The organism is Roseibium sp. (assembly GCF_965229775.1).
Lineage (GTDB): Bacteria > Pseudomonadota > Alphaproteobacteria > Rhizobiales > Stappiaceae > Roseibium.
Window position 1 is genome coordinate 2,266,726 of sequence record NZ_OZ245929.1, and the last position, 57,399, is coordinate 2,324,124.

Sequence of the window (57,399 nt, forward strand, 5' to 3'; positions counted from 1 at the left end):
CGAAGGATCTGGAAGAGGCGGGCATGATCGACGGCTGCACGCGGTTCGAAGCCCTGCGCAAGATCGTCCTGCCGCTGACCCTGCCCGGGCTGGGAGCAACCCTCGGCTTCATCTTTACAGCTGCGTGGAGCGAACTCCTGTTCGCCCTGATGCTGATCAATTCCAACGACGCAATGACATTCCCCGTGGGGCTCTTGACCTTCGTGTCCAAGTTCTCCGTGGACTGGGGGCAGATGATGGCGGCGGGCGTGCTCGCGCTGGTGCCGTCCTGTCTCTTCTTCATCTTTATCCAGCGGTACCTGGTCCAGGGCCTGACAACCGGAGCCGTGAAGGGCTGAGCCCCCAGGGAGGACGATGTGGCACGCATCGAGTTGAACAATATCGCCAAGTCCTATGGGGCCGTCGAGGTTCTCAGGGACGTCAACCTGACGATCGACGATGGGGAATTCATCGTTCTGGTCGGACCGTCCGGCTGTGGCAAGTCGACCCTGCTGCGCATGATTGCAGGGCTGGAACCGATCACCGGCGGGGAATTTCAGGTCGACGGCCGGCGCATGAACGACGTGCCGCCGCGCGACCGGGATATGGCGATGGTGTTCCAGTCCTATGCGCTTTATCCGCACATGGATGTTGCACGCAACATGGGCTTTTCGCTCGAGATCCGGAAAGCACAGAAGGAAGAGCGCAGCCGGAAGATCGCCGATGCGGCAAGGACGCTCGGCCTGGCGTCGCTGACCGAACGCCTTCCCCGGGCGCTGTCGGGCGGACAGCGCCAGCGGGTCGCGATGGGACGGGCGATCGTCCGGGATCCGAGCGCCTTCCTGTTCGATGAGCCGCTCTCCAATCTCGACGCGGCCTTGCGCGTGGAAATGCGCCTGGAAATCGCGCGGCTCCACCAGCGGCTGAACGCGACCATGATCTACGTGACGCACGACCAGGTCGAAGCCCTGACGCTGGCGGACCGGATCGTTGTGCTCAATGCCGGCGATATCCAGCAGGTGGGAACGCCGCTGGATCTCTATGAGCGGCCGCGGAACAGGTTCGTGGCACAGTTCATCGGCTCGCCGACAATGAATATTCTGAGTGTCGACCAGGCGGAAAACGGTGTGACGCTGAAGGACGGAACCGTTCTTCAGGTGGGGCCCGGCCACGCACAGGGCCAGGCACGTGAACTCGGCGTGCGGCCGGAGCATATGGATGTGGTCGCCGACGAGGCTGCCCACGTGAAAGGTGTTGCCGAACTTGTCGAGTATCTGGGATCGGACACCAACATCCATGTCAGTGTGCCCGGTGTCGGTCCGGTTCTCGTGCGCCGCCACGGGCATTTCCCATTAAAGGCCGGAGAGACCGTCAACATTGCGCTCGACCTGGAAAAGGCGCACCTCTTCGGGGCCGACGGGATGCGTCTGCACACGTGAACACCGGAAAATCGGCGAAGAAAAGGGGCCGCCCCGTTTGGTGGTTGCCGCCTTGCCGGTGTTTTGTTTCGAACGGGTCAAACCTTGGCCAGGCGGAAGACCCTGATCATGCCGTGATTGCCTGCACTGCTGTCCGGTTTAACTCGGCAATGATCTATTTAGGCGATCCCCGGTCAATGAACTTGTCATTCCGGCTGAAGCGCAGCGGAAGGCCGGAACCCAGTAACCACCTGTTTCTCCTTCATCTTTTAACCCTCGGCCACTTGGAGTACTGGTTCCCGGTCTTGCCGCATGTGCGGCAAACCGGGACGACAAATCGAAGAAACAATTCCATATCGCGATTTGGTGGCGCACGGAATTATTTCTCTTTCTCAGAGACATAAGTTCGAATGTATTTTTTTGACCGGACAGCAGTGGATCGCCGGCGTCAAACTGCGTTTGCGAAGTCCGTGAATCGGTTCTGAATGATGTCGGTCCAGCCGGTCAGGTAGTTCCCTCTGATCTCGGTTGCCTTGTCGCCTCGTGCTTCCCAGCCATCGTGAACCAGCGTGACGATGGTCTTGCCATCGTCTGCAAGCTCGAAGTCGACAGTGACTGTCGTTGCTTCACGCTCCGGCGAACCTGGATGCCAGCTGAACGCGACGCGCCTGCCTTCCTGGTAGTCCAGGATGGTGCCCCAGATCCTGTGTTCTCCCTTCGTCGAAACCTCGAAGATCTTTCCGCCCTCATGCCGCTCGATCACAACGCTCTCCGGCGCGGGCTCGCCAAGATACGGGCTGACCGAATGGGTCTCCAGCGGCCACCAGTGCGAGGCCCTGGACATGAACGCATCGAAGGTTTCGCTCGGGCTTCGGTTGATTCTGGTCACGATCTTGACCGGCTCGAGAGACATCGGACTATTCCTCCTGTTCGTCAATTGAGGCCAGCAGATCTGACCAGTGGGCGGTCCAGAACGCGCGCAGTTCGTCCAGCTTGTCCTTGTTGATGCAGTAGATGTTCCGCGTTCCTTCCGAGCGCGCGTGGACAAGACCCGTGTCCTTCAGGACTTTCAGATGCTGCGACATGACAGGCTGCGAAACGTCAATTCTCGACGTCAGTTCGCTTACCGACATCGGCTGCCGCGCCAGCTCATCGATCACGCTCTGGCGGATGGGGTTCGAGAGAGACTTGAGTTCATCTTCATAAGGCATTTCTAATTATAAGATAATCCTTATGAAGATGGCAAGCCGAATTCGCGCGGGGGCCATCTCGCACTCAGAAAGCAGGCCCTTGAGCCACGCGCAGTCACACGCGCCTTCGTCTCGATACCGAGTTTCCTCACGCTTTCCAGGAACCAGAGATTTCATTTTGGCAAACCGCGGTGCTCCAGTCTTCGCGGCAAGACCATCCGCTGCCTGGCTTCAAGATCAATTGCGTGACCGCTGTCACAGCAACGGGAAAGCCGGCTGGGTAACCTTGTGCCCATAGAGACAAACCCGATTTGAGAGAAAGATATTGGATATGGGCAAGGTTCGAATGGAAGGTATTTCGATTATGAAATACGTCGACAATACAAGCTCCACAGAAGAGGACACCTTTCAGTTCGTGTCCGATCTTGGAGAAGACAGGGAGCCGTCCGGTGCGTCCGATGACCCTATCCCAACGGAAACGATCTCGTTGAACTACGAGGAAATCAAGGTCACCTATGACGATGCCGCCGTTCTCGACTTTGCCTTGACCGGCGATGGCGACTTTTCACCGAACAGCGCCGACGATTTCCTGTTCTGATCCGAACATCGGGACAGCGCAGAACTCGTCCTAAAGTAATCCACTCTGGTGTCAAAACGGACCATCGCTGCATCGCAGTCGTATTAAACGGCAAAAAGCAAGGACTGAAGATCTGCTAAGCGGACCAGGCTGACATTCCGGACCACTGTGTTTATTCTGGCGTCGTCAGTTAGGGAGGCTTCAAAATGACCAATCCCGATGAAGTCGCGCACCATTACCATTCCGGACACTTGCTCAAGCGGATTGCTGACGGTTGCGCAGCACTGAACTTGAGTCCGCCAATTGCTCACGACGCCTTGGCTCCGGTTGACGAATTTCACATCGGCGGACGCCTTGCTACCGAACCTTTCGTGAAGGCTCTTGATCTTTCATCCGACAGCCGGGTTGTCGATTTTGGATGTGGTCTCGGTGGTCCAGCACGCTATGTCGCGGCGGCTACGGGGGCACACGTTACTGGCATCGATTTAACCGCTGAGTTTGTGGAAACCGGACGCGCTCTCACCGAATGGACGGGCTTGTCGGATAGGGTCCAACTTATCGAAGGCAGTGTGCTTGATTTGCCGCTCGAAGCTGCATCCATGGACGCCGCTTATATGATCCACGTTGGTATGAACATCGCGGACAAGGTCGGTATTGCGCAAGAGGCGAAGCGGGTGCTCAAACCGGATGGCGTCTTTGCGATCTACGATGTGATGCAGGTCGGAGAGGGCCACATGGACTATCCTGCTCCGTGGGCTTCCTCTTCGGATCAGAGCGCGCTCGCACCGCCGGAGACATATGAGGCAGCTTTGACATCCGTTGGGTTCGAGCTGAGCGACCGGATCGACCGCACCGCGTTTGCCAAACAGTTCTTTGCGGACCTGGCTGCCGCGCAAAGCCGTGTGGACGGCCCTCCACCTTTGGGTCTTCATCTTATCATGGGCGATGATACGGCGCTTAAGGTTAAACACATGGTTCGAAATATCGAAGGTGGATTGATAGCCCCGATTGAGATCCACGCGCGTCTCCCAGTTTAACTTTGTGTCGGCTCCTGTCTCGGAACGGACCTGCGCTGTGCAATTGTCTAAGGTCAGCTGTGCGGACAAAGCCGCCTTTCAATTCCTGTTTTTGAGCGCCCGCAATTATGCGTAACTACTGTTGCGTGCCAAAACCTCACTACACTTCGTGTTAAATCACTCTCAACCAAGTGTTACCGCTCGCAGACAAGCGTTGAATGAGATTCGCGGGCGGGACTGCTTGAACTTCGCCACTTCATCGAGGCGCAGTCGTCGCTGCAGTCCCTGTGACTTGCCCCATTGCTACTCATTGCGACATACCGCGTTCAGGGGCAAATGCAACCGCGTCGGTCGGTAAAATGCGATCTGCAAACAAAAGGCTCGTGGTGGCGCCAGGTACTGTCTAGGCAGGAAGGTCCTGCAGGTCCAAAATCACTACGACCCGACAGGCCAATGACGGCAAAGGGACAGAGCCATCGTTGATTTGACATCCCAAATCGCTAACATCCACTAGCGCAATCGAATAGTCTTTATTGGAAGGAATTCGGATAGTGCGACAATTTGTGAGATCGTTTTTTGTCCTGATCAGCCTGTTTTTGACGGTTGGTGCCAATGCGCAAACGCTGCAGGAAATACGCGAGGCCCAAACGCTGCTGATCCGGGCTGATCGGAACCCCGGACCGGTCGATGGCGCTTGGGGCCGACGCACAGAAGCGGCACTGGTCGATTTTCTGGCTGAACGTGGGCTGGAATTCGAGGGTGCATTGACTAACGAACACCTAAATTTGCTTCGCAAAGCGCCGGAAGGTCCGGAGTTCGTGCGGCGGGCAATCGGGTTGCGAAACACGCTCCCGAGAATCTTGCGAGACAATCGAGACCAGCCCGAGAACGAACCCGTGAATGTGACCGCTGGCCGGGAGCTAGCCGAATGGGCAGATCCTAGCCCCAATCTGGTGACCTTGCGATTTTACCTTTCAAAGTATTTGAACAATATCTACAATTTCCAACATTTCGTAGCGGAGCCTTCGGAAAACCCACGATCAATCGCGTTCAAGGTGACACCAAACCGTTATTTGTCGGCGCAAATGAATTATACGGCAATGACGTCCTACCTATTCTACAAGGATGGTGCCGTCATTCATGACGAACGATCCCCTGAGAGCCGGTTTGGCGATAAAGTGACGGACGAGACCGGTCTTTGGTCAAACTCGGTCGGAAAAAGCATGGTGTCCTATCTGTTGGCCCACGCGATTTGCGAAGGACATATTGGCGGCGTTGACACGCGTCTGGATGATTGGCCTTTGATCGAAGACACGGTCTATGACAACCAACGCATCCGCGATATTGCCGATATGCGAGCTGGCGATCAGAAGTTGGTCGACAACTGGAAAGGGCTAATTTCGAGTGGGCGTTGGTACAACACCACATCAATCGGGGACTTTGCAAGGAACGAATTGCGTGGAACGAAGCCAGCAGGACAAGAAGGCAAACGTCCTCATAACTATAGTGGTCTACCGACCAACATCCTCTTGAACTACGTCATTCACAAGCTCGGTGATGACTTCGAAAACTTTATGAACCGCGTTTTCGGCGATCACGTTGGCGTCGAAAACCGGGTGCTCTTTTTTCGAAATAGCGGTATCAAGGTGGAGGAAGGACTTGGATGGTATCAGTTCCGCGCCTCGCGATACGATTACCTTCGGATCGCAATGACGATGTTGGAGGACTGGGAAAGCGGAAACTGTCAGGGACAGTACTTCCGGGACATCTTGGCACGGGCCGCACCCAAGAACAGAACTGGCCGCGTGAGATACGTCAGCATCGACGAATCGTTGCGCTATGCTGGCCAGTTCCATGCGGTATACCGCGGAATGGAGAACCGGAATGTACTTGGCATGGACGGCTACGGCGGGCAGTTGATCCTGATGGATTTTGACAACGCCAGCGCCATCGTAGTGAACAGCATTCATCTCGACTACGACTACTACCAGCTTGTCCATCGGGCAATCCAGAACGGCAAGCTTCCGTGATCTGACAAGGCTTGGCGTGTTAAGCACCTCTGTAGAGATATGGAATAGGCAAAACGCTCAGTGCAGCTGGCCGCGTCTCGGCGGACCGATGGGCACAGCCTTTGGGCAATGTGTTACAAAAAGTTGCATGAGGAGCGGTCACCCGACAATGCACAACTGTCCGACCTGGAAATTGAACGGCAGGCCTGTGATTGGCGGTCGGCGTATTTGAGGAACCCAATTGGGAAACCCGCAAGGCTTTTAGGATTGGATCGCTGTTTTGTCCGCAAAGTCGAAGTTCTGTGGTGTTGCGGTCAATGTCTGAATGGCGGACGAAGCTGACATTCCCGTTTTCAATCTATAAGATTCAGCCAAGAGACAGTGTGCGAGATCGGGAACGGAGGGACAGGGTGACATTCGAGGAAGAAATTCATGACTTGGATCGCCTGCGGGAAATTCTGCCCTTTAGTGAATCCGCTCCAGCCGCTCTGAAAGTTTCGGATTGTCTGAATGAAGTTGGACGAAGGTTCATCGGACTTTCACCCTTTATTGTCATAGCCACAAAAGACAAGAATGGGCTTATAGATGTCACGCCGAAGGGCGACCCCGCTGGTTTCGTCAAAGTGCTTGACGACAAGACACTCGCCATACCCGAGCGGCTAGGAAACAATCGCGTTGACGGCTTTTGCAATATACTTACCGATCCAAACGTCGCTCTAATTTTCATTGTTCCTGACCATAACTTCACTTTACGTATTGCAGGCAAAGCACGGATCGTGCGTGACCAAGAACTTTGCTCTCGGATGGCGGTGAACGGTAAAGAACCGGAACTTGCACTGGTCGTTGATATTGAAGAGGCATTCATGCACTGTTCAAAATCCCTGATCCGCTCGGGGATTTGGCGTGACGAGACTTGGCCCGAGCGGGGCACCGCCCCGCGACTTGCGGACTGGCAAGTCACAGTCGTCGATGACGGCCGGACTGTCGATGAAGTGTTCGCCAAGCATGACCACGACGAAAAAAACCGGATGTATTGAAGACTGACGAACTCGGTAGGTTTGGGCTCGGAGCCGGCATTCGCCGCATACGCTTCTAGCGTTCGCTTCAGGCAGGAAGCGGACAGGTGAAATAAGGTCGGGAAGCAAAGGTTGGCCACGCCACAGACTAATGTTGAAAATGCGGACTTTGCTGACATCGGGTCAATGACTGCCTTGCGATTCTCAAAGCAAATGGGCCGGCTTCCATCTGTACAAGTTTCTCTCATACTCGGTCATTGATTGAGAAAGCCATCGCATGAAGTGTTTTGATGCTGGTCGAAATGTTCCGGGCAGCGTGACCAGATAATAGCCGATTTCAGGAATGGGATCGTCGAACAATGCTACGAGTGTCCCTGATTTCAATTCATCTGCAATAAACGCGGGTACCGTCGCACCAATACCGTCACCCCGGCGAATGCCGTCTAGCAGCATATTGCCCGGTAAGCGGATGACCTTTCGTTTGGTTTTCGGCGAAATGCCCACTTTTTCAAGCCACAAATCAAACTCGATCGAGGCGTGTTCCTGGAGCAATGGAAAGTCCAGAAGCTCGGAAGGGTCGGAGAACACTCGATCACCGATCAGGTCCCTCGAGGCGACAACCGTCAGACAGCCGGGTAGCAAAAGCTGCGATTGAAGCCCAGGCCAATGCCCGGTTCCATATCGGATCGCCAAATCAACGCCTCCGGGTTTCAGGTCGACCGCCTCGATCGTCGACTGGATCCTGAGCTCGATATTCGGGTTATCGTCCATGAAGTCGGATAGGCGGGGCATCAGGAAGGCGCTGGCAAACATTGGCGTGGCAGACACCAGAAGAGGTCTCACCGCTTCTGCCTTTGACATATTCTCGGTCAAGGTGGCCATCGCGGCAAAGGCCTCAAGCAACCCCGTACAAAGATACTCACCCTGCGCGGTCAATGAGATTCCGTGTTGCGTGCGGATGATGAGCCGGGTTCCGAGACGCCGCTCCAATCCGCGGATTTGTTGGCTGATCGCAGAATGCGTCACATTCAACGCCCTCGCGGCCTTGGTCAGATTTCGATGCTCGGCAGCGGCAGCAAAAGCCCTGAGCGATGTCAGCGAGGGTAGCGTATGCCAATCCATACGTTAGATCATCTTACAACAAAGCTAAATTTACAACTACGACAAATCCCCGTTCCGTCGCATGCTTGTCCTGTAATGCGTTACCGGCTGATGGAGGAAAGAATGACGAAACTTGCTGTGCTGGGTCTCGGTTCCATGGGGTCTGCGTTGGCGCATTGTCTGCTCAAGAACGGTTACGAAGTCAGCGTCTGGAACCGTACGCCAGGCAAGTGCGAGGCGTTGGCAAATGCCGGTGCACAGGTATGCACCTCGGCGGACGAAGCTGTCGGCGCTAGCAACTTCGCAATCGTCTGCATCAAGAGCCACAAGGAAACAGTGGCGTTGGTGGGAGGTTTGAGCACTTCCCTTGAAGGCAAGACCATCTGTGACATGAGCACTGGCGAAACATCCGATGCCGATGCGCTGGTTTCGATTCTTGGCGAGAGAGGCGCCAATTACATGTTAGGCATGATCAATGCCTATCCGTCCGGAGTTGGTAAGGAGGACACGACAATTCTGACAGTCGGAAGCGCCGGTGCATGGGAACAATACGGCGACGTCATCCGAATCTTGGGCGGTAAATCGGAAAATGTCGGAGAGCAACCATCTGCTCTGGCTGCGCTGTTCGCCGGACTGTTCACTGTGCGCCAGGGGTTCATGTTCGGGATGATCTATGGCGCACTTGTCTGCAAGAAAGCCGGTATTCCGATGCAAGTTTATTCTGATCAGCTTCCCGCGACACTCAAATTGGTCAATGACTACCACGATCTGTTTGCCAGGACTGTTCCTACTGAAGATTATGACAATGCCGAAGCATCATTGAAGGTCTATGCTCTGGCGCAAAAAGATGCCTTGAAGACTTTTGGATCCCTAAATGCCCCGACAGCGTTTATGCAACTCATCTACAAGCAGACAAAGGGCGCTTGGGACAAAGGCTTCGGCGACAAACAATTGACTGCACTGGTTCAGTATATGGCGGACCAGTGATCTTAGCACCCGAAAGTCATGCTTCGGGAAGGCCAAACGATTGCGGACACAAAGCAGCCATTTCGGAATGAGCGGGAGCTCATGTTCCAACAACTCAGGCAGATTGTTGATTTCCGCCTAAGTTGCAGAAATTTATGAAACTAGGTTGATAACCGCCCGCCGCTTCGCGAATTCTCATCCGCTCCGCGAAACTGAATGCACTTCCCGACAATCGATCAGATATCCAGGTTCGCCACGGACAGGGCGTTGTCCTGGATGAACTCCCGGCGCGGCTCCACTTCGTCGCCCATGAGCTTGGTGAAGATGTCGTCGGCGTCGTCCGCCTCCTTGATCTTGACCTGAAGCAGTGAGCGGACATTCGGGTCGAGCGTCGTTTCCCAGAGCTGTTCCGGGTTCATTTCGCCCAACCCCTTGTAGCGCTGAAGGGAGATGCCCTTCTGGCCGAAGCTGTAGACATGGTCGAGCAGGGCTCTCGGACCGCGGATTTCCGTCGGCACGTCCTTGCGGCGGAGCACCGCCGCCTTGCCGTAGACCTCGTTGAGATGGTCCGCATAAGCCGCAAGCCGGCGCGCATCGGCGCTGTCGAGAAGGGCCGCATCGATCGTCGCGGCCTCTTCGACGCCGCGCACCGTGCGCTGGAAGACGAGGCTGCCGTCATCCTGGGCAACACCGGTCCAGCCGCGTTCGAATTCGTCGGCCAGGATATCCATGCGGCGCGCGATATAGGCGGCGGCCTCTTCGGCCTTGGTGCGGTCCTCAAGGATCTCGGTGTTCAAAGCGCCGGCGATCGCGGCCTGTTCGACCACATCGCGATTGTAGCGCGAATGCAGTCCGTCGAAGATTTCGGCGAGCTTGCGCGCGTTCTCGACGACATTGTGAAGATCCTGGCCCATCCGGACCTCGCCATTCGCGAGCGTCAGCGTGGTCTCGTCGAGACCCTGTGCGATCAGGTAGTCTTCAAGAGCGGGCTGGTCCTTGAGATATTGCTCGGACTGGCCGCGCTTCACCTTGTAGAGCGGCGGCTGCGCGATATAGACATAGCCGTTGTCGATGAGTTCGGGCATCTGCCGGAAGAAGAAGGTCAGCAGCAGCGTCCGGATATGGGCACCGTCGACATCCGCATCCGTCATGATGATGATCTTGTGGTAGCGCAGCTTCTCGATGTTGAACTCTTCCTTGCCGATACCGGTGCCGAGCGCTGTGATCAGCGTGCCGATTTCGTTGGAGGAGAGCATCTTGTCGAAGCGGGCGCGTTCCACGTTGAGGATCTTGCCGCGCAGCGGCAGCACCGCCTGGTTTTCCCTGTGCCGGCCCTGCTTGGCCGAGCCGCCCGCGGAATCACCCTCCACCAGGAAGAGTTCGGCCTTGGACGCGTCCCGTTCCTGGCAGTCCGCGAGCTTGCCGGGCAGGGACGCGACGTCGAGTGCCCCCTTGCGCCGGGTCAGTTCACGCGCCTTGCGGGCCGCCTCGCGGGCCGACGCGGCTTCGACGACCTTGGAGACGATCGCCTTGGCCGGCGCCGGGTTTTCTTCCAGCCAGTCATTGAGTGTCTGGGCGATGAGGTTCTCCACGACGGGGCGGACTTCGGAGGACACCAGCTTGTCCTTGGTCTGCGAGGAGAATTTCGGATCGGGAACCTTTACGGACAGGACACAGGTCAGACCTTCCCGGCAGTCGTCGCCGGACAGCGAGACCTTTTCCTTTTTCATCAGCCCGGTCGCTTCCGCATAGCCGGTCACCTGGCGCGTCAGCGCCGCGCGGAACCCGGCAAGGTGCGTGCCGCCGTCGCGCTGCGGGATGTTGTTGGTGAAGCACAGCACCTGCTCATGGTAGCTGTCGTTCCACCACATGGCCGCTTCAACGGTGATGCCGTCCTTTTCGGCCTTCATCGTGATCGGGTCTTCGATCAGCGGATGCTTGGCCCGGTCGAGATAGCGCACGAAGGCTTCCAGGCCGCCTTCGTAGAAAAGCTCCTCCACGACATCTTCAACGCCGCGCTTGTCCGTCAGGATGATCCGCGCACCGGAGTTCAGGAAGGCCAGTTCGCGCAGACGGTGTTCGAGCGTGTTGAAGTCGAACTCCGTCTTGCTGAAGGTTTCCGGAGACGGCAGGAACGTGACTTCGGTTCCCTTCTTGCCATTGGCCGGTCCGACGACCTCAAGGGAGCCCTGTGCCTCGCCGTGCGCGAAGCTCATGAAGTGCTCCTGGTCGTTGCGCCAGATCCTCAGATCGAGTCGTGTCGACAGCGCGTTGACCACCGAGACGCCGACGCCGTGCAGACCGCCGGAGACCTTGTAGGAGTTCTGGTCGAATTTTCCGCCGGCATGCAGCTGGGTCATGATGACCTCAGCCGCCGAGACCCCTTCTTCGGGGTGCAGGTCGGTGGGGATGCCGCGCCCGTTATCCGAGACCGTCACCGAACCGTCCGGGTTGAGCGTCACCGTCACGTGGTCGGCATGTCCGGCCAGTGCTTCGTCGATGGCATTGTCGACCACCTCGTAGACCATGTGGTGCAGGCCGCTGCCGTCATCCGTGTCGCCGATATACATGCCGGGGCGTTTGCGCACCGCATCAAGCCCCTTGAGGACCTTGATGGAGTCCGCTCCATATTCGCCTCCGTTATCAGCTTCAGGGGTCGGAATGGGCTCTGACGTGGACGTGTCGCTCATGCGAATCAATCACCAATCGGTTTGTCTGTTATCACCCCGTTATACGGGGTTCCCCGGGGTGTTCAACCGCACGCGGCCGCTCGTGAAGCCAGCGAAACGATTATGGTGGAAAACCACAAGATTCAGGCGGTTTTATGAGGTTGGACCGGGTGCGATCCGCCTGACTTCGCCGCTGCAGATTTCAAGGATCTCGGCCTCTGCCGGCAGGGCCTCGAACAGCGCCTGGTCGGTGCCCGTCATGAAGACCTGTCCGCCAAGCAGGGCGAGCTTGGCAAACAGGGCCGCGCGCCGGTCGGGATCCAGATGTGCCGCGACCTCGTCAAGCAGCAGCAGGGGCGTCATGCCGCTGACCTTGGCGGTGAGTTCGCAATGGGCAAGGATCAACCCGATCAGGAGCGCCTTCTGCTCACCCGTCGAAGCGAGCGCGGCCGGCATGTCCTTGGCCGCATGGCGGACCTTGAGGTCGCTGAGGTGCGGGCCGGTGAGCGTTCGTCCGGCTGCCCGGTCCCGGCCCCGGCCGCTGGACAGCGCAGCGCGGTAATGCTCTTCGCGGTCGGCGGCGTTCATTCCGGCCGTGTCGCGTTCGAACGTCCCCTCAAGGTCCAGTGCGGCACTCGGAAACGGCTGGCTCTGCGCTTGCTGCTCGGTAATCGTCTGCGCAAGAAGATCAACCGTTTCCTGCCGGGCGAGGGAAACGGCCGTTCCAAGCTCTGCAACCTGCTGTTCCAGGGCCGTGAGATAAGTGTCCGTGCCGCCCTGTTCCAGCAATTTGTTCCGTTGGCGCAGGGCGGTTTCAAAATTGCCGACGCGGCGGCCGTGACCTGGGTCGACCGACAGCGTCAGCCGGTCGAGAAACCGGCGCCGGTCCGAGCCCGGTCCGGTGAACAGGCCGTCCATCGCCGGCACCAGCCAGAGCACGCGCACATAATCCAGAAGCGTTTCCGAGCCGCGTACATCTTCCCCGTCGATGCGGACTTTCCGCCCGCTCGCGCCTTCCACAAGCCCTGTCCCGAGTTTCGTTTCCAGCCCGTCGAGGTCCACCGTCGCGGCAACGCTCCAGCTGCCCGGACCCGAGCTGCGCGCAACGTCCGCGAGCGCGGCGCGGCGCAGGCCGCGGCCTGCCGTCAGAAAGGAAATCGCTTCAAGAATGTTGGTCTTCCCGGCACCGTTGGCGCCGACGAGGGCAACCATGCCGGATTCCACGGGAAACGACAGTCTTTCATGGTTGCGGAAGTCGGTCAGGGACAGGCGCGTCACCTTCGCCGTCCTGAATTGGCTCATTGACCTGGGTCCGCTTCAGTTCGGGCCGACCCGGGGTCAGACCCGCATGGGCATGAGGACGAACAGGCAATCCTCGACCGTGTTGTCCTGGATCAGTGTCGGCGAACCGGAATCGGCGAGACGGAACAGGGCCGTGTCGCTGCCGAGCTGATTGGCGATATCGAGCAAGTAGCGGGAATTGAAGCCGATTTCGAGGGGTTCGGCATCATATTCGACGGCCAGCTCTTCGGTCGCGCTGCCCGAATCCGGGTTGTTGACGGTCAGGACCATCCGGCCCTCGTCGAGTGACAATTTGACCGCGCGCCCGCGCTCGGAGGAAATCGTCGAGACACGGTCGACGGCCTCCTTGAACTCGTCGCGGTCGACCCGCATTTCCTTGTCGTTGTTTTGCGGGATGACCCGCCCGTAGTCGGGAAACGTGCCATCGATCAGCTTGGAGGTCAGAATGATGGATCCGGTGGTGATGCGGATCTTGGTTTCCGACAGTTCGATCTGAACGTTGGCTTCAGGGTCTTCAAGCAGTTTCTGGATTTCGCCGACCGTCTTTCGGGGCACGATGATGCCGGGCATGCCGGAGGCACCCTGCGGTGCGATCACTTCGGCCTGGGCCAGCCGGTGCCCGTCGGTGGCAACGGCGCGGAACTGCTGACCGTTGGTGGCGTCGACGGTGTGGAGGTAGATCCCGTTGAGATAGTACCGGGTTTCCTCGGTCGAGATCGCGAACTGCGTCGTGTCGATGAGTTTCCGGATGTCGGCGGCGCTCAATGCGAAGCCGTGGCTGAAGTCGCCTGCGGTAAGATCCGGAAAGTCGGTTTCCGGCAGCATCTGGAGCGTGAACTTCGACCGGCCTGCCCGGATTTCAAGAGTGGCGTTGTCGCCCGTGGTTTCCAGAACGACCTGTGATCCTTCCGGGAGCTTGCGCACGATGTCGTAGAACATGTGCGCGGGAACCGTCGTCGCGCCGGGCATTTCAACCATGGCCGGAACGGATTCGACGATTTCAAGGTCCAGGTCGGTTGCCTTGAGGTTGATCGCGTTGCCGTCGGCGCGCAGGAGGACATTGGAAAGAATGGGAATGGTGTTTCGCCGCTCGACCACCCGGTGAACGTGGGTCAAGGACTTGAGGAGATCGGTCCGTTCGAGGGTCGCTTTCATACGCTTCTTCCGTACTCGTGAAATGTCGGGCGCAGGGGCCCGGGCAATCTGGACATGTGGGCTCCCATCGGGAGCGGGGGGAAGACACTGCCCTTAACCGTCGCCAAAAGCAAGGGGGCGTCCGCGTGGAACGCCCCCAATTTCGATTGAAAATCGTGCAGTGACGCGGTCAGGCGTCCAGCATGCGCTTCAGCAGTTCGAGCTCCTGCGCAAGCGCGTAGTCGGCCCGCGACAATTCCTCGATTTTGCGCACTGCATGAAGAACCGTCGTGTGATCCCTGTTTCCGAACCGGCGCCCGATTTCAGGCAGCGACCGGGGGGTCATAACTTTCGCAAGATACATGGCGATCTGCCGGGGCCGCACGATCGTCCTGGTCCGGCGGGCGGACAAGAGGTCCGCCTTGGTGACGTTGTAGTGCTTGGAGACGACGCGCTGGATGTCCTCGATCTTGACGCGGCGCGGTTCGCTGGAGCGCACCAGGTCGCGCAGTGTCATTTCGGCCATTTCCTGCGTGATCGGCTGGTTGGTCAGCTGATTATGCGCGATCAGGCGGTTGAGCGCCCCTTCAAGATCCCGGCCGGAAGACGCGACATGCCGGGCGACATAGTCCAGCACGCTGTCGGGTACCGCGAATTGCGGGTAGGACTTTTGCGCTGTCTCGACGCGGGATAGGAGGATGTTGCGGCGAAGCGTGAAATCCGGCTCCTGGATACCGACAACGAGCCCGCCGGACAGGCGAGAGCGGACGCGGTCGTCCAGTGTGTCGAGTTCGGAAGGCGCCCGGTCTGCGGCCACGATCACCTGGCGGGCTCCGTCGATGAGCGCGTTCAGGGTGTGGCAGAATTCCTGCTGAACCTGCTTGCCGTGCAGGAACTGCATGTCGTCGATCAGCAGCAGATCGATCGTGCGCAGTGTGTCCTTGAACGCCAGCGCAGACTGGGACTTCAGGGCGGCAACGAACTTGTACATGAAGTGCTCGGCGGTGAGGTAGAGCACCTTGTGACCGTTCGCGCGCGCCTTTGCCGCGACCGCCTGCATCAGGTGGGTTTTGCCGAGCCCGACCGACGCATGGAGATAGAGCGGGTTGAAGGTGACGGTGCCTCCGGCGGCAACCTGCCGTGCCGCGGCCAGCGCCAGATTGTTCGACTCGCCTTCGACGAAGGTTTCGAACGTGTATTTCGGATCAAGCGCGGCGCCCTGCAGCACGTCGCGTGCGCTGTCGGCATTGCTGTCACCGCGTCCGAGAGCCGCTGTCGCCGCCTGTGCACGCGTCACCTGCGACGCGTCAGCAAGCGTATCTGTGCGACCGTCGGCACTGATCGCCTTGACACCGCTCGGGGCCGCCAGCCCGGGCTGTGCAACCGGTGTCTGCCGCGGGCGTATCGCGCCGCGCACGGTCAGCTCGATGCGATGAACATTGTCGCATTCACGCTGCCAGAGACCCATCAGCTGGTCATTGTAATTGTTCTGAATCCACTGCTTCAGGAAACGGGTCGGAACCGACAGCCGCACCGTGCCGTCCTGGTGTTCCTCAAGGTCTACGCGCGCAAACCAGCTGGTAAACACATCATCGCCCAATTCGGCACGAAGCTGCTTCTTTACCCGTTTCCAATGTTCGGAGCCACCGGCCTCCTGAACCTGCATATCATTTGCCTCCTGTTTCATGAAGACCGGTCCGCCACAGCCGGTCTTCGACGCCTTGCTGCTTTTGCAGCGTTATTTTGTCCCTTTTGGGACGGTTATTCCGTTGGCGGCAGTTTTACGCCTGCCGCCGTTCCCCGTTATACGAAGGGAAACTAACTTTGAATCCAGGGCAGTCCGGCGGCCTTCCAGCCGGACTGTGTTCCGCGATGACGATCCGCGTCCAGCGGTCCCTCGAACCCGTCCGAGATGTTGAAACAACGCGTGTGCCCGGCCTGTGTCAGCACTGTTGCGGCTGCCTGGCTCCGGGCACCGGAGCGGCACAAGAAATAGATTGGAGCGTCCAGGTCAAGCCCTTTTTTCGAAAGGTGGCTCGACACGGCATTTGCGAACTCGGGGTTGGGGCCGGACGAGGGAAAGCTCTGCCACTCGATCAGCATGGGTTCCTTGCCAATGGGGCGAAGATCCGGCACGCCGACAAAGGACCATTCGGCCTGCGTGCGCACATCGACGAGCACCGCATCAGCCTGCTCGGAAAGTGCGTCAAACGCCTCTTGCGACGTTACGTTTCCAGCGTAACCACCCACGCTATGCACAGTTGCCCCCTCCGATAGCGAAATGCTATCGAGTTAAAGTATTACCAAGAATTTCAGAGTGGAGAATTAGTTCGGAAATGAACTAAGAACCCTGCGTATCGAATACACTCATGTATCCAATCCACGATTTGGAAACCACGTGCTCAGCTATACATCGATTAGACTTATTCATGATTGTCCCAAGCACCGTTTTTACGTTTTGTGCTGGTCTTCGTCGCCAGCCGTGAGCCTAATATACAGACGGTTTCAGAGGGGGCAACAGCGACTTTTGACGATTTCCGGAAAAGCCTCGATTTTGCCCCAACGTCAGAGATTTTTTGCCTGTTGTGGGCGAAGAGGCAAATGCTTTTTGCCGCAATAACTTTTCGCCCTCACGGCCGGTGTCACAATACAAAAACGACCGTTTCAAAAAAATTTTCAAACAGGATCTATTGACTCGTATCGAATCCGGTTCGATTGAGTTTACTGATTCCTACATATCTGTAAGATATTGATTAAAAACATTTTTCTGTGTCAGCATGCTGGCTGTTAAAATTTACGATATGGAACGCGAAAAATGCAAAAAGATGTCATCCACAAAATTGCACGGCTAAAAAAAACCCGGCAGTGATGCCGGGTCTTTTTAACGGTCTGATGACGCTGCGATTCAGGCGCTGAGCGCCTTGATGCGTGCGTTGAGCCGCGAAACTTTCCTGGAGGCCGTGTTGGCGTGCATGACGCCTTTCGAAGCCGCGCGCATGATTTCCGGCTGGGCTGCCTTGAAGGCCTCGGTTGCCGCTGCCTGGTCGCCGGAAGCAATGGCTTCTTCAACCTGGCGCAGGTAGGTGCGCACACGGCTGCGGCGTGCTTTGTTCGTGGCCGTCCGGCGGGCAATCTTGCGGGCCGCCTTCTTGGCCGATGGTGTGTTGGCCATGGGCTCAATCCTGATCGGTAATTGGGACAAGTGTCCGGTGGCGATCGGGATCGAAGCGCATCGGCGTTAGGACCCGATCAAAAAACAAAGGCGGCGGAAGACCGCCACCGATTGGGCGCTGCTTATAATCGCGCTTTGAGCCGCCGTCAACGGCTTTATCAGGCACAATGCCAAGATTATTTGTTGCGGAACTGGGGTGCGCGCTTTTCTGAAAACGCGGTCATTCCTTCTTTCTGATCCTCCAGCGCAAACATCGCCTGGAAGACGCGGCGCTCGAAGCGTACGCCTTCCGAAAGCGTCGTTTCGTAGGCCCGGTCGACGCTTTCCTTCGCCATCATGACAACGGGAAGCGAGAACTCCGCGATCTTCTCGGCCACTTTCAGGACCTCTTCCAGGAGATCGTCTGCCGGCACGATCCGGCTGACGAGGCCACTTCGCTCGGCTTCTTCGGCATCCATCATCCGTCCTGTGAGCACCATTTCCATCGCTTTCGACTTGCCGACGAAACGCGTCAGCCGCTGCGTGCCGCCGGCACCGGGGATCACGCCCAGCGTGATCTCCGGCTGACCGAACTTGGCCGTGTCCGCCGCGATGATGAAATCGCAGAGCATCGCCAGTTCGCAGCCGCCGCCCAGGGCATATCCGGCAACCGCGGCAATGATCGGTTTGCGGTTCCGCGAGACGCGGTCGAACGGCGTGATCAGGTCTGTCTGATACGCGGATGAAAAGTCGTGCGGCAGCATCTCCTTTATGTCGGCGCCGGCGGCAAAGGCTTTTTCCGACCCGGTGATGACAACGCAGCCGATGCGCTCGTCCTCGTCGAAGCCGTCGAGCGCGGTTCCGAGTTCGGCAATCAGTTCCGAATTCAGCGCGTTCAGCGCTTTCGGCCTGTCGAGCGTGATCAGGCCGACCTTGCCACGTTTCTCGACACGGATGTTCTTGTATCCCATTTCGCCTGCTCCCAGTGCCAGCACCTGTCAGTGTTACGCGACATGCCTAACCGACCCGGGGCCGGTCTGGCAAGGTTGGCAAAAGGTGGAACGCCGCAACCGGGTTTCCCGGCTTCAGGTCTGGCAAGACGGGCAATGAAACGTCGAGCGGTTGGACTGGACGATACGGTCGACGGTGCCTTTGCAGCCGGGCGTCCGGCAGGGCTCGCCCTCGCGGCCATAAACGGCAAAGGAGTGCTGGAAGTACCCGAGCGTTCCATCCGTCTGTGCATGATCGCGCAGGGAGGACCCGCCCGCCTTGATGGCGTCGTGCAGCGTTTCCCGGATGTTTTGTGCCAGGAGGACGGCTCTCTTGGTCGGCTTGCCGGTCTTGGTCACAAGCGATCCGGCAGGCCGCAGCGGGCTGAGGCCGCTGCGCCACAGCGCCTCGCACACATATATATTGCCGAGACCGGCGATCAGTTTCTGATTGAGCAGGGCTGCCTTCAACGGCATCTTGCGGTCCTTGAACAGACGCGCCAGGGCATCACCGCTCAGATCGTTGCCGAGCGGCTCAAGGCCGAGGTCCCTGAACAGGGGATGATCGCCCAGCTGCGCGCGCGGGATAAGATCCATGAAGCCGAACCGGCGCGGGTCATTATAGATGATGCGCGCGCCGGTGCGGGCGCCGATCTGCAGGTGAAAGACCACATGATCGTGTTTGGGGTCCTTGTTCCGCGGGTGCTCGAAGGCCCCGGGTGTGTCGCTCGATGCATCGTTCTCGATCCGGAACGAGCCCGACATGCCAAGATGCATCACCAGGACATCGCCGCTGCCGATATCCGCAAGCAGGTATTTCGAGCGACGGGACAGCGCGGAAACGGTCTGCCCGGTGAGGCGGGACGCGAACCCGTCCGGAAACGCAAATCTGAGATCCGGCCGATTCTGGTCGACGGACACGATCCGGGCCCCTTCGAACGTGGGCGCCAGACCGCGCTTGACCGTTTCGACTTCCGGCAATTCGGGCATTTCCGATTGTCTCCCCACTGGTGTCGGCGTCTGTGGCGCGCTATAGCCCTGCGGCAAATGGCTTTTCGTGGCCGGGAAAGATAGCGCTTGTGAAGTGCTTGTACTATTGTCCGGCGCGATTTGAAGCAAATTTACGACAGCATCCGCCAGGAGGCGCATTCATGACGCAACAGGCTCACAGGCAAGCGGGAGGCTCCGGCCGGTCGCCGGAAGACATGCCGACCAGTTTCGGTTTTTCCAAGGTCGCCGAAGGTCAGAAGCAGCTGTTGGTCGACGACGTCTTTCACAAGGTCGCGGAACGCTACGACCTGATGAACGATCTGATGTCCGGCGGATTTCACAGGGTCTGGAAGGACGCGATGGTGTCCTGCCTCGCGCCTCCTAAGACGGCGCGCACCGGCTGGCGGCTTCTGGACGTGGCCGGCGGTACCGGCGACATTGCCACCCGCGTCGTGCGCAAGTCGGACGAGGCCGTGACGGCGGTTGTCTGCGACATCAACGACAGTATGCTCTCCGTCGGCCGCGACCGGGCCGCGAAGGCGGGTCTCGGAGATCTGATCACCTTTTCCCAGGGCAATGCCGAAGAGCTTCCCTTTCCCGACCGGAGCTTCGATGCCTACACGATTGCGTTCGGGATCCGGAACGTGCCCGACATTCCGAAGGCCCTGCGCGAGGCGCACCGGGTTCTGAAGCGCGGCGGACGGTTCCTCTGTCTTGAATTTTCCGAGGTGGACGTGCCCGTTCTCGACAAGGTCTATGACGCGTTCTCCTTCAACGCGATCCCGCCGATCGGAAGATGGGTCACCGGCGATGCCGACCCCTATCAGTACCTTGTCGAATCGATCCGCAAGTTTCCGAGCCAGGAACGGTTTGCGGACATGATCCGCGACGCCGGTTTCGAACGCGTCGGTTTCCGCAACTATTCGGGCGGCATCGCGGCCCTGCACCACGGCTGGAAGTTTTAGTCACGATGCCGTTGATGCCTTTCCTCCGTCTCGTGCGGGCCGGGTTCGTGATGGCGCGCGAAGGCGTGTTCGGCCTGGTGTCGCTGCCGGATCTGCCGGCGGGACCGCGCCTCGGCATCGCACTGGCGCGCCTGCTTGAACGGCGCGCGGTCAAGGACAAGAGCGCCGAGCTGCGTCTGTCGGATGCGCTCAACAAGCTGGGTCCGTCCTATGTGAAGCTGGGCCAGTTCCTGGCGACGCGCGCAGACGTTGTCGGCAAGGACGCCGCGCGGGAGCTGTCTGCGCTGCAGGACCGGTTGCCGGCCTTCGATCACGAGGATGCAAGGGCGGCCGTTGCCGAACAGCTCGGGCGTCCGGTCGACGAAATATTTGCCGAGTTCGGGGAAGCGGTCGCGGCCGCGTCCATCGCCCAGGTGCATCCCGCGGTCATCCGCCGGAACGACGGAACGGAGAAGAAGGTCGCGGTCAAGGTGTTGCGGCCCGGTGTGTCCCGCCGGTTCCAGCGCGATCTGGAAAGCTACTATCTTGTGGCACGTCTTGCCGAACGCTTCCACGCCCCCTCCCGCCGGTTGCGGCCGGTTGCGGTTGTCGACACGCTGGCCCAGTCGGTCGCCATCGAGATGGATTTCCGTCTGGAGGCGGCGGCCCTTTCCGAGATGGCGGAAAACACGGCTGACGATCCGGGTTTCCGCGTTCCCTCAGTTGAGTGGCTGGATACGGCAAAGGGCGTCCTGACGATGGAATGGATCGACGGCCGCAAGATGTCGGACGTCGAAGGCTTGATCGAGGACGGCCACGACCTTGAGGCACTGGGTGCCGCCGTCATCCAGAGTTTCCTCCGCCACACGCTGCGTGACGGCTTCTTTCATGCCGACATGCACCAGGGCAACCTGTTCGTTCAGGAGGACGGCACGCTGGTCGCCGTGGATTTCGGCATCACCGGCCGGCTGAACAAGCGTGAACGCAGGTTCCTCGCCGAAATCCTGTTCGGCTTCATCACCCGCGATTACAGGCGCGTCGCCGAAGTGCACTTCGAGGCCGGTTACGTCCCGGCCAACCAGGACGTCGACATGTTCGCCCAGGCGATCCGGGCGATCGGCGAACCCATCCACGGCCACGATGCCAGCGAGATCTCCATGGCGCGGCTGCTGACACAGCTGTTCGAGGTGACCGAACTGTTCGAAATGCGCACCCAGACCCAGTTGATCATGCTGCAGAAGACCATGGTCGTGGTGGAAGGCGTTGCCCGTTCGCTCAATCCCAATCTCGACATGTGGCGGACCGCCGAACCGGTCGTCGGCAGCTGGATTAAGGAACATCTGGGGCCGGTCGGCAAGCTGCGCGATGCGGGCGACGTGATCTCCGCGCTGACGCGGGCTGCCAACGACCTGCCAATTTTTGCCGACCGGATCGGGCACATGTCCGAGGCCCTGGAAAACATGACGCGGGACGGGCTCAGGTTCGACGCCGAGACCGCCGAGGCCATCGGCCGGGCGGAAGCCCGGCACACACGCTCCGGACGGATCGCGCTCTGGGTGATTGCCGCCTGCGCGCTGGTCCTGACCTACCTGGCGATCTGAGCGTCACCTGAACACCAGATACGCCGCGCCAATCAATCCGGCGGCGTTACCCGCCTCAAGGTCAGGTTGATCCGGCCGCCGTTTTTCAAAAGCGTGGACGTTCCCTTCAGGACACGGTCGACACCGTGAAAGGCGAGACGGGCCTCGCCGCCCAGGACCACGACGTCACCGGAGTGCAGGCGGAACGACTTCGTCGGGTCGTTGCGCTTGAGCCCGCCGACCCGGAAGGTTGCCGTGTCGCCGAGCGAGACCGATACGACGGGGGCGTCGAAGGTCTGTTCGTCCCGGTCCTGGTGCAGGCCCATTTTTGCGCCCGCTTCGTAGAAGTTGATCAGGCAGGCTTCCGGGGCCGGGGCTGAAGAGGCAACCTCCTGCCAAAGCGCCGTGAGCCGGCCGGGAATGTCCGGCCACGGCCGGCCGGTTGTGGGGTGGCCGGGCTGATAGCGGTAGCCGTCGACATCCGACACCCAGCCGAGCGGGCCGCAATTGCTCATCTTGACCGAAAACGGTTTGCCGGTCTTCGGCATCACCGGCTGAAAGAGGGGGGCGTCGGCGACAGCCGTGCGGATCTCTTCCAGCAGCGCTTCCTGCGCCGCGCGGTCGAAAAAGTCCGGGAGATAGGAAAGGCCGGTCAGGCCGTTGATAGGAATGTCCTGCATGATGTCTTCATACAGGAGTTCCTCAGTCGCCGCAGCCTCCGCAGCCGGAGCCGCCGCCGCCGCCGTCACCGCAGCCTGCGCCGCATCCCGATGCATTTCCCGATGCCTTGCTGAGGATGGCACGCACCGCGATGATCAGAACGACAACACCGATCACGAACCAGGCGGTGTGCTCGCTCGCCCAGTGCCAGACCATGTTGCGCATTTTTTCCAGGAAAGTGTCCCCGGCCGGCTGCCCATGGGCAAAGGCGAGCCCGGTGCCGAAGAGAAGCGCAAAGAGGGAGACCGGCGCGGCATAGGCGCGCGCGGGGACGGATTTCAGATGCCGCCATGCGTGCAAGACCCAGCCGGGCGCGGCCGGTTTGGGGATGATCCAGACATCTTTCGTGTTGACCCGCTGAAAGTGCGGCGCCTTGCCGAAGCGGATGGCAGCGGACGGCCAGATATCGGCCGGAGGCGCCATGCCGAACTCGGTCCGGTAGAGATCCAGTGTTTTTTCATAGGCCTCCCGGAAGAGCACCGCCTGATTTGCCCCGCCCTTGGTCGGCATGTGATGCAGGGCTCCACCGAGCGCGTCCCTGAACGCCCCCCAATAGTGGCGCGAATAGGTCAGATGCAGGTGCCAGGCCTGGTCGACCTCGTCGCTCGGGGTCACCATTCCGGCTTTCATCCGGCTGAGATAGGCAAAGCGCTGGTATTCGGTAATGACACGCAGGGCGTAGTCATGTGTCCAGCCGTTGTCGCGGGCCAGCCGTTTTGAAAACGGAAAATCGGCCTCCACGTCATCCGGGTGGCAGGTGCTTATGCGTGTCCACAGTTCAGGGTCGTTCATTCAAGCCTCCGGCGCCCGACGGAAAGGAACGGGGCGGAGCCTACATCCAAAGCCTGAACCAATTCCGAAACCGGCCGGAAACCTTTGCATATGGTTGCCGATTTGCTATTGGCCGCACTGGAGTAACCATCTGGAAGATTTATCCACCAGCACAGGACATTGTCATCGCTCACATGTCTTGCAGGTAATGTTTCATCCACCTATATAGCGGTCAAGCTTTGCGCCAAATCCCGAGCATCCGCTCTGGCGCATCGTCCGGGACCTCCCGGAACCCAAGTGAGAGGAGCCGGACTGACGCCTTCATGGGTCTATCCGGTTTGCTAGAAAGAGAGGCACATATGGCAAAGGTCATTGGTATCGACCTCGGCACGACCAACTCGTGCGTCGCCGTCATGGACGGCAAGGATTCCAAAGTAATCGAAAACGCTGAAGGCGCGCGCACCACACCTTCGATGGTTGCGTTCTCCGACGACGGTGAGCGGCTGGTGGGCCAGCCGGCAAAACGCCAGGCGGTCACGAACCCCACCAACACCCTGTTTGCGGTCAAGCGCCTGATCGGGCGCCGCTACGACGACCCGACGGTCGACAAGGACAAGAAGCTTGTCCCGTTCGAAATCGTCAAGGCCGACAACGGCGACGCGTGGGTGGAAGCCAACGGCGACAAGTACTCCCCGTCTCAGGTCTCCGCCTTCATTCTTCAGAAGATGAAGGAAACGGCCGAGAGCTATCTCGGTGAAACGGTGACCCAGGCGGTCATCACCGTTCCGGCATACTTCAACGACGCCCAGCGCCAGGCCACCAAGGATGCCGGCAAGATCGCAGGTCTTGAAGTTCTGCGCATCATCAACGAGCCGACCGCGGCAGCACTTGCCTACGGTCTGGAAAAGAACGACGGCAAGACCATCGCGGTTTACGACCTTGGCGGTGGTACCTTCGACGTTTCCATCCTGGAGATCGGCGACGGTGTCTTCGAAGTGAAGTCCACCAACGGCGACACCTTCCTCGGCGGTGAAGACTTCGACATGGTTCTGGTCGACTATCTCGCGGCCGAATTCAAGAAGGACCAGGGCATCGATCTGAAAAACGACAAGCTGGCTCTGCAGCGTCTCAAGGAAGCTGCCGAAAAGGCCAAGATCGAACTGTCCTCTTCGTCCCAGACCGAAATCAACCTGCCGTTCATCACGGCCGATGCATCCGGTCCGAAACACCTGACGCTCAAGCTGACCCGCGCGAAATTCGAGTCGCTCGTCGAAGATCTGGTCAAGCGGACCATCGCTCCGATGAAAGCGGCCCTGAAGGACGCGGGCCTGGCAGCCGGTGAAATCGACGAAGTGGTTCTGGTCGGCGGCATGACCCGCATGCCGAAGATCCAGGAAACCGTGAAGACTTTCTTCGGCAAGGAGCCGCACAAGGGCGTCAACCCGGACGAAGTCGTCGCCATGGGCGCGGCGATCCAGGCCGGCGTTCTGCAGGGCGACGTCAAGGACGTTCTGCTTCTCGACGTGACCCCGCTGTCGCTGGGCATTGAGACGCTTGGCGGTGTCTTCACCCGACTGATCGACCGCAACACGACGATCCCGACCAAGAAGAGCCAGGTGTTCTCCACGGCCGAAGACAATCAGACGGCCGTGACGATCCGGGTCTTCCAGGGCGAGCGTGAAATGGCGGCGGACAACAAGGTCCTCGGTCAGTTCGACCTGGTCGGTCTTCCCCCGGCGCCGCGCGGCGTACCGCAGATCGAGGTCACCTTCGACATCGATGCCAACGGTATCGTCAACGTGTCCGCCAAGGACAAGGGCACCGGCAAGGAACAGCAGATCCGCATCCAGGCCTCCGGCGGTCTGAGCGACAGCGATATCGATCAGATGATCAAGGACGCTGAATCGCACGCGGACGAGGACAAGAAGCGCAAGGAACTGGTTGAAGCCAAGAACCAGGGCGAGTCTCTCGTGCACTCCACGGAGAAGTCGCTCAAGGATTACGGCGACAAGGTTTCCGAAGACGACAAGTCCGCGATCGAAAGCGCTCTGGCGGCCCTGAAGACCGCGCTTGAAGGCGAAGACCTTGAAGACATCAAGGCCAAGACGCAGGCGCTCGCCGAGGCTTCCATGAAGCTGGGCGAAGCCATGTATCAGGCCGCTCAGGCGGACGCCGAGGCGGAAGAAGGCGGCAGCGAGGAAGCAGCCTCCGAAGCCGAAGATGACGTTGTCGACGCGGATTTCGAAGAAGTCAAAGACGAAGACGACAAGAAGTCCGCCTAAACCACGAAACGCAGCCAGCCGGTCATCCGGCTGGCTGTTCAATTTTGGCGCCGGCCGCAGGTCTGTCCGATATGACGGACGCTCGTGTCCGGCGCTTTCGCCGTGATTGGCGCCGGAATGATCCTGGCTGCCGTCGGCGCAACAACAAGACCGAGAGATCTTGATGTCCAAACGTGATTTCTATGAGGTGCTGGGCGTATCACGCGACGCGGACGAAAAGGCGCTGAAGAGCGCTTACCGCAAGATGGCAATGCAGTATCACCCCGACAGGAACCCCGGCGATGGCGAGGCCGAAGCCAGGTTCAAGGAAGTCAACGAAGCTTATGACACCCTGAAGGACGGTCAGAAACGCGCCGCATATGACCGGTTCGGTCATGCCGCTTTCGAAAACGGCGGATTTGGCGGCGGCGGTGGCGCCGGCGCTCATGATTTCTCCTCCACCATGTCCGATATCTTCGAGGAATTTTTCGGTATGGGGGGCGGCCGCCGGTCCGGCGGACGCGAACGCGGTGCCGACCTTCGCTACAACCTGGACATCACCCTGGAAGACGCCTTTACCGGAAAGACGGTCGAGATCGAGGTGCCGACGAGTGTCACCTGCGACACCTGCACCGGCTCCGGAGCCAAGCCGGGCACGAGCCCGACGACCTGCCGGACCTGCGGTGGCTCCGGCCGTGTGCGCGCGGCGCAGGGGTTCTTCACGCTGGAGCGCACCTGTCCGAGTTGTCAGGGCAAGGGACAGGTCATCACCGATCCTTGCGAAAGCTGTGGCGGGAGCGGCCGGAAAACCCAGGAGCGAACCCTGTCGGTGAACATTCCCGCCGGCATCGAGGACGGCACCCGCATCCGTCTCGCGGGCGAGGGCGAAGCTGGCGTGCGCGGCGGTCCCGCTGGCGATCTCTACATCTTCCTGTCGATCAGGCCGCATGACCTGTTCCAGCGCGACGGGGCGGATCTTTATTGCCGCGTCCCGATCTCCATGTCGACGGCAACGCTCGGCGGCCAGTTCGACGTACCCACCGTGCAGGGCAGCACGAGCCGGGTGAAGGTTCCCGAAGGCACGCAGACCGGAAAACAGTTCCGCCTGCGCGGCAAGGGCATGCCGGTGATGCGGTCCAGCCAGCACGGCGACATGTATATTCAGGTGACGGTCGAGACGCCGACAAACCTGACCCGCCGGCAAAGGGAACTTCTCGCGGAATTCGAAAAGGAATCTTCCGGCGAAAACCACCCGGAATCAGCCGGATTTTTCTCCAAGGTGAAAGACTTCATCGATAATCTGGGGACGTAATCGACGCATTCGGTGCACCTGTCTATGGCAATTCCCTAACGGCGGCTCTATATTCCGATTCTGGGGACAGGTGAGGTAACATGCTGAAACGCAACAGTATTCATGTTGAGCGTCTTCGCGAGAAGCTGGACAAGGCTGCAGCCGTCCGGGCCAAGGTTCTCGATGAAATGAAATTCATACGGTCCTGGGCCCAGAATCCGCTGAGAACCGGGGCCGTTGCCCCCTCCGGTCCCGACCTTGCCGCGAAAATGGCGTCCTACCTGACGCCCCGTCCGCATTCACGTGTCGTCGAACTCGGCCCTGGAACCGGGGCGGTGACCAGGGCGCTGTTCGAACGCGGGTTTTCGCACGGCCAGCTGAACCTCATCGAATACAGCGCCAACTTCTGTGAAATGCTGAGTCTCAGATATCCGGGCCTGCCGGTGTTGCAGGGCGACGCCTACGCGCTCGAGCAAACGCTCCGGTCTGCCGGAGGATTTCTGTCCGGCGAAAAACAGACGGCTCACACCCTCGACGGCATCGTGTCCTCGCTTCCCCTGCTCACCCGTCCGGAGGCCGTGCGACGGAAACTGCTGAACGAGGCACTCACCCTGCTGAAACCGGGCGCACCCTTCATTCAGTTTTCTTACGGCCTGGTCATGCCGGTGACACCGGACAGCCATGCGGTCTCCGTGCATACCTCGGAATGGGTCTGGAAAAACCTGCCGCCCGCACGCGTCTGGGTTTACAGGAAGGGCCACTAGGCGGGACAGGCCCCGCTCCGGCGCGGCTCTCCAGTGGTTCCGTGCCGGATTGCAGGTCGAGCGACCAGGGGATTGCGAAACCCGTCCGGCCCGGATTTTTCGGTCAGTTCACGAATTGACACGCGGTTTCCTGCGTTGCGCAGGGATTCCGGTGACAACGATCACAGATTCAAGGCGGAAACTCGGATAAATCTCCGGCCCCGTGGATATTTGAATTAGATGATTGGGTGTCTTCAATATGATCAATTCCAGTATTGGTATCACCGGCTCAGTGGGCCGGTTCGGAAAAAATGAATACCTGGACGTCACGACCATACAGACCAGGCTCAATGCTCTCATGGGCACGTCGCGCAAGGCACTGGCTGTTGACGGCAAGGTCGGCTCGAAAACAATCGGCATGATCAAGGATTTCCAGGCGAGTGTCGTGAGGCTGCGTCGGCCCGATGGCCGCGTCGACCCCGGCAAGCGCACCATAACGGCCATGAACGATCCGAACTCCGCATCGGTCTGGCAGCGGATGTGCATCCCGCCGGAAGCCAGCCCTGCAACGGTGTCAAACGATACCGCACGGGATGACCGGATGTCTCCGGGCGAGAAGCTGCTGGCGAAGGAAGCGGCCAGTCTCGGCGAAAGCACCGCGTTCGACGAGTTCCGCAGGGAACTCATCGACAAGAGCATTCCCAACATGAAGAAGTTCCTCGGCACGATCGGACGGGCCGACGATGCGCGAAAGGTGATTGCCGCCTGGGCTCAGTTGCGCAAATGGGGGTTCTCTGTCGACGAAGCCCGCGACGTTATGAAGACCATCGCGGGAATGAGGGGGCGGCAATTCGGCGCCCTCGATGTCATCGGCAAACCCACATCCAAATTCGGCCGTTTCCTTGGAACGCTCGGCGGGAAAGCCGGTGCAGCCGGACACGTCATCACGATGATCGAGGTTGCCGACAAGTTCGAGCAGGGGGATTACCTCTATGGCACCTCCGAACTCTACAAGTATTACATGGGCAAGGCGATTCCCTGGGCCGGCATGGTCGAAGGGCTGCAGAGCCTTGTCGAGGCGATCGCCCCCGGAGCCGCCAAGAACAGCAAGGTCTTCCAGGTCATTCGCGCCTGCGATCCGATCGGTCTCGGTGCGTCGGGCGTCGACAGCATGACGACGCTGGTCCTCGGGACCGTCCACCTCATCCAGACCGGCAACATCGACATGGCCCGCCTGAGCCGTCTTGTCGACCGCATGAAACAGGGACCGACGAAGCTGTTTGCCGAAATGGGCGAGGATCTTGGCGATTCGGTCTACGAGATGTCCAAATGGCGCAAGGACGACTGGTCCTACGCCGTCAAGTCTATCCCGGGCTTCATCGCGAGCCTGTTCTGAACCCTGCGCTTGACGGGCGCGGCGCGGACCGTGCCTGCCGTTTCCGGACGGAAGGACTGGATAAGCTCTCCCTGTTTGCCATATCAAGGTGATCTCCTTGGCCACTCTTGTTCGAAAAGGGTCTCTTGATGCGCAATCCGAAGATTATCGTCTGTTCAGGTTCGGTGCGGGGCGGGTCCCACAACGCGAAACTTGCGGCCCTTGTGGCCAAGCGGCTGTCGATCCTCGACGCGGATGTGACACATCTTTCGCTGAAGGATTACCCGCTGCCGATCTATGATGGTGATCATGAAGCGGAAAACGGCGTGCCGGAAAATGCCAGGCGCCTGCATCGGCTTTTCGCCGGTCATGACGGCGTATTCCTGGCCTGTCCGGAATACAATGCCGGTATCACGCCGCTCCTGAAGAACACGCTTGACTGGATCAGCCGCGTCAAGGAACCGGGCGAGGCCTACCGGAACAAGGTATTCGCCCTCGGTGCCGCATCCCCCGGAGGGTTCGGAGGTCTGCGTGGGCTCATCGCGATGCGGACCATCCTGGAAGTTGGGCTCGGGGCTCTTGTGCTTCCGCAGATGGTATCCGTGCCCAAGGTGACTGCGGCCTTTGACGACAAGGACGACCTGATCGAGGATCGGATAAGCGGCCAACTCGACAAGCTTGTCGAAGCTCTCTTGAGAATGACGAAAATCGAGATCTCGCATTCGCATTGAAGCCGTCCGGACGGGCGCCTCGATCCGGTGAACCGAATTGATTTCTTGGAAAAGCCGCGAAGGCCGCCTACATAGGGCGGCAGCATTGAAATACCAAGAAGCTTAATGAACCCAAGAGGAATGAATGAGCGAAACGCGCGAACCGGCCCAATGGCACGGGACGACGATCATGATGGTGCGCAAGGACGGCAAGGTGGTTATTGCCGGTGATGGCCAGGTCTCCCTTGGTCAGACGGTGATCAAGCATTCCGCACGCAAGGTACGGCTGCTCGCAAAGGGCGAGGTGATTGCCGGATTTGCAGGTGCGACCGCGGATGCCTTCACCCTGTTCGAGCGCCTGGAAGCGAAACTGGAGCAGTACCCGGGCCAGCTGATGCGGGCCTGTGTCGAACTCGCCAAGGACTGGCGCACGGACCGGTACCTGCGCCGTCTTGAAGCGATGATGCTGGTTGCCGACAAGAACGTGTCCCTGGTCCTGACCGGGACCGGCGACGTCCTGGAGCCGGAAGGCGGCGTCATGGGCATCGGGTCCGGCGGCAACTATGCCCTGGCCGCGGGCCGGGCGCTGGTCGACACCGACTACGATGCGGAGACGATCGCTCGCAAGGCGATGGCGGTGGCCGCCGAGATCTGCGTCTACACGAACGAAAGTGTCACGGTAGAAACGCTCGACACGGCCGGGTAAATCGCCGTGATCTCGTTCCGCCCCGTCCAGGAAGAAGATCTTGCCCTGCTGGCTCATTGGCTCGAAAAGCCGCATTGGCGCAAGTGGTGGGGCGATCCGCAAACGGAGCTCGGCTACATCGAGGACATGGTGCAGGGACGCGACACGACACGCCCCTTCATCTTTCAGAAGGACGGCAGCGACAAGGGATACATTCAGGTCTGGTTCATCGGAGACCAGCAGAAAACGGACTACGCCGCTGATTATCCCTGGTTGTCCCTGTTGCCTGAGGAGGCCGTCGGTGTGGATCTGTCGATCGGATTGCAGGAGGATCTGTCGGCCGGACTGGGAACGGAGGCGCTCCGGGCCTTTGTCCGGATGCTCCTTGAAGAAGGGTACGGCCGGATCCTGATCGATCCGGACCCGCAGAACGAACGTGCAGTCAGGTGTTACCGCAAGGCCGGGTTTGAGGTGATCCCCGAACTTGTCGGAAAAACGGACGACTGCTTGCTAATGGAATTCAAGAACACGGAAGGCAAGTCATAAGACATGACGGATTTTTCCCCACGTGAGATCGTTTCGGAACTCGATCGCTATATTGTTGGCCAGAAGGACGCCAAGCGCGCCGTGGCGATTGCCCTGCGCAACCGCTGGCGCCGTCAGCAGCTGCAAGGACAGATGCGCGAGGAGGTCCTTCCCAAGAACATCCTCATGATTGGCCCGACCGGTGTCGGCAAAACGGAAATATCCCGCCGTCTTGCAAAGCTGGCGAATGCGCCTTTTACCAAGGTCGAGGCAACCAAGTTCACCGAGGTCGGCTATGTCGGCCGCGACGTCGAGCAGATTGTTCGCGATCTTGTCGAAGCCGGCATTACCCTGATCCGCGACAAGAAGCGCGAGGAAGTCAAGGCAAAGGCCCATGTCCTGGCCGAAGAGCGCGTTCTCGATGCACTTGTCGGAGCGAATGCGAGCCCGGCGACCCGCGAGAGCTTCCGCACGAAATTGCGTGACGGCGAGATGGATGAAAAGGAGATCGAGGTTGAGGTCCGCGCCCAGGCGCAGATGCCGAGTTTCGATCTGCCGGGCATGCCGGGCGCCAGTGTCGGCGTCATGAACATGTCCGATCTTCTCGGCAAGGCCTTCGGCGGCCAGACGAAGACCAAGCGGACGACCGTGAGCGACAGCTATCAGCTGCTGATCAACGAGGAATCGGACAAGCTTCTTGACGAAGATAAGGTTGTCGAAGAAGCGATCGCGCTGGTCGAAAACTCGGGCATCGTCTTCCTGGACGAGATCGACAAGATCTGCGCACGCGAAGGCAGGGCCGGGGCGGACGTTTCGCGCGAGGGCGTGCAGCGGGACTTGTTGCCGCTGATCGAGGGTACCGTGGTGTCCACGAAACACGGCCCGGTCAAGACGGACCATATCCTCTTCATCGCCTCCGGCGCGTTCCATGTTGCAAAGCCGTCCGACCTGCTGCCCGAATTGCAGGGCCGTCTTCCGATCCGCGTCGAACTCAGGGCGCTGAACAAGGATGATTTCAAGGCGATCCTGACGGAGCCCGAGGCCAGCCTGATCAAGCAGTATGTCGCCCTCATGGAAACCGAAGAGGTCACGCTCGCCTTCACAGAGGACGCCATTGACGAAATTGCATCCGTTGCCGTTGATCTCAATGCGTCTGTTGAAAACATCGGTGCCCGTCGCCTCCAGACCGTCATGGAGCGCATTCTTGACGAGATCTCCTTCACCGCACCGGATCGCTCGGGCGAAGTTGTTGAGATCAGCGCTGATTTCGTGAAGGAGAATATCGGCGACCTTGCCAAGAACGTCGACCTCTCGAAGTTCATCCTTTAATCGGACATCGCTCGCAGGCGGCCATTTCGCCGCTTGCGATGCGCGCGCGCGAATGGCAGCATGCAGCCATGGTAGCTATTCGCAAAAGCAACGAGGAAGGCCATCGCCGGAAATTTCTGGTCGTGGTCGACGAAACGCCCGAGTGCGACAGGGCAATTGTCTATGCGGCGAAACGGGCGGCGCGCACCGGCGGTGTCGTGACGCTTTGTTTCGTGATCGCGCCCGGTGATTTCCAGCACTGGCTCGGCGTTGAAGACATCATGCGCGCCGAAGCGCTGGAGGAAGCCGAAGCGACACTCGCGAAAACGGCGGAGCGGGTGCGGTCGGTGGCAAGAACGGAACCGGAGACGGTCGTTCGGGAGGGCTCCAAGTCCGAAGAGATCCTGGAATTGATCGAAGCCGATGCGGATATCGCAATTCTCGTGCTGGCCGCGAGTACGGGTTCGGAAGGACCGGGACCGCTGGTCTCTTCCATTGCGGGCAAGTCGGCGGGCACCTTTCCGATCCCGGTGACGATCGTTCCGGGGAACCTGGACGACGACTCGATCGCGGCACTCGCCTGACCGGAGCCGGCCGGCGGTAAAAGTGCCGCTGGAACTTGATCACGCGCGTTGAAGACCTATCTAGTTTTTAACTATTCCAAACTGCTGCGGGATGGGTTAAAAGAATCCATCGGTGTTTTGCGATGAGGTTGAGGCGCAGCACACCTGTCGAAACGGACGCGTTGTTCAAACGCAAGGACAAGAAAAATGTTCATTCAAACCGAAGCGACGCCGAATCCGGCCACGCTCAAATTCCTTCCGGGCCGCGTTGTCCTGCAGGAAGGAACCTACGATTTCAGGTCCAAGGCGGATGCCGGCGCATCCCCGCTTGCCGAAAGGCTGTTCGATGTTCCCGGCGTGGCCGCGGTCTTCTTCGGCCACGACTTCGTGACCGTGACCAAGGACGACACGGACTGGCAACACATGAAACCTGCAATTCTCGGGGTCATCATGGAGCAGTTCATGTCGGGTCAGCCGGTCATGGCGGCAGGTCAGGTCGAGGACATCGAGGAAGGCGAATTCTTTGATGAAGGCACCGAGGATACGGTGAAAACGATCAAGGAACTGCTGGAAACGCGTGTCCGTCCGGCGGTGGCGCAGGATGGTGGTGACATCACCTTCAAGGGCTTCAAGGAAGGCATCGTCTATCTGTCCATGCGCGGCGCATGCGCCGGCTGCCCGTCCTCGACCGCAACACTTCAGCACGGGATTCAGAACCTGCTTCGCCATTTCGTGCCGGAAGTTGAGGAAGTTCGGCCGATCTGATCCGATTTTCCCCATGTTTTCAAAGACCCGGCTTTTCAGCCGGGTTTTTCGTTTGTGTTTCAGCATTCACAGCGCAACGCAAGCCCGCAATTGGGATTAGGTCCAAAGCTCGGCTCGACACCGGCAGTGGGGCGGGGTAGGTGCATTGACATGCGTGTACTTGCGATCGACACAGCTCTGGCCAATTGCGCTGCCGCGGTTCTCGACGACGGCACCGAGAGCGGCTGCTTCGAGGCCTTTGGCGAGGAAATCGGCCGGGGTCACGCGGAGCGGCTGATGGACATGATCGGCGAGGTCATGGCGGAGACATCCACCGCTTTTTCCGATCTCGACCGGGTCGTCGTGACAATCGGCCCGGGAAGCTTCACGGGTCTCCGTGTCGGCCTCGCCGTGGCGCGCGGTTTCGGTCTCGTTCTGGGCAAGCCGGTCGTTGGAATCACGACGCTGGCCGCCATTGCCCGCGCATCCGCTCCAATGGATGGAGGCGCACCGCTTCTGGTCGCACTCACCGGAAAGGGTAACGAAGTCTATTGCCAGGAATTCGATGCGTCCGGCACGAAAACCGGCGAGGCGTCGGTTCGCACAATCTCCGATCTTGCGGCTTCCATGCCGAAATGCATAAGGTTGGCGGGCTCGGCTGCAGAACGGGTTGCGTCGGAGCTGGACCTGCCGGGCGAGCAGATCATCTCCCGGGCGGGGTTTCCCGGAATTCGGGATGTTGCGGAACTCGGACTTCTGGCCGATCCGGTCACGGCTTCACCATCGCCGCTTTACCTGCGGCCACCCGATGCGACACCGCAGACCAGGGGAAGGATTGAACGGCAATGAGTTTCTGGTGGTTCTGGACCCAGCCGCCGGTCGTGGAAGTGGCGCTGGACGAAGATCTGCCGAAGATTGCCGAAATCCACGCAGCTTCATTTCCGAACAAATGGAATGCCGAGGAACTCGCCCGGATGAAGGCGCAGGCCGGAGTCACCATGCTCGTCGCCCGTCGTGCCAGCCCCTATGGAACGCGCGCGCCGCTCGGCTTTCTTATCTTGCGCACGGCGGCGGACGAGGCGGAAGTGATCACCGTTGCCGTTCATCCGCGCCAGCGCGGCCGGGGGATCGGCAAGAAGCTGATGGAAGCCGGCCTGTTCCGCCTCTACGCGGACAGGTGCAGTCACCTGTTTCTGGAAGTCGACGCCTCCAACGAGTCCGCGCTACTGCTCTACAAGGGCCTGGGATTCCGTGAGGTGGCCCGGCGAAAGGGATACTACGGCGACAGCGAAGGCGACGGGACAGCGCTTGTCATGCGGATCGATCTTCGTTAAGCGCTGTGCTACGAAAAATCCGATCAATCATCAGGCGGCGACCAAATGACGGACGAGCGGCAAACAACGCTGGCGGAAATGTGTGTTGCAAAGGGCATGCGCATGACCGAACAGCGCCGCGTGATCGCAACGGTGATTGAGGCAGCGTCCGAGGAACATCCGGACGTCGAGGAACTCTACCGCCGCTCTGTCGCGATTGACCCCGGCATTTCCATTTCCACCGTGTATCGCACCGTCAAGCTGTTCGAGGACGCCGGCATGATCGAGCGCCACGATTTCAGGGACGGCCGTTCACGCTATGAAACGGTCCCCGACGAGCATCATGACCACCTGATCGATCTGCGCAGCGGCCAGGTTATCGAGTTCCGGAACGAGGAAATTGAGGCCTTGCAGGAATTCATCGCCAGGAAGCTCGGATACAAGCTGGTCGATCACCGTCTTGAACTCTACGGCGTTCCGCTGGAGCGATCCCGGGATGAAACCGGCGATGGCTGAGGTCAAGGCCGTCTGCATCATTGCTGTTCTCACGCTTGTTTCGCTTGTCCTGATACCGCTTCAGTGGCTGTCGATGAAATTCGGTCTCCGCAGCCGGGAGATCCTGCCGAAGATCTGGCACAGGATCGCGACGCGCCTCGTCGGCATCAAGGTCGTCCAGATCGGGCACCCGGCCCGGGACAGGCCGCTGCTCATCGCGGCAAATCACGCATCCTGGGTCGACATCACCGTGCTGGGCTCGCTCATTCCGCTTTCCTTCATCGCCAAGTCCGAGGTCTCCGGCTGGCCGGTCTTCGGCCTGCTGGCCAGGCTGCAGCGCACCGTGTTCGTTAACCGGACACGGCGCACGGAGACGGGGCAGGCCGCGGACGAGATTGCAGAGCGCATGGCCGCGGGTGACGTCATGGTGCTGTTCGCGGAAGGCACGTCGAACGACGGCAACTGTGTCTTGCCGTTCCGCTCTGCGCTGCTGGGCGCAGCCACGCGCGCAATTGGCGACGACGGCGGAGCAACCGTCTGGGTCCAGCCGCTGTCCGTCGCCTATCAGGGGTTCTACGGTCTTCCCATGGGACGCGCCCATCGCCCCCATGTCGCCTGGTATGGCGACATGGAGTTGCCCGGTCATTTGTGGGGTATTTTTACCCGCGGTGCACTGGACGTCATTGTAACGTGGGGCGAGCCCGTGCTCGTTGACAGGACGACGGATCGCAAGGCCCTGACCAGGCGTCTGGAGCATGAGGTGCGCGCGCTCACGATCGCCTCGCTGCTGCAGAAGCCGGTCGAGCGGCCGGAGCAGGTGGGGGGCGACGAGCCCGCATCCTTCTCAAACGACGAAAAAGCCGATAAAGCTGGCGCCGGAAATTGAATGCCGCTATACGGCGGTCCTGTCATGGCCGCGTGAGCTCCGTTAAGCTGGCGCGCGGCTGGGTAACAGACCCGGACAAAAGACCACCTGGACATATCTGCCGCGTGAACGAGGCGACGAGAAGCGAATGACAAGCCGCCCTGAACAAGATCAGGAAACGACCGGAACTGCCGTTTCCGACAAGGATGCCGGACCATCTGCAGGCGCCGCCGCCCGCAAGGTGTTCGTGCGCACCTATGGCTGCCAGATGAATGTCTATGACAGCGAGCGCATGACCGATGTGCTGGGACCTGAGGGATACGAGGCGACGAGCACGCTCGAGGATGCCGATCTGGTAATCCTCAACACCTGCCACATTCGCGAAAAGGCTGCCGAAAAGGTCTATTCCGAACTCGGTCGTATCCGAAAGGTCAAGGAAGCGCGCGCAAAGTCCGGCAAGGACATGATGGTCGGGGTTGCCGGCTGTGTCGCACAGGCGGAAGGCGAGGAGATTTCCCGGCGCGCTCCGATCGTCGATCTGGTGGTTGGCCCGCAGAGCTATCACCAGTTGCCCGGTCTTCTGGACAAGGCCCGGAAGGGTACGAAGGTTGTCGAAACGGAATTCGACATTGATGCGAAGTTCGGCCATCTGTCCGAACGCGCGCAAACCCGGGTTCTCAAACGTGCGCCGTCGGCCTTCCTGACGGTTCAGGAAGGTTGCGACAAGTTCTGCACCTTCTGTGTGGTGCCCTATACCCGCGGAGCGGAGGTTTCGCGCCCGGTCGAGCAGATCGTGTCGGAGGCCGAGCGCATGGCTGCAGCTGGCGTTCGCGAAGTCACGCTGCTGGGACAGAATGTCAACGCCTATCACGGCGAAGCGGCGGACGGGGCGAGCTGGGGTCTTGGCCGGCTCCTGCGCCGGCTCTCGGAAATCGACGGATTGGACCGGCTCCGGTACACCACCAGCCATCCGCGCGACATGGATGACGACCTGATCGGGGCGCACCGGGACCTGAAGAGCCTGATGCCGTACCTGCATCTTCCGGTGCAATCGGGGTCCGACAAGATCTTGAAAGCCATGAATCGCCGCCACACCAGGGACGAGTATTTCCGTCTGATTGACCGGATCCGCGACGCGTCTCCGGAAATCGCCCTGTCGGGAGACTTCATCGTCGGTTTCCCGGACGAGACGGATCGGGATTTCGAGGACACCATGGACCTGATCCGGCGTGTCGGATACGGATCGGCCTTCTCCTTCAAATACAGTCAGCGTCCGGGCACCCCCGGCGCGACGATGGAGAACCAGGTTCCGGAGGAGGTCAAGTCCGCACGGCTTGCCGAGCTTCAGGCGCTGGTCAGCGCCCAGCAGAAAGCCTTCAACGAATCCAGGCTCGGAATGGTCTGTGACGTTCTTCTGGAGAAAACGGGCCGCAATGAGGGCCAGCTTGTGGGCAAGTCGCCCTGGCTGCAGCCGGTGCAACTGGACGCGCCCGAAGCTCTCATCGGCAGCATACAAGCGGTGGAAATCGTCAAGATCGGCTCTAATTCGCTGTTCGGGCAATTGATTGACGGGCACAATGGTCGTGAAAATGCAGAGACGGTCACGGCCGCTACGGCTTAAAGGAGACGTCATTTGACGCGCGAGAGTTCTTCTTCCTCACGCAAACAGTCTGATCAAGCAGCTGCCTCGGCATCCGATGCAACCCATGTCGTCCTTGCGTTTGAAGACAACCGTTTGATCGGTGATCTCTTCGGCCAGTTCGACCAGAACCTTGCCTTGATCGAGCAGCGGCTCGGGGTCGACGCCATTGCCAGGGGCAATCAGGTGACCCTGAAAGGCTCGCAGGCGGGGTGCTCGCAGGCAAGAAATGCGCTGGAAGCGCTGTATCAGCGGCTGTTGCAGGGACAGGAAGTTCACCCGGGTGACGTGGACGGCGCGCTGCGCATGGCCGCTGCTGCCGAAGCGCAGTTGCCCTTGCCGACCCTTGAGCCGAAATCCCGGCTGGCCTTTGCGCAGATCGCCACGCGCCGCAAGACGATCGTCGCGCGCACGCCGACACAGGACGCCTATATCCGTTCGATGGACCGGGCGGATCTGATTTTCGGCACCGGTCCGGCCGGTACGGGTAAGACCTTTCTGGCCGTCGCCTATGCCGCCGCTCTGCTGGAGCGCGGTGACGTCGCACGCCTGATCCTGTCCCGCCCTGCGGTCGAAGCCGGCGAACGCCTCGGGTTCCTGCCCGGCGAAATGAAGGACAAGGTCGATCCCTACCTGCGACCGATCTACGATGCGCTTTATGAAATGATGCCCGCGGAGAAGGTCGACCGCGGGCTTCAGTCGGGGATGATCGAAGTCGCACCGCTGGCTTTCATGCGCGGGCGGACATTGTCGAACGCCGTCGTTCTCCTCGACGAAGCGCAGAACACCACGTCGATGCAGATGAAGATGTTTCTGACGCGTCTCGGCGAGGGGTCGAAGATGATCGTCACCGGCGACCCGAGCCAGATCGATCTCCCCGCAGGGCAGAAGTCTGGATTGCGTGAAGCGCTGGGCCTGCTGACCGACATTCCGGCCGTTGCCCATGTTCGCTTCAATGAGACGGATGTTGTGCGTCACGAACTCGTCGGACGGATCGTGACCGCCTACGACAACGCGTCGCGTGAGGAATCCGAAGCACGTGAGCGGCGGTATGCCGAGCGACAGCGCGAGGAACCCGCCGCAGGTCCCCGCAAGGCGGCAACGTCCTGAAACGGCAGCAAATGACCTCTGCTCTCCCGGACGGATTCGTGATCGACGTCAACCTGGAAGCCGGTAGCTGGCCGGGTGAGAAGGATCTGATCCATCTTGCCGACGCGGCAATTCGGGCAACCCTGACGACGGGCGGATTGCAGGTCACGGACAACAGCGAGGTTTCGCTGCTGTTCACGGACGATGACGCCATCCGCAAACTGAACGGCCAATGGAGAGACAAGGACAAACCGACGAACGTTCTGTCTTTTCCCGGAAGCGATCCGGTCGATGACGTCTATGGCCCGCTTCTGGGCGATATCGTCTTCGGCTTTGAAACGATAGAGCGCGAGGCGCGCGATATGGGAGTTGATTTCTCCGATCATCTTTCCCATCTCACTGTTCATGGTTTGCTACACCTTTTCGACTATGATCATCAGACAGACGAAGAGGCCGAGTTGATGGAAGGTCTTGAGAAAACCATACTTGCATCGTTAGGCATTGATGATCCTTACGCTGGCAGTCCTCTTGTGGTTGACGGCAATTAGGTGGCATCATGGGGCACAAAGTTCTTGTATTGATAAATGATGAGCGCAGTTGAACCGCAAAGTCCGGAGGGCGAGTCCACGACCGCGAATGCCGGGCAATCTTCCGACGGAGAAGATCCGCAACAGACGAAGCCGCAGCGTACTGCGGCCTTTCTCGAAAATCTCAAACGCATCTTGCGCTTGGGGCGCCAGTCATCGAGCCTGCGCGAAAATCTGGAAGACGAACTCGCGCGCGACGGCAGCGGCGATACGGCTTTTTCTCCAGAGGAACGTTTGCTGCTTGGCAACATCCTGCGCCTGCGCGAGTTGCGTGTGGATGACGTGATGATCCCGCGTGCCGACATTGACGCGGTTGACCTGGACACCAGCCTGAGCCGTTTGATGGAATTGTTCCAGAAGAGCGGTCATTCCCGCATGCCCGTCTACGAGGATACGCTCGACGACCCGCGCGGCATGGTCCACATCAAGGATCTCATGGCCTTCATCGCGGAGCGAGGTGCAAAGCGCGAAAATACAACCACTGTGGAAAATGCTGATACCGCAGACGAGAAAAATGACGCCCTGCACGCCGCAACAGCCCGCAAGGGACACAACACACCCGATCTGGATCTCTCCAGCGTGGATCTTTCGGTCACGTTGAAGGAAACGGATCTTTTGCGGAACCTGCTTTTCGTGCCGCCGTCCATGCCGGCGACGGATCTCATGGCAAAGATGCAGGCCGGCCGTATCCAGATGGCTGTCGTGATTGACGAGTATGGCGGGACCGACGGCCTCGTTTCGCTCGAGGATCTGGTTGAAGAGGTTGTCGGCGACATCGAGGACGAGCACGATGAAGACGAAGAGGCCATGCTCGCGTCTGCGGGCGAGGGGGTCTGGATAGCTGATCCGCGGCTGCCGTTGGAAGACCTCGACGAAGTTCTCGGAACAAAATTGTCGGGCGGCGAAATCTCTGAAGACGTCGATACGCTCGGCGGACTTCTTTACGTGTCGGTCGGACGTGTGCCGGTTCGCGGTGAACTTTTGTATGTCCCGGACGAAGTGCCGGGTTTCGAGTTTGAAGTCATGGATGCCGATCCGAGACGGATCAAGCGTCTCAAGATCCGCCGCAAACGGGCTGAAGCCCGGCCCCAGGAGTTGCGCCGACGGACCAAGAAACCCGGATCGGGACAGCCTGAAAACAGCCAGGCCAGGTCCGGTGACACACTGGCAGATCCGCAGGAACCGCTGGAAGGTTAGGCCAGGTCTTCACAATTGGACTTGACCGGCCTGCTGTCAGCCGACGACTCTCCAGTTCTCACCTGGGGATTCGGATCTGATGCACTGGCTCACACAACGACTGACTATTCTGCCGAACACGTTTCTGTTGGCCTGGGGATGGCAGCGCCGGTTTCTCGCAATCCTTTGCGGAGCGTTGACCGCCCTCGCTCTCCCGCCGTTCGGATGGTCGCCGGTTCTGCTGCTAACATTTCCGTGTTTCGTATGGCTGCTGGACGGCGCCCTGGAAGTTGACGGACAAGAGAACGGTGCACGCTTTCGCACAGGTTTCTTTCTCGGCTGGCTGTTCGGTTTCGGTTACTTTCTCGCCGGCCTGTGGTGGATCGGCGCGGCATTTCTTGTCGAGGCCGACCGTTTTGCCTGGTTGTTGCCGTTCGCAGTGCTGGCAATGCCGGCCGGCCTGGCGTTTTTCACCGCGCTTGGTGTCGCGCTTGCGGCCCTGCTCTGGAGTGATCAGTTCTACAGGATCTTGCTGCTTGCAGCCTGTTTGACGATCTCGGACTGGGTGCGGGGGCATGTCTTGACCGGATTTCCCTGGAATGCGTTCGGATACGGCGTTTCCGGCAACCTGGCCCTGGCGCAAACAGCAAGCCTCTTCGGTGTCTACGGAATGACCTTTCTCGTCGTCGCGGTCAGCGCCGCGCCCGCAGTGCTCGCCGACGCCAGGCCTGCGGGGCAGCGACTGCGGGCCGTGTCGCTCGCAGCCGTTGCCTTTGTCGCTGCTCTGACCTTCGGGTCCGTCCGGACCTGGACGGCGGACGTGGAATACACCTCCCTGGATGTCAGGATCGTGCAGCCTTCGATTGACCAGAAGGACAAGTGGCGGCCGGAACTCAGGGACGAGATTTTTCAGACCTATCTCGACATGACAGAGGCGCCGCTTGGCGGTGCGGCGCGCGTCGGGCAGTCCAGGCTGGTCGTCTGGCCCGAATCGGCGCTGCCGTTTCTTCTGACGCAGGAACCGGGCGCCCTGTTCCGCATCGGAAAGGCTCTGGGCGACAACACCGAACTTGTCACCGGGGCGGTGAGACTTGAAGCCGGCGCTGACGGACCGGTGTATTTCAACAGTGTCTACGTCGTGGGTGGCGATGGCACCGTCAAAGGCATCTACGACAAGGTCCGGCTGGTTCCCTTTGGCGAATACGTTCCGTTCAAGACGCTGCTTGAAGATATCGGTTTCACGAATATTGCCGGGCCGATCGAGGGGTTCGAGGCCGGCTACCACCAGCGTGTGCTTTCCACCACCGAAGATTTCAGTTTTCTACCATTGATTTGCTATGAAGCGATTTTTCCGGGCGTGGTCTCTGCAACGCCCGATGAGCCGTCTTTTCTCTTGAACGTGACGAATGACGCGTGGTTCGGGCGCACGCCCGGTCCCTACCAGCACTTCGCACAGGCGCGCATGCGCGCGATCGAGACGGGATTGCCGCTCGTGAGGGCAGCAAATACGGGCATTTCCGCTGTCGTAGATGGATATGGAGCCGTTGTCGATGAATTGACAGTTTTTGAACGGGGTATCGTAGATGCCGGTCTTCCAAAGCAATTGGGCACAACTATCTATGAGATTTTTGGCGATGTGCCGGCACTGATTATTTCAATAACACTTGTCGGATTTGCAATTTTTGCAAAATACAACCGCCACTCGCGTTATAATTGATAATTTTTGTTTGAGTTGAGTGATCGAAGTGTGATACAACCGTGAAACAGCCGATTGAAGGCTGATTCATGTACAAGCTAGGGGTTGCGGGCTTGCTTCAGTCTCTTCGGTCTTGTGGGAGGACCCAGGAGAGCTTGTACGATCTGATATGAGCGGACATTCGCCGCAAAAAGAAGAAAGAGCGACGTACATGCCCAGTAAAAAGTCTCCGAATCCGATCGACATACACGTAGGTAGCCGTGTTCGCCTGAGGCGGATGATGCTTGGAATGAGTCAGGAAAAACTGGGTGAAAGCCTTGGCATCACCTTTCAGCAAATTCAGAAATACGAAAAGGGCACAAACCGGATCGGCGCCAGCCGCCTTCAGCATATCGCAACGATCCTGAAGGTGCCGGTGTCGTTCTTTTTTGAAGACGCTCCGGGCACTCCGGAGGAGGCCGAAGGGTTTGGCGAAACACAGCCGACGTCCTATGTCGTCGACTTCCTCTCGTCTTCCGAAGGGCTGTCATTGAACAAGGCATTCGTGCGGATCGAGGATCCGAAGGTGCGGCGCCGGATCGTCGATCTGGTTCGTTCTCTGTCCGGTGACGAGTAACAAATTTTCAAAACGCGCTTGACGCGACGAAAAACTTCAAAGATTGATGCACCCGAAGCGGCGAAATTATTCGCCGCTTCATTCATATTCATTCCCAGAAGGACGATCGCCAATGGCACGTCAGAATTATCTTTTTACGTCCGAGTCCGTTTCGGAAGGACATCCGGACAAAGTTTGCGACCGAATCTCCGATGCTGTCGTCGACGCCTATCTTCGTGAAATGCCGGAAGCACGTGTCGCGTGCGAAACGCTTGCCACCACGAATCGTGTCGTGATTGCCGGCGAAACGCGGGGACCGGCAGGCATCACCAACGAGTATATTGCGCATCTCGCGCGCATGGCCATCAAGGACATCGGCTACGAGCAGGATGGCTTCCACTGGGAGAACTGCGACGTTGCCGTTCATCTTCACGGCCAGTCGGCGCATATCGCCCAGGGCGTTGATGCGGGCGGCAACAAGGACGAAGGTGCGGGCGATCAGGGGATCATGTTCGGGTATGCCTGCCGCGAAACCGAAGAACTGATGCCGGCTCCCATTCTCTACTCGCACAAGATTCTCAGCCTCCTGGCCGACGCCCGCAAGTCCGGCAAGGAGCCGGTGCTGGGCCCGGATGCGAAAAGTCAGGTCACCGTTCGCTATGAAAACGGCGCGCCCGTGGCGGCGACGTCGATCGTTCTGTCGACGCAGCACCTGGATCCGGCACTGACCTCCGAGGACGTGCGCCGGATTGTCGAACCCTATATCCGTACAGCGCTTCCTGATGGTTGGATCACCGGTGAAACCGAATGGCACGTCAACCCTACCGGCGCTTTCGTGATCGGCGGACCGGATGGTGACGCAGGCCTGACCGGCCGGAAGATCATCGTCGATACCTATGGCGGTGCGGCGCCGCATGGTGGTGGTGCATTCTCCGGCAAGGACCCGACCAAGGTTGACCGGTCTGCTGCATATGCGGCGCGCTACCTGGCGAAAAACGTGGTGGCGGCGGACCTCGCGGACCGGTGCACGATCCAGCTGTCCTACGCGATCGGCGTTTCCGAACCGCTTTCGGTCTATGTCGATCTGCACGGCACCGGACGCTGCGATGAAGCCAGGCTTGAGACCACGCTCCGCGAAGTCATGGGCCTGAGCCCGCGCGGCATTCGCGAACATCTGAAGCTGAACAATCCGATTTACGAACGCACGGCTGCTTATGGTCATTTCGGCCGTCAGCCGGACGCCGACGGCGGCTTCACCTGGGAAAAGACGGATCTCGTCGACGCTTTGCGCCCGCTTGCCGGGTAGCATCGCGCCGTTCACAGGCTTTTGAAAATTCAGACCGCCGGTCCTGTACCGGCGGTCTGCCGCATGTAAAGACCGCACCGGCAAACCATGTCTGATCGATACGAAGGGTCCTTCTTCGGCCGCCGCAAGGGCAAGCCTTTGAGCCCGCGCCGCGAAGCCCTCATGGAAAACGAACTGCCGCGCCTGGCGCTCGACCTGAGTGTCCCCGCGCCCCACGCGCTTCGCGACTTGTTCGAAGCGGATGTGACGACCGTCTGCCTGGAGGTCGGGTTCGGCGGTGGCGAGCACCTGTTGCACCGTGCCCGCACCGAACCTGAGACCGGGTTCATCGGGATCGAACCTTTTGTCGGCAGCATGGCCAAAACGGTCGCCGCGATCGTTTCGGAAGATCTTCACAACATCCGACTTTACGACGACGATGCGGTCAATGTCCTCGACTGGCTTCCCGACGCATCGCTGGATTTGGCCTATCAGCTCTACCCGGACCCCTGGCCGAAGAAACGGCATTGGAAGCGGCGTTTCATCAATGGACAGAATCTCGATCGCTATGCCAGGGTCCTCAAGCCGGGAAGCGCGTTCCGGTTTGCCAGCGACATCGATACCTATATCGACTGGACGCTGCGCCACTGCCGGGACCATGCGCAATTCGAGTGGCTGGCCGAAACGGCGGCCGACTGGAAAACGCCCTGGCAAGGCTGGCCAGGGACGCGCTACGAGGCCAAGGCGATCCGGGAAGGCCGCACGGGCCGGTATCTTTCGTTCCGCCGGATTTGAACGTGTGCGGGCACACCGCCAACGCCGAAGTCTGTCTGCAGCTTTCAAGTTCTTTGGACGATTTCAGATCGGACACTTGCGCTGGCACCGCCTTTGGCGTTATACAGCCGGTGTTTCACCTCAAACGGCTTCATCAGAGCATTTGAGAGTGGGCCCGACGGGGACCCGCTCTTTTTTGTTTAGGTAGCGGGCCGGAGGCAATCGACCCAAGCAGGATAGCCTTAATGTAGACCGACAATCGGGCGCATCCGACATGAAAGACCGGCAACGGTTTAGCAGGAGCCAAGTGTGAGCGCACACGAACCAAGAATAGTTACGGAACAGGGCCTTGATGCCCGTGTTGCCGCGATTGTTGAGCCGGTGATCGAGGATCTCGGCTATCGTCTTGTGCGCACCAAGATCAGCGCTGCAAACGGCTGCACGCTGCAGATCATGGCCGAGCGCCCCGACGGCACGATGACCGTCGAAGATTGTGAAACGATCAGCCGCACCGTCTCCCCGGCACTGGATGTGGAGGACCCGATCAACCGGGCCTACCATCTGGAAGTGTCATCGCCCGGTATCGACCGTCCTCTGGTTCGTGCCGGCGATTTCGACCGCTGGGCCGGCCACGAGCTCAAGGTGGACATGGCCGTAATGCTCGAGGGGCGGAAACGGTTCAGGGGAACACTGCTCGGGACCGACAACGGACATGCGAAATTGCGGCTTCCCGATATGCCGGCAGGCGAAAACGACACGGTGTCGTTGCCGCTGGACAATATCGGCGAAGCCAAGCTCGTTCTCACGGATGATTTGATAACCGCGGCTCTTCAGGCGGAAAAAGCTGCACTCGCGGCAAGAAGCCAGGAAGAAGACCTGACTCAGGACAACGCGCCCAACTGAGCCTTTGGCTCGGCGGCGAAAGGACACGCGCCAAAAACCAGGACGAGAACCTGGCGCAAGAGGAGTGGAATATGGCAATCAGCGCAAACCGGCTGGAACTGCTGCAAATTGCTGATGCGGTCGCCCGGGAAAAATCCATTGACCGGATGATCGTGATCAATGCGATGGAAGACGCAATTCAGAAGGCTGCCCGCTCCAGATACGGCACCGAAACCGAAGTCCGCGCCGAGATCAATCCGAAGACCGGCGAGATCCGCTTGCAGAGGCTGCTTCAGGTCGTGGAAGTCGTTGAAAACGTCTCTACCGAGATTTCGCTTGAAGATGCCCAGGCGCGCAACCCGGAAGCAAGTCTCGGCGACTTCATTGCCGAACCTCTTCCGCCGCTCGATTTCGGACGCATTGCCGCGCAATCCGCAAAACAGGTGATTGTGCAGAAGGTCCGCGAGGCCGAGCGCGACCGTCAGTACGAAGAGTACAAGGACCGCGTCGGCGAAGTCATCAACGGCGTCGTCAAGCGGGCGGAATACGGCAACGTGATCGTCGACCTCGGGCGCGGTGAGGGCATCGTGCGTCGGGACGAACTGATCCCGCGCGAGATTTTCCGGACAGGCGACCGCATCCGCGCCTTCATCTACGACGTGCGCCGCGAACAGCGCGGACCGCAGATCTTTCTTTCCAGGACCCATCCGCAGTTCATGGCCAAGCTGTTCGCGCAGGAAGTGCCCGAGATCTATGACGGCGTGATTGAAATCAAGTCGGTCGCGCGGGATCCCGGTTCGCGCGCGAAGATCGCGGTGATTTCAAAGGACACCTCCATCGATCCGGTCGGCGCCTGCGTCGGTATGCGCGGCAGCCGTGTTCAGGCCGTGGTGGGCGAGCTCCAGGGCGAAAAGATCGACATCATTCCGTGGAATGAGGAAGCCGCAACGTTCATCGTCAATGCGTTGCAGCCGGCAGAAGTTGCCAAGGTTGTTCTTGATGAGGATGCGGAGCGTATTGAAGTTGTCGTTCCCGATGACCAACTGTCACTTGCGATCGGCCGCCGCGGTCAGAATGTGCGCCTTGCGTCGCAGCTGACCGGCTGGGCCATCGACATCATGACCGAGCAGGAAGAATCGGATCGCCGCCAGAAGGAATTCATGGAACGGTCCCAGCTCTTCATGGAAGCGCTCAACGTGGACGAGATGGTCGGCCAGTTGCTGGCGACCGAAGGTTTCACCTCTGTCGAGGAAGTCGCCTATGTGGAGCTCGAGGAAATCTCCATGATCGAGGGCTTCGACGACGACACCGCGGTTGAAATCCAGGCGCGTGCTCGGGACTACCTGGGCGAGCTGGAGGCCAAGCTTGACGAGGAACGCCTCGAACTCGGTGTGTCCGACGATCTGCGGACCATTGACGGACTGACCACCGCAATGCTTGTTGCGCTGGGCAAGGACGACATCAAGTCGATGGAAGATCTTGCCGGATGTGCGGCTGACGACCTTGTCGGCTGGACCGAGCGCAAGGATGGCGAGACCAAGCGTTTCGATGGCGCGCTGACCGGTTTTGATCTTTCCCGCGCGGAAGCCGAAAACATGGTGATGGCGGCGCGCCTCGCGGCCGGCTGGATCACCGAAGAAGAACTTGCGGCGATGTCTGCAGAGGCCGAAGAGGTCGAGGAAGACGTCGAGGCAGTTGAGGAAGTGGCTGAACAGGACGTGCCTGCCGGCGCCATTCTGAACGGCTGAAGGAAATGGATCGAGCGAGAGCTCACCGGCCGCGATGGGGTGAGTTTCGGTTGATCTGAAGGAGTGGCGGCGTGCCAAGGAAGAATGAACCAACCGAACGGCAATGTGCCGTGACCAGGGAGGTTCAGCCCGTAAGCTCGCTGATCCGGTTCGTGCTTGATCCCGATGGACAGGTGGTGCCGGATTTCAAGCGGGCGCTGCCGGGACGCGGCGTCTGGGTGACGGCAACGGAAGAAAGTGTTGCCGTTGCCGAAAAGAACAGGAAGAAGGTGTTCGGCCGGGGGTTCAAATGTGAGGCCCTTGTGGAACCGGGCCTTGCGGAACGCGTCGGAGCGCTCCTCGAAAGGTCGGCGCTTCAAGCGCTTTCCTTGACGCGCAAGGCCGGTGAACTTGTCACCGGCTACGCAAAAGTTGAAGCGGCCCTGCGGCGGGATACTGTCGTTGGGTTGATCCATGCCTCGGACGCGGCCGGGGACGGTGTGCGAAAACTGGCGGCTGTGGCAGCCGGTAACGAAGAACTGGCGAACGGGTGCCAAATCGTCCGTTTGTTCGATTCGACCCAATTGGATTTGGCATTGGGCCGGTCAAATGTGATACATGCTGCACTGCTTGCGGGGCATGCGAGCGAAAACTTTCTTGCACGAGTGCGTGACATGGAGCGTTTTCGCGGTTATTCCGCTGCAAGTGACGAAAAGAGCAACGCATAGCAGGGCGGTTGCGCAGGACTGAAGGCAATATGAGCGATACGAAAAATCCGGGCGACAAGACAATCAGCGTTGAGCGTGGCAAGACGCTCGGCCTAAAGCGGGGCGGTGGCGATCAGGGAACTGTTCGGCAGTCCTTCTCGCACGGCCGGTCGAAGGCCGTTGTCGTGGAGAAGAAGAAGCGCCGTGTTGTCATCCCGGGGCAGGAACCGAAGGCCGAGGCCCCGGCGCCGACCACGCAGCGTCTTGAGCGTCCTGCGGAAGCTCCGCGCAAACCGCAGCAGCCTGACGCGCAAGCGGCAAAACAGGCGCGCCGGTCCGCATCCGGGCAACGCCAGAAGGGCAACGGCAACGTCCTGCGCACCCTGACCAAGGAAGAGGCAGCGGCAAGGGCCGCAGCGCTTCAGATGGCCAAGGAGCGGGAAGTCGAGGAACGCAAGCAGCGCGCCGAAGACGAAAAGCGCATGGCCGCCGAAGCCGCTCAGCGCCAGGCGGATGAAGAGGCGCGTGCAAAGGTTGAAGCCGAGGAGCGCGCCAAGCGCGAAGCCGAAGAGGCACGCCAGGCGGAAGAACAGGCACAGGCCGCGGAGAGCACGGCTGCTTCCGGACAGGACGCAGGCGCTGACGTCGCACCTGCCGGGGACCGCCAGCCCGCTGCCGCCGACGCCGGCAGACAGCCCGCCCGCAGGCCTGCAGCGCCGAATGCCGGCAAACCGCGCAATCTCGACGACATGGGAAGACGTGCAGCCCCCGCGGCGCCCCGCCCCAAGACGGAACAGCAGCCGGTTGCCGAGGATGACCGGGCGAACAAGGGTCTGCGCGCTGTCAAGCGTCCGAAACAGGCGCCGGCACCGACGACGCGTCCGCGCGGCGGGGAAGACCGCCGCCGGTCCAAGTTGACCATTTCCGCAGCAACCGGTGGGGATGACGGACAGCGGGCACGGTCGCTTGCCTCCATGCGCCGCCGCCAGGAAAAGGCCAAGCGCGGTCAGCAGCAGGTCGTGCGTGAAAAGATTTCGCGCGAGGTCACGCTGCCCGAGGCGATCACGATCCAGGAACTCGCCAACCGTATGGCGGAACGTGCGGTCGACGTGATCAAGCTGCTCATGAAGCAGGGCCAGATGCTTAAGATCAACGACGTGATCGATGCCGACACCGCGGAACTGATTGCCGAGGAAATGGGACACACCGTGAAGCGTGTCTCCGAGGCCGATGTTGAAGAGGGTCTGTTCACCAAGGAAGATGACGCTGCAACGATGCAGCCGCGTCCGCCGGTGGTGACGATCATGGGTCACGTCGATCACGGCAAGACCTCCCTTCTGGACGCGATCCGCAAATCCAAGGTGGTGTCCGGTGAAGCCGGGGGGATCACCCAGCATATCGGCGCCTACCAGATCGACCAGGACGGTCAGAAGATCACCTTCATCGATACGCCCGGCCACGCGGCGTTCTCGCAGATGCGGGCACGCGGCGCCAAGTCGACGGACATCGTGATCCTGGTGGTCGCCGCGGATGACGGCGTGATGCCGCAGACGAAAGAGGCGATTGCGCATGCCAAGGCAGCCGATGCGCCGATCATCGTTGCGATCAACAAGACCGATAAGCCGGGCGCCGACCCGAACCGGGTTCGCACGGAGCTTCTGAGCGAAGAGCTGGTGACCGAATCCATGGGCGGCGATGTCATCGACGTGGAAGTCTCCGCGCTCAATGGCACCAATCTCGACAAGCTGCTGGAAATGATCCTGCTGCAGGCCGAGGTTCTCGAGCTCAAGGCCAACCCGGACCGGACTGCGGAAGGCATCGTCATCGAGGCGCAGCTCGACCGCGGACGCGGACCGGTCGCGACGGTTCTCGTCCAGAAAGGCACGCTCAAGCCGGGCGACATTCTGGTCGCCGGGTCCGAGTGGGGCCGTGTCCGTGCAATGCTCGACGAAAACGGCAAGCAGGTGAAGGAAGCCGGGCCGGCCAAACCGGTCGAGGTTCTCGGGTTCCAGGGAACGCCCGCGGCCGGCGATCTCGTCGCGGTTGTCGACAACGAGGCGCGTGCCCGTGAGATCACGGACTATCGTCAGCGTCAGATCCGCGAAAAGGCCTCCGTGGTCGCATCCGGTGCGCGCGGGTCGCTCGAGCAGATGATGAACCGTTTGCAGGAAACCGGCCGCAAGGAATTCCCGCTGGTTCTGAAGGCGGACGTGCAGGGCTCTGCGGAAGCGATTGCGCATGCGCTGAACGAGCTGGGAACCGACGAGGTCGGTGCACGCATTCTGCTGTCGGGAGTCGGCGGCATTACCGAGAGCGACATCACGCTCGCGGCGGCCTCCAACGCCCCGATCCTTGGCTTCAACGTGCGTGCCAACAAGCAGGCCCGTGAAGCTGCGTCCCGCGACGGTATCGAGATCCGCTATTACAACGTGATCTACGATCTCGTCGACGACATCAAGGCGGCCATGTCCGGCCTGCTCTCGCCGGAACGCCGCGAGACGTTCCTCGGAAATGCGGAGATCAAGGAGATCTTCCACATTTCGAAGGTCGGCAAGGTCGCAGGCTGTCTGGTCACGGAAGGGGTCGTGGAACGCGGTGCCAATGTACGCCTGATCCGCGACGATGTCGTGATCCACGAGGGCGAGCTCGGAACGCTCAAGCGCTTCAAGGACGAGGTCAAGACTGTCGAATCCGGCCAGGAATGCGGCATGAACTTCGTCAAGTACCAGGACATGCGTCCCGGGGACATCATCGAATGCTTCCGCGTCGAGCAGATCGCAAGGTCGCTCTAGAGCATTTTCCGGCCAGTTTGGATCATTTGATGAGGTTATCCGGTTCACTCGGCCAGGCGGGTCACGAAGCGCGATGCGGTGCATCGTGCAAGTGGCACAACGCAGCCGATGGGCTGGATATCCTCACCCTTTGTGGAACGCACTTTTGCGAGAATTATCGAGATTGGCCGGACCCTTTTCCGTTCTGGCGTCGTTGGTCCACCCTTGCGGTGGGAAACACCGCGGCGGGCGAACCGCCTCGCCAGCGCGAAAAAGGGCCTCGGTCAAATGATCCAAATTGGCCGGAATATTCTCTGACCGCCGGAACGGAAATACAGGCAGAAGCGCCGGCGGGATTCAGATGGATCGCGCCGGCGCTGCCACTTTCAGGGCCAAAGATGGCCCTGGTCAGGAACACAAATGGCTAGACAGAATGCTCAGGACAGCCGTGGACCGTCGCAGCGCCAGTTGAAGGTCGGCGAGACGGTGCGCAAGGAACTGTCCGATATCTTTACACGCGGCGAATTTTCGGACCCCGATCTGGACGGCGCGATCGTGACCATCCCGGAAGTCCGGATGACGCCGGACCTGAGGCTCGCGACGTGTCTCGTCATGCCGCTCGGCGGCAAGAACGCGGAGCGGGTCGAAAAGGCGCTCAACCGCAGTGCCAAGTATCTGCGCGGCCAGGTGTCCCGGCGCCTGACCATGAAATACATGCCGGATCTGCGCTTCGTGCTGGACACGCGTTTCGATGACGACGACCGCATCGGCACGCTGCTGCATTCGCCCGGCGTATCGCGGGATCTGGGCAACGACGAGAACCGCGAGGACTGAGTGCGGCGGGGACGCTCTGATCCTTTCGATTTGTCATCCCTGCGCAGGCAGGGATCCAGTACTCATCTGTTTGATTGAGTGTCAGAGCGCGAACACAGACAATACTGGACCCCGGTCTCTCGCGCTGCTCGAACCGGGGTGACAAGCGGGTGGCCGCAAGTCCACCAAGTTTACTGTTCTACAGACGAATCCAACATGGCACGCCAGAAACAGATCAAGCGAAAGAAGAACGCCATCAATGGCTGGCTTGTGCTCGACAAGCCCTACGGCATCACCTCCAACGAGGCGCTCGGCAAGATCAAGCGGATCTTCTCGCCGCAGAAGGTCGGTCATGCCGGCACGCTCGACCCGCGCGCATCCGGTCTGTTGCCGGTCGCCTTCGGCGAAGCCACCAAGACGGTGCCTTTCGTGATGGACGGGCGCAAGGTCTACCGGTTCGAAGTCACCTGGGGGACGGAGACCGATACGGACGACACCGAGGGCGAGGTGATCGCGACGTCGGACGAAAGGCCGGAAGCGGAGACCATCGCGGCTGTCCTCACCGAGTTCACCGGCACCATCATGCAGGTGCCGCCGAAGTTTTCGGCGATCAAGGTGGCGGGCGAACGCGCCTACGATCTGGCACGGGACGGCGAAGAGGTGGAACTCGAAGCGCGCCCGATCGACGTGCACCGGCTGGATCTGGTGGACTGCCCGGACGCGGACCGCGCCGTCTTCGAGGCGGAGTGCGGCAAGGGCACCTATGTGCGTGCGCTGGCCAGGGACCTTGGACGCCGCCTCGGCACGTGCGGCCACGTGACGTCCCTGCGCCGCCTTCTGGTCGGCCCGTTCGGGGAAGATGACCTTGTCGGCTTTGACGACATCCTGGAAGCATCGCAGGAACGGGACGAAGACGAGGGCATCGAAGCGCTTGTCGAGGAATTCGTCCTGCCCGTGCGCGAGGCGATGGACGCCCTGGTCGAAGTGCCGGTCTCGCTGGATGACGCGGCCAGGATCCGAAAGGGCATGGCGGTGCTGCTGCGTGGCCGCGAGGCTCCGCTGAACACGGATGTCGCCTTTGCCAGCCATGCGAACGTGCCCGTCGCAATCGGATCGATCGACAAGGGCCGATTCCAGCCGACGCGCGTGTTTCATCTCTGAAGCGTTTCAGCCGGCGCAAGACGCAAGGCGATGGCAACGGCGATCAGCAGTCCCGCGAGCGAATCCGAAAGCCAGTGAACATCGCCGCTGATCCCGAACGTGGTCGCCAGCGTGACCCAGGCAAGCCAGATCCAGCAGGAAGTCGCGATCCAGGCATGTTTCGTGCGCCGGGCCAGGACGATTGACACCGCCGCATTCGTGGCCACGTGACCGGACGGCCAGCCCTCGACGACACTCATAAGCCCGGCCTGCAGGAAGCCGAAGCTGAAGGTTTGCGACTTGGCCAGAACGGATATCGGAACAAGGGCTTCCGGATGCAGTCTCGACGTCAGCGCCTTCAGGACCGAGACCAGGATCAGTGCGACCAGGAAGGCGGCGAGCGTCGCCTTGGCGGTCTCTTTCCGGCCGCGCGCGGCGCAGACCAGGGGGATCAGCACCGGGACAGCGAAACCCGCGAGCATCGGGAATGCCGACCAGGTGACCGAGAGCGTCGGGTCTTGAAGCCGGGCAAACTGGTTGACGGCGGCATCGATGCCTGTTCGTGACAGCAGGACTGTCAGTCCGATGGACACGACAACACTCGTCAGAAGCCAGAGACTGAGCAGCCCTTTTTGAAGAAGCCGTCCGAGGGACGGCACATTGCTGCGGTTGGGCGTACCGGTCGGACACGCGCGCGCAATTGCTGCAGGTCGGACAGACATGGAAATCGCTCCATCGGTTGACGATGGGTCCGCAGTATGTGCATAGCTTCTTTTGTGGCAACTAGTCACAATAAAGAGAGATAGTCATGAAAATCATAACGTTGGCGCCTGATCCGGAGACACAATGTCCCGTTACCTATTGTCTTTCGGTGATTGGCGGGAAATGGAAGCCCGTGATCATCTTCTGCATCATGAACGGGGTTGACCGGTTTGGTGCGCTTCAGCGGGCGGTTCCGAAGATCACCAAGCAGATGCTGACCAAGCAATTGCGCGAACTGGAAGCCGACGGGTTGGTGACGCGCACCGTCTACCCGGAAGTCCCGCCGCGTGTCGACTACGCACTCACCGACAGGGGACGTTCGGTCTTGCCCGTCATCGAGGCGATGAAGGCATGGGGCGCGGCGAATGTGTCCGTACGGGACAACACGGGTCGATCCTGATCTGAAATGCTGCATGAGAGGAGCCGGACGGGCTCGGTACCCAACCGGGAACATCTGAAAGATTCCTCTGGCTTTTCCCGCTGTTTTCTGCCATATACCGCCGCCATTGGGCACTGAGGCCCAATTCGTCCGGACGGATCCTTTGCTGAACGACATCTCGGCTCTGGAAACATCCGGATCAGGCCGGTCTCCGGCACATCAACGCGTCCGGTCAACGGACCCCCCTCTTCGAAAGGAAAGAGCGATGTCGATTACTGCAGAGCGTAAAGCTGAGCTCATCAAGGAATTTGCGACCAAGGAAGGCGACACCGGCTCTCCGGAAGTCCAGGTGGCGATCCTCACCGAGCGCATCAACAACCTGACCGAACATTTCAAGGGCCATGGTAAGGACAATCACTCCCGCCGCGGTCTTTTGAAAATGGTTGCGCAGCGCCGGTCCCTTCTGGACTACACGCGCGGCAAGAGCGAAGAGCGCTACAAGACGCTGATCGAGCGTCTGGGCATCCGCCGCTAAGGTCTTGAACAAACGAAACGCGGTGGGCTGGTTCCCGCCGCGTTTTGCTTAAAGGCGTCTTCGGCCGTATGCCTGAAAATGAACGGTTTGACGGCCCGCAAACGCGCATTGATAGAGTGCGTTCCCATTTGATGGCAAACACTCTATAGAAACCTCGTGACAAGTCATGGGGCAGGATTGCCGGCTTCTTTCGGTTCCGATTTACGGAAAGCAGCCCGTTGTCTTGCCCGTGACCTGTCCGCCGGTAACCGGCCCATCCGGGGCCGACCGGGAATGTGCCTGTCCGATGGCGTTGCAAGGAGTGCAACGGTGGGCGGGCGACTACGTAAGGACAGATGATGTTTGATATTCATCGTGTAGAAGTCGAGTGGGGCGGACGGCCGCTCGTGCTCGAAACGGGCAAGGTTGCCCGCCAGGCCGATGGCGCCGTGATGGCGACCTATGGCGAAACGAAGGTTCTGGCGACCGTTGTCTCCGCAAAGGAGCCGCGTCCCGGACAGGATTTTTTCCCGCTCACCGTGAACTACCAGGAAAAGGCCTTTGCCGCCGGTAAGATCCCGGGCGGTTATTTCAAGCGTGAAGGCCGCCCGTCGGAGCACGAGACGCTCACCTCCCGTCTGATCGACCGGCCGATCCGCCCGCTGTTTGCCGATGGCTACAAGAACGACACCCAGGTCGTGATCACCGTCCTGTCCCATGACATGGAAAACGCACCGGACATCCTGGCGATGGTTGCAGCCTCTGCTGCACTGACGCTGTCCGGCGTTCCGTTCATGGGTCCGATCGGCGGCGCACGCGTCGGTTACATCAACGGCGAATATGTTCTGAACCCGGCAGTCGACGACATGCCGGAAAGCGCGCTCGACCTGGTGGTTGCCGGGACGAACGACGCCGTCCTGATGGTGGAATCGGAAGCCAAGGAACTGGACGAAGCCACCATGCTCGGCGCGGTGATGTTCGGTCACACCGGTTTCCAGACCGTGATCGACGCGATCATCAAGCTGGCCGAGACCGCCGCGAAGGAACCGCGCGAACTGTCCATTCCGGACCATTCCGCGCTCTTCGAGCAGGTCAAGTCCCTTGCAGGCGAAGAGCTGACCGCAGCCTACAAGATCACCTCCAAGACCGACCGCAAGAACGCGGTGGATGCCGCCAAGGCAAAGGTTGTCGAGGCACTGATCACGAACGCTGCAGAAGGCGAGGCACCGGAAGCCAACGTGCTCGGCGAGCAGTTCAAGAAACTGGAAGCCGAGATCGTTCGCGGCGCCATTCTCGACACCGGCACGCGCATCGACGGACGTGATCTTTCCACCGTCCGCGCGATTTCCTCGGAAGTCGGCATCCTGCCGCGCGCCCACGGCTCCTCGCTGTTCACGCGCGGCGAGACCCAGGGCCTCGTCGTAGCGACGCTCGGCACGGGCGAAGACGAGCAGTTCATCGATCTGCTGGAAGGCACCGTGAAGTCCCACTTCATGCTGCACTACAACTTCCCGCCTTACTCCGTCGGTGAAACCGGCCGCATGGGCTCTCCCGGACGGCGTGAGATCGGCCACGGCAAGCTGGCCTGGCGTGCGATCAACCCGATGCTGCCGCAGCACCACGATTTCCCGTACACGCTCCGCGTCGTCTCCGAAATCACCGAATCCAACGGATCGTCCTCCATGGCGACCGTCTGCGGCACCTCTCTGGCGCTGATGGATGCCGGCGTGCCGCTGAAGGCTCCGGTTGCCGGTATCGCGATGGGTCTGATCAAGGAAGGCGAGCGCTTCGCGGTTCTCTCCGACATCCTTGGCGACGAAGATCACCTCGGCGACATGGACTTCAAGGTTGCCGGTACCGAAGGCGGCATCACCTCGCTGCAGATGGACATCAAGATCGACGGTATCACCGAAGAGATCATGAAGGTCGCTCTGGAGCAGGCCAAAGGCGGCCGGATCCACATTCTCGGCGAGATGGCCAAAGCCATCACCGAGGCACGTTCCGAGCTTGGCGAACACGCACCGCGCATCGAAATGATGAAGATCCCGGTCGACAAGATCCGTGAAGTCATCGGTTCGGGCGGCAAGGTCATCCGCGAAATCGTGGAAAAGACCGGTGCCAAGGTCAACATCGAGGACGACGGGACGGTCAAGATCGCTTCTTCCGACGGCAAGGCGATCAAGGCGGCGGTCAACTGGATCAACTCCATCGCGGCGGAGCCGGAAGTCGGCGTCATCTACGAAGGCACGGTCGTCAAGTGCGTCGACTTCGGTGCATTCGTCAACTTCTTCGGCGCGAAGGACGGCCTGGTGCATATCTCGCAGCTGGCTCCGCGCAAGGTCGGCAAGGTGACCGACGTCGTCAAGGAAGGCGACAAGGTCTGGGTCAAGCTCATGGGCTTCGACGAGCGCGGTAAGGTACGCCTGTCCATGAAAGTGGTTGATCAGGAAACCGGCAAGGAAA

54 protein-coding genes (2 of these 54 cut by a window edge) are annotated in these 57,399 nt (G+C 60.0%); 40 read left to right on the forward strand and 14 right to left on the reverse strand.

Annotated elements, in window-relative coordinates; translation table 11 throughout:
• Together ACO07N_RS10335 and ACO07N_RS10340 are read left to right on the forward strand one after the other, a co-directional pair.
• Window positions 1-338 carry the end of a carbohydrate ABC transporter permease gene (locus ACO07N_RS10335; RefSeq protein ID WP_319385305.1) on the forward strand. 505 nt of this gene lie to the left of the window's left edge, so only the last 338 of its 843 coding nucleotides appear in the window; its start codon lies beyond the left edge, outside the window; its stop codon occupies window positions 336-338.
• A gap of 18 nt (window positions 339-356) precedes the next feature.
• Window positions 357-1,418: an ABC transporter ATP-binding protein gene (locus tag ACO07N_RS10340; RefSeq protein ID WP_421980938.1), complete on the forward strand. Its 1,062-nt coding sequence runs from the start codon at window positions 357-359 to the stop codon at window positions 1,416-1,418.
• Between the two features lie 427 nt (window positions 1,419-1,845).
• Here ACO07N_RS10340 and ACO07N_RS10345 read toward each other — a convergent pair whose 3' ends face one another.
• Both ACO07N_RS10345 and ACO07N_RS10350 read right to left on the reverse strand, forming a co-directional pair.
• Complete coding sequence (locus ACO07N_RS10345; protein ID WP_421980939.1) at window positions 1,846-2,310, reverse strand: SRPBCC domain-containing protein; 465 nt, start codon at window positions 2,308-2,310, stop codon at window positions 1,846-1,848.
• 4 nt (window positions 2,311-2,314) lie between these two features.
• The gene (locus tag ACO07N_RS10350) at window positions 2,315-2,608 is read right to left on the reverse strand and encodes an ArsR/SmtB family transcription factor (RefSeq protein ID WP_421980940.1); all 294 of its coding nucleotides are present in this window, start codon (window positions 2,606-2,608) and stop codon (window positions 2,315-2,317) included.
• A gap of 343 nt (window positions 2,609-2,951) precedes the next feature.
• On the opposite strand from ACO07N_RS10350, the gene ACO07N_RS10355 reads away from it, so the two are divergent.
• The 4 genes from ACO07N_RS10355 (at window position 2,952) to ACO07N_RS10370 (ending at window position 7,226) form a co-directional block, all read left to right on the forward strand.
• Window positions 2,952-3,185 (forward strand): hypothetical protein, encoded by a 234-nt coding sequence (locus ACO07N_RS10355; protein ID WP_421980941.1) that lies wholly within the window; start codon window positions 2,952-2,954, stop codon window positions 3,183-3,185.
• Between the two features lie 185 nt (window positions 3,186-3,370).
• Window positions 3,371-4,201 (forward strand): class I SAM-dependent methyltransferase, encoded by an 831-nt coding sequence (locus tag ACO07N_RS10360; RefSeq protein WP_421980942.1) that lies wholly within the window; start codon window positions 3,371-3,373, stop codon window positions 4,199-4,201.
• A gap of 530 nt (window positions 4,202-4,731) precedes the next feature.
• Window positions 4,732-6,210 carry a peptidoglycan-binding domain-containing protein gene (locus ACO07N_RS10365; protein ID WP_421980943.1) on the forward strand — a complete coding sequence of 493 codons (1,479 nt, stop codon included), beginning with the start codon at window positions 4,732-4,734 and terminating at the stop codon, window positions 6,208-6,210.
• Window positions 6,211-6,599: 389 nt separating this feature from the next.
• On the forward strand, window positions 6,600-7,226 hold the full coding sequence (locus ACO07N_RS10370) for an MSMEG_1061 family FMN-dependent PPOX-type flavoprotein (protein WP_421980944.1): 627 nt from the start codon (window positions 6,600-6,602) through the stop codon (window positions 7,224-7,226).
• 183 nt (window positions 7,227-7,409) lie between these two features.
• Here the strand turns inward: ACO07N_RS10370 and ACO07N_RS10375 are convergent, their stop codons facing one another.
• Window positions 7,410-8,327 (reverse strand): LysR family transcriptional regulator, encoded by a 918-nt coding sequence (locus ACO07N_RS10375; RefSeq protein ID WP_421980945.1) that lies wholly within the window; start codon window positions 8,325-8,327, stop codon window positions 7,410-7,412.
• Window positions 8,328-8,429: 102 nt separating this feature from the next.
• On the opposite strand from ACO07N_RS10375, the gene ACO07N_RS10380 reads away from it, so the two are divergent.
• Entirely contained in the window at window positions 8,430-9,293 is an 864-nt protein-coding gene (locus ACO07N_RS10380; protein ID WP_421980946.1) for an NAD(P)-dependent oxidoreductase, read from the forward strand.
• 215 nt (window positions 9,294-9,508) lie between these two features.
• Here ACO07N_RS10380 and gyrB read toward each other — a convergent pair whose 3' ends face one another.
• From gyrB to mutM, 8 genes are all read right to left on the reverse strand, one after another.
• The gene (gene gyrB, locus ACO07N_RS10385; protein WP_421980947.1) at window positions 9,509-11,962 is read right to left on the reverse strand and encodes a DNA topoisomerase (ATP-hydrolyzing) subunit B; all 2,454 of its coding nucleotides are present in this window, start codon (window positions 11,960-11,962) and stop codon (window positions 9,509-9,511) included.
• 132 nt (window positions 11,963-12,094) lie between these two features.
• Window positions 12,095-13,243 carry a DNA replication/repair protein RecF gene (gene recF, locus ACO07N_RS10390; RefSeq protein ID WP_421980948.1) on the reverse strand — a complete coding sequence of 383 codons (1,149 nt, stop codon included), beginning with the start codon at window positions 13,241-13,243 and terminating at the stop codon, window positions 12,095-12,097.
• Between the two features lie 36 nt (window positions 13,244-13,279).
• Window positions 13,280-14,398, reverse strand: coding sequence for a DNA polymerase III subunit beta (gene dnaN / locus ACO07N_RS10395; protein WP_421980949.1), 1,119 nt, complete (start codon window positions 14,396-14,398; stop codon window positions 13,280-13,282).
• 169 nt (window positions 14,399-14,567) lie between these two features.
• Window positions 14,568-16,043 (reverse strand): chromosomal replication initiator protein DnaA, encoded by a 1,476-nt coding sequence (gene dnaA / locus ACO07N_RS10400; RefSeq protein ID WP_421984412.1) that lies wholly within the window; start codon window positions 16,041-16,043, stop codon window positions 14,568-14,570.
• 152 nt (window positions 16,044-16,195) lie between these two features.
• A complete protein-coding gene (locus ACO07N_RS10405; protein WP_421980950.1) occupies window positions 16,196-16,636 on the reverse strand; it encodes a rhodanese-like domain-containing protein in 441 nt (146 codons plus the stop codon).
• 646 nt (window positions 16,637-17,282) lie between these two features.
• Window positions 17,283-17,549, reverse strand: a complete 267-nt coding sequence (gene rpsT / locus ACO07N_RS10410) for a 30S ribosomal protein S20 (RefSeq protein ID WP_421980951.1) — start codon at window positions 17,547-17,549, stop codon at window positions 17,283-17,285.
• A 176-nt stretch (window positions 17,550-17,725) separates the two neighbouring features.
• Window positions 17,726-18,499, reverse strand: coding sequence for an enoyl-CoA hydratase (locus ACO07N_RS10415; protein WP_319385317.1), 774 nt, complete (start codon window positions 18,497-18,499; stop codon window positions 17,726-17,728).
• Between the two features lie 114 nt (window positions 18,500-18,613).
• Complete coding sequence (mutM, locus tag ACO07N_RS10420) at window positions 18,614-19,507, reverse strand: bifunctional DNA-formamidopyrimidine glycosylase/DNA-(apurinic or apyrimidinic site) lyase (protein WP_421980952.1); 894 nt, start codon at window positions 19,505-19,507, stop codon at window positions 18,614-18,616.
• Window positions 19,508-19,722: 215 nt separating this feature from the next.
• On the opposite strand from mutM, the gene ubiE reads away from it, so the two are divergent.
• A complete protein-coding gene (gene ubiE / locus ACO07N_RS10425; RefSeq protein WP_421984413.1) occupies window positions 19,723-20,472 on the forward strand; it encodes a bifunctional demethylmenaquinone methyltransferase/2-methoxy-6-polyprenyl-1,4-benzoquinol methylase UbiE in 750 nt (249 codons plus the stop codon).
• A gap of 5 nt (window positions 20,473-20,477) precedes the next feature.
• Window positions 20,478-22,052: a 2-polyprenylphenol 6-hydroxylase gene (gene ubiB / locus ACO07N_RS10430; protein WP_421980953.1), complete on the forward strand. Its 1,575-nt coding sequence runs from the start codon at window positions 20,478-20,480 to the stop codon at window positions 22,050-22,052.
• Between the two features lie 32 nt (window positions 22,053-22,084).
• Here ubiB and ACO07N_RS10435 read toward each other — a convergent pair whose 3' ends face one another.
• Window positions 22,085-22,711 (reverse strand): alpha-ketoglutarate-dependent dioxygenase AlkB family protein, encoded by a 627-nt coding sequence (locus ACO07N_RS10435; RefSeq protein WP_421980954.1) that lies wholly within the window; start codon window positions 22,709-22,711, stop codon window positions 22,085-22,087.
• A 22-nt stretch (window positions 22,712-22,733) separates the two neighbouring features.
• Window positions 22,734-23,543: a glycine-rich domain-containing protein gene (locus ACO07N_RS10440; RefSeq protein WP_421980955.1), complete on the reverse strand. Its 810-nt coding sequence runs from the start codon at window positions 23,541-23,543 to the stop codon at window positions 22,734-22,736.
• Window positions 23,544-23,881: 338 nt separating this feature from the next.
• On the opposite strand from ACO07N_RS10440, the gene dnaK reads away from it, so the two are divergent.
• The 28 genes from dnaK (at window position 23,882) to truB (ending at window position 53,302) form a co-directional block, all read left to right on the forward strand.
• Window positions 23,882-25,804: a molecular chaperone DnaK gene (gene dnaK / locus ACO07N_RS10445; protein ID WP_421980956.1), complete on the forward strand. Its 1,923-nt coding sequence runs from the start codon at window positions 23,882-23,884 to the stop codon at window positions 25,802-25,804.
• A 163-nt stretch (window positions 25,805-25,967) separates the two neighbouring features.
• Window positions 25,968-27,095, forward strand: coding sequence for a molecular chaperone DnaJ (gene dnaJ, locus ACO07N_RS10450; RefSeq protein WP_421980957.1), 1,128 nt, complete (start codon window positions 25,968-25,970; stop codon window positions 27,093-27,095).
• An 80-nt stretch (window positions 27,096-27,175) separates the two neighbouring features.
• Window positions 27,176-27,838: a class I SAM-dependent methyltransferase gene (locus ACO07N_RS10455; RefSeq protein ID WP_421980958.1), complete on the forward strand. Its 663-nt coding sequence runs from the start codon at window positions 27,176-27,178 to the stop codon at window positions 27,836-27,838.
• 238 nt (window positions 27,839-28,076) lie between these two features.
• Window positions 28,077-29,213, forward strand: coding sequence for a peptidoglycan-binding domain-containing protein (locus ACO07N_RS10460; protein ID WP_421980959.1), 1,137 nt, complete (start codon window positions 28,077-28,079; stop codon window positions 29,211-29,213).
• Window positions 29,214-29,341: 128 nt separating this feature from the next.
• A complete protein-coding gene (locus tag ACO07N_RS10465) occupies window positions 29,342-29,923 on the forward strand; it encodes an NADPH-dependent FMN reductase (protein ID WP_421980960.1) in 582 nt (193 codons plus the stop codon).
• A 124-nt stretch (window positions 29,924-30,047) separates the two neighbouring features.
• The gene (gene hslV, locus ACO07N_RS10470) at window positions 30,048-30,608 is read left to right on the forward strand and encodes an ATP-dependent protease subunit HslV (protein WP_421980961.1); all 561 of its coding nucleotides are present in this window, start codon (window positions 30,048-30,050) and stop codon (window positions 30,606-30,608) included.
• A gap of 6 nt (window positions 30,609-30,614) precedes the next feature.
• A complete protein-coding gene (locus tag ACO07N_RS10475) occupies window positions 30,615-31,133 on the forward strand; it encodes a GNAT family N-acetyltransferase (protein WP_421980962.1) in 519 nt (172 codons plus the stop codon).
• Between the two features lie 3 nt (window positions 31,134-31,136).
• A complete protein-coding gene (hslU, locus tag ACO07N_RS10480) occupies window positions 31,137-32,441 on the forward strand; it encodes an ATP-dependent protease ATPase subunit HslU (protein WP_421980963.1) in 1,305 nt (434 codons plus the stop codon).
• A gap of 68 nt (window positions 32,442-32,509) precedes the next feature.
• Window positions 32,510-33,004, forward strand: coding sequence for a universal stress protein (locus ACO07N_RS10485; protein ID WP_306142578.1), 495 nt, complete (start codon window positions 32,510-32,512; stop codon window positions 33,002-33,004).
• Window positions 33,005-33,190: 186 nt separating this feature from the next.
• Window positions 33,191-33,748 (forward strand): NifU family protein, encoded by a 558-nt coding sequence (locus ACO07N_RS10490; RefSeq protein ID WP_306142577.1) that lies wholly within the window; start codon window positions 33,191-33,193, stop codon window positions 33,746-33,748.
• A 150-nt stretch (window positions 33,749-33,898) separates the two neighbouring features.
• The gene (tsaB, locus tag ACO07N_RS10495; RefSeq protein ID WP_421980964.1) at window positions 33,899-34,576 is read left to right on the forward strand and encodes a tRNA (adenosine(37)-N6)-threonylcarbamoyltransferase complex dimerization subunit type 1 TsaB; all 678 of its coding nucleotides are present in this window, start codon (window positions 33,899-33,901) and stop codon (window positions 34,574-34,576) included.
• Entirely contained in the window at window positions 34,573-35,061 is a 489-nt protein-coding gene (gene rimI / locus ACO07N_RS10500) for a ribosomal protein S18-alanine N-acetyltransferase (protein ID WP_421980965.1), read from the forward strand. Before tsaB ends, rimI begins: the two co-directional genes overlap by 4 nt.
• A gap of 45 nt (window positions 35,062-35,106) precedes the next feature.
• Window positions 35,107-35,556 carry a Fur family transcriptional regulator gene (locus ACO07N_RS10505; RefSeq protein ID WP_421980966.1) on the forward strand — a complete coding sequence of 150 codons (450 nt, stop codon included), beginning with the start codon at window positions 35,107-35,109 and terminating at the stop codon, window positions 35,554-35,556.
• Window positions 35,549-36,421: a lysophospholipid acyltransferase family protein gene (locus ACO07N_RS10510; protein ID WP_421980967.1), complete on the forward strand. Its 873-nt coding sequence runs from the start codon at window positions 35,549-35,551 to the stop codon at window positions 36,419-36,421. The genes ACO07N_RS10505 and ACO07N_RS10510 overlap by 8 nt, the downstream gene beginning before the upstream one ends.
• 127 nt (window positions 36,422-36,548) lie before the next feature.
• Window positions 36,549-38,021, forward strand: a complete 1,473-nt coding sequence (gene miaB / locus ACO07N_RS10515) for a tRNA (N6-isopentenyl adenosine(37)-C2)-methylthiotransferase MiaB (protein ID WP_421980968.1) — start codon at window positions 36,549-36,551, stop codon at window positions 38,019-38,021.
• Window positions 38,022-38,033: 12 nt separating this feature from the next.
• The gene (locus tag ACO07N_RS10520) at window positions 38,034-39,149 is read left to right on the forward strand and encodes a PhoH family protein (protein WP_421980969.1); all 1,116 of its coding nucleotides are present in this window, start codon (window positions 38,034-38,036) and stop codon (window positions 39,147-39,149) included.
• Window positions 39,150-39,160: 11 nt separating this feature from the next.
• Window positions 39,161-39,676 carry an rRNA maturation RNase YbeY gene (ybeY, locus tag ACO07N_RS10525; RefSeq protein WP_421980970.1) on the forward strand — a complete coding sequence of 172 codons (516 nt, stop codon included), beginning with the start codon at window positions 39,161-39,163 and terminating at the stop codon, window positions 39,674-39,676.
• A gap of 36 nt (window positions 39,677-39,712) precedes the next feature.
• Complete coding sequence (locus ACO07N_RS10530) at window positions 39,713-40,912, forward strand: CBS domain-containing protein (RefSeq protein ID WP_421980971.1); 1,200 nt, start codon at window positions 39,713-39,715, stop codon at window positions 40,910-40,912.
• A gap of 79 nt (window positions 40,913-40,991) precedes the next feature.
• On the forward strand, window positions 40,992-42,608 hold the full coding sequence (lnt, locus tag ACO07N_RS10535; RefSeq protein ID WP_421980972.1) for an apolipoprotein N-acyltransferase: 1,617 nt from the start codon (window positions 40,992-40,994) through the stop codon (window positions 42,606-42,608).
• Between the two features lie 190 nt (window positions 42,609-42,798).
• Window positions 42,799-43,203 carry a helix-turn-helix domain-containing protein gene (locus tag ACO07N_RS10540; RefSeq protein WP_306142566.1) on the forward strand — a complete coding sequence of 135 codons (405 nt, stop codon included), beginning with the start codon at window positions 42,799-42,801 and terminating at the stop codon, window positions 43,201-43,203.
• Window positions 43,204-43,315: 112 nt separating this feature from the next.
• The gene (gene metK / locus ACO07N_RS10545; protein ID WP_421980973.1) at window positions 43,316-44,488 is read left to right on the forward strand and encodes a methionine adenosyltransferase; all 1,173 of its coding nucleotides are present in this window, start codon (window positions 43,316-43,318) and stop codon (window positions 44,486-44,488) included.
• An 87-nt stretch (window positions 44,489-44,575) separates the two neighbouring features.
• Window positions 44,576-45,262, forward strand: coding sequence for a tRNA (guanine(46)-N(7))-methyltransferase TrmB (gene trmB / locus ACO07N_RS10550; RefSeq protein ID WP_421980974.1), 687 nt, complete (start codon window positions 44,576-44,578; stop codon window positions 45,260-45,262).
• A 288-nt stretch (window positions 45,263-45,550) separates the two neighbouring features.
• Window positions 45,551-46,144 carry a ribosome maturation factor RimP gene (gene rimP / locus ACO07N_RS10555; protein WP_421980975.1) on the forward strand — a complete coding sequence of 198 codons (594 nt, stop codon included), beginning with the start codon at window positions 45,551-45,553 and terminating at the stop codon, window positions 46,142-46,144.
• A gap of 71 nt (window positions 46,145-46,215) precedes the next feature.
• Window positions 46,216-47,871, forward strand: coding sequence for a transcription termination factor NusA (gene nusA / locus ACO07N_RS10560; protein WP_421980976.1), 1,656 nt, complete (start codon window positions 46,216-46,218; stop codon window positions 47,869-47,871).
• Between the two features lie 71 nt (window positions 47,872-47,942).
• A complete protein-coding gene (locus tag ACO07N_RS10565) occupies window positions 47,943-48,578 on the forward strand; it encodes an RNA-binding protein (RefSeq protein ID WP_421980977.1) in 636 nt (211 codons plus the stop codon).
• A 29-nt stretch (window positions 48,579-48,607) separates the two neighbouring features.
• Window positions 48,608-51,349, forward strand: a complete 2,742-nt coding sequence (gene infB / locus ACO07N_RS10570) for a translation initiation factor IF-2 (protein ID WP_421980978.1) — start codon at window positions 48,608-48,610, stop codon at window positions 51,347-51,349.
• Between the two features lie 399 nt (window positions 51,350-51,748).
• Window positions 51,749-52,162, forward strand: a complete 414-nt coding sequence (gene rbfA / locus ACO07N_RS10575; RefSeq protein ID WP_421980979.1) for a 30S ribosome-binding factor RbfA — start codon at window positions 51,749-51,751, stop codon at window positions 52,160-52,162.
• Between the two features lie 195 nt (window positions 52,163-52,357).
• Window positions 52,358-53,302 carry a tRNA pseudouridine(55) synthase TruB gene (truB, locus tag ACO07N_RS10580; protein ID WP_421980980.1) on the forward strand — a complete coding sequence of 315 codons (945 nt, stop codon included), beginning with the start codon at window positions 52,358-52,360 and terminating at the stop codon, window positions 53,300-53,302.
• Here the strand turns inward: truB and ACO07N_RS10585 are convergent.
• Window positions 53,293-54,003: a phosphatase PAP2 family protein gene (locus ACO07N_RS10585; protein ID WP_421980981.1), complete on the reverse strand. Its 711-nt coding sequence runs from the start codon at window positions 54,001-54,003 to the stop codon at window positions 53,293-53,295. The two genes, truB and ACO07N_RS10585, sit on opposite strands and share 10 nt — an antisense overlap.
• Before the next feature lie 86 nt (window positions 54,004-54,089).
• Between ACO07N_RS10585 and ACO07N_RS10590 the strand changes: the two genes are divergently transcribed.
• The 3 genes from ACO07N_RS10590 to pnp all read left to right on the forward strand — a co-directional run.
• Entirely contained in the window at window positions 54,090-54,443 is a 354-nt protein-coding gene (locus tag ACO07N_RS10590) for a winged helix-turn-helix transcriptional regulator (RefSeq protein WP_421980982.1), read from the forward strand.
• Window positions 54,444-54,687: 244 nt separating this feature from the next.
• On the forward strand, window positions 54,688-54,957 hold the full coding sequence (gene rpsO / locus ACO07N_RS10595; protein ID WP_306142555.1) for a 30S ribosomal protein S15: 270 nt from the start codon (window positions 54,688-54,690) through the stop codon (window positions 54,955-54,957).
• A 338-nt stretch (window positions 54,958-55,295) separates the two neighbouring features.
• Window positions 55,296-57,399 carry the 5' portion of a polyribonucleotide nucleotidyltransferase gene (gene pnp / locus ACO07N_RS10600; RefSeq protein WP_421980983.1) on the forward strand. It continues 23 nt past the right edge of the window, so the window shows 2,104 of its 2,127 coding nt (coding positions 1-2,104); it begins with the start codon at window positions 55,296-55,298; its stop codon lies beyond the right edge, outside the window.

Excerpts from the sequence above, each read along its gene's own strand:
- ACO07N_RS10345 (WP_421980939.1), bottom strand. The coding sequence starts at position 2,310 with ATGTCTCTCGAGCCGGTCAAGATCGTGACCAGAATCAACCGAAGCCCG.
- ACO07N_RS10350 (WP_421980940.1), bottom strand. The coding sequence starts at position 2,608 with ATGCCTTATGAAGATGAACTCAAGTCTCTCTCGAACCCCATCCGCCAG.
- ACO07N_RS10355 (WP_421980941.1), top strand. The coding sequence starts at position 2,952 with ATGAAATACGTCGACAATACAAGCTCCACAGAAGAGGACACCTTTCAG.
- ACO07N_RS10360 (WP_421980942.1), top strand. The coding sequence starts at position 3,371 with ATGACCAATCCCGATGAAGTCGCGCACCATTACCATTCCGGACACTTG.
- ACO07N_RS10375 (WP_421980945.1), bottom strand. The coding sequence starts at position 8,327 with ATGGATTGGCATACGCTACCCTCGCTGACATCGCTCAGGGCTTTTGCT.
- ACO07N_RS10380 (WP_421980946.1), top strand. The coding sequence starts at position 8,430 with ATGACGAAACTTGCTGTGCTGGGTCTCGGTTCCATGGGGTCTGCGTTG.
- gyrB (WP_421980947.1), bottom strand. The coding sequence starts at position 11,962 with ATGAGCGACACGTCCACGTCAGAGCCCATTCCGACCCCTGAAGCTGAT.
- recF (WP_421980948.1), bottom strand. The coding sequence starts at position 13,243 with ATGAGCCAATTCAGGACGGCGAAGGTGACGCGCCTGTCCCTGACCGAC.
- dnaN (WP_421980949.1), bottom strand. The coding sequence starts at position 14,398 with ATGAAAGCGACCCTCGAACGGACCGATCTCCTCAAGTCCTTGACCCAC.
- dnaA (WP_421984412.1), bottom strand. The coding sequence starts at position 16,043 with ATGCAGGTTCAGGAGGCCGGTGGCTCCGAACATTGGAAACGGGTAAAG.
- rpsT (WP_421980951.1), bottom strand. The coding sequence starts at position 17,549 with ATGGCCAACACACCATCGGCCAAGAAGGCGGCCCGCAAGATTGCCCGC.
- ACO07N_RS10415 (WP_319385317.1), bottom strand. The coding sequence starts at position 18,499 with ATGGGATACAAGAACATCCGTGTCGAGAAACGTGGCAAGGTCGGCCTG.
- mutM (WP_421980952.1), bottom strand. The coding sequence starts at position 19,507 with ATGCCCGAATTGCCGGAAGTCGAAACGGTCAAGCGCGGTCTGGCGCCC.
- ubiE (WP_421984413.1), top strand. The coding sequence starts at position 19,723 with ATGCCGACCAGTTTCGGTTTTTCCAAGGTCGCCGAAGGTCAGAAGCAG.
- ubiB (WP_421980953.1), top strand. The coding sequence starts at position 20,478 with ATGCCGTTGATGCCTTTCCTCCGTCTCGTGCGGGCCGGGTTCGTGATG.
- ACO07N_RS10435 (WP_421980954.1), bottom strand. The coding sequence starts at position 22,711 with ATGCAGGACATTCCTATCAACGGCCTGACCGGCCTTTCCTATCTCCCG.
- ACO07N_RS10440 (WP_421980955.1), bottom strand. The coding sequence starts at position 23,543 with ATGAACGACCCTGAACTGTGGACACGCATAAGCACCTGCCACCCGGAT.
- dnaK (WP_421980956.1), top strand. The coding sequence starts at position 23,882 with ATGGCAAAGGTCATTGGTATCGACCTCGGCACGACCAACTCGTGCGTC.
- dnaJ (WP_421980957.1), top strand. The coding sequence starts at position 25,968 with ATGTCCAAACGTGATTTCTATGAGGTGCTGGGCGTATCACGCGACGCG.
- ACO07N_RS10455 (WP_421980958.1), top strand. The coding sequence starts at position 27,176 with ATGCTGAAACGCAACAGTATTCATGTTGAGCGTCTTCGCGAGAAGCTG.
- ACO07N_RS10460 (WP_421980959.1), top strand. The coding sequence starts at position 28,077 with ATGATCAATTCCAGTATTGGTATCACCGGCTCAGTGGGCCGGTTCGGA.
- ACO07N_RS10465 (WP_421980960.1), top strand. The coding sequence starts at position 29,342 with ATGCGCAATCCGAAGATTATCGTCTGTTCAGGTTCGGTGCGGGGCGGG.
- hslV (WP_421980961.1), top strand. The coding sequence starts at position 30,048 with ATGAGCGAAACGCGCGAACCGGCCCAATGGCACGGGACGACGATCATG.
- hslU (WP_421980963.1), top strand. The coding sequence starts at position 31,137 with ATGACGGATTTTTCCCCACGTGAGATCGTTTCGGAACTCGATCGCTAT.
- ACO07N_RS10485 (WP_306142578.1), top strand. The coding sequence starts at position 32,510 with ATGGTAGCTATTCGCAAAAGCAACGAGGAAGGCCATCGCCGGAAATTT.
- ACO07N_RS10490 (WP_306142577.1), top strand. The coding sequence starts at position 33,191 with ATGTTCATTCAAACCGAAGCGACGCCGAATCCGGCCACGCTCAAATTC.
- tsaB (WP_421980964.1), top strand. The coding sequence starts at position 33,899 with ATGCGTGTACTTGCGATCGACACAGCTCTGGCCAATTGCGCTGCCGCG.
- rimI (WP_421980965.1), top strand. The coding sequence starts at position 34,573 with ATGAGTTTCTGGTGGTTCTGGACCCAGCCGCCGGTCGTGGAAGTGGCG.
- ACO07N_RS10505 (WP_421980966.1), top strand. The coding sequence starts at position 35,107 with ATGACGGACGAGCGGCAAACAACGCTGGCGGAAATGTGTGTTGCAAAG.
- ACO07N_RS10510 (WP_421980967.1), top strand. The coding sequence starts at position 35,549 with ATGGCTGAGGTCAAGGCCGTCTGCATCATTGCTGTTCTCACGCTTGTT.
- miaB (WP_421980968.1), top strand. The coding sequence starts at position 36,549 with ATGACAAGCCGCCCTGAACAAGATCAGGAAACGACCGGAACTGCCGTT.
- ybeY (WP_421980970.1), top strand. The coding sequence starts at position 39,161 with ATGACCTCTGCTCTCCCGGACGGATTCGTGATCGACGTCAACCTGGAA.
- ACO07N_RS10530 (WP_421980971.1), top strand. The coding sequence starts at position 39,713 with ATGATGAGCGCAGTTGAACCGCAAAGTCCGGAGGGCGAGTCCACGACC.
- lnt (WP_421980972.1), top strand. The coding sequence starts at position 40,992 with ATGCACTGGCTCACACAACGACTGACTATTCTGCCGAACACGTTTCTG.
- ACO07N_RS10540 (WP_306142566.1), top strand. The coding sequence starts at position 42,799 with ATGCCCAGTAAAAAGTCTCCGAATCCGATCGACATACACGTAGGTAGC.
- metK (WP_421980973.1), top strand. The coding sequence starts at position 43,316 with ATGGCACGTCAGAATTATCTTTTTACGTCCGAGTCCGTTTCGGAAGGA.
- trmB (WP_421980974.1), top strand. The coding sequence starts at position 44,576 with ATGTCTGATCGATACGAAGGGTCCTTCTTCGGCCGCCGCAAGGGCAAG.
- nusA (WP_421980976.1), top strand. The coding sequence starts at position 46,216 with ATGGCAATCAGCGCAAACCGGCTGGAACTGCTGCAAATTGCTGATGCG.
- infB (WP_421980978.1), top strand. The coding sequence starts at position 48,608 with ATGAGCGATACGAAAAATCCGGGCGACAAGACAATCAGCGTTGAGCGT.
- rbfA (WP_421980979.1), top strand. The coding sequence starts at position 51,749 with ATGGCTAGACAGAATGCTCAGGACAGCCGTGGACCGTCGCAGCGCCAG.
- truB (WP_421980980.1), top strand. The coding sequence starts at position 52,358 with ATGGCACGCCAGAAACAGATCAAGCGAAAGAAGAACGCCATCAATGGC.
- ACO07N_RS10585 (WP_421980981.1), bottom strand. The coding sequence starts at position 54,003 with ATGTCTGTCCGACCTGCAGCAATTGCGCGCGCGTGTCCGACCGGTACG.
- ACO07N_RS10590 (WP_421980982.1), top strand. The coding sequence starts at position 54,090 with ATGAAAATCATAACGTTGGCGCCTGATCCGGAGACACAATGTCCCGTT.
- rpsO (WP_306142555.1), top strand. The coding sequence starts at position 54,688 with ATGTCGATTACTGCAGAGCGTAAAGCTGAGCTCATCAAGGAATTTGCG.